A 57,671-nucleotide genomic window follows, 5' to 3' on the forward strand; every position below is an offset into this window, starting at 1 on the left:
GGCCGCTTTCGAGAGGGCCGAGTGGTGCTGCACCAGCAGCTTGCGGCCGGGCCAGAGGGGCTGCTCGCTCATCCAGCACAGGGTGGCTTCCAGCTCGCGGGTGAGGGTGGGCTCCTCGGGGCCGGCGGGTACCAGGGCGTCGCCGCGGCTCACGTCCACGTCGTCGCGCAGGCGAATGACCACGGCCTGCGGAGCTACGGCAGTTTCCACTTCCTGCTGGTTTACCTCAATGGCTTCGATTTTCGATTCCAGGCCTGAGGGCAGCACCCGCACGCGCTGGCCGCGGCGGTACTGGCCGCTCAGAATCTGACCGGCGTAGCCGCGGTAGTCGGGCAGCTCGGGCGTCTGGGGCCGAATCACGTACTGCACCTGGAAGCGGGGCGCGGCTTCGGTTTCCTGGGCGCCGGGCACGCTTTCCAGGTGCTGTAGCAGGCTGGGGCCGGTGTACCAGGGCAGGTGCTGGCTGGGCTTCACCACGTTGTCGCCCTGCAAGGCACTCAGCGGAATGGCCGTAGCGGCGGGCAGGTGGAAGTGGTTGGTCAGTTCGGCGTAGTCGGTGGCAATGCGGGCAAACACGGCCTCGTCGTAGTTCACCAGGTCCATCTTGTTCACGGCCAGCACAAAATGCCGAATGCCCAGCAGCGCGGCAATGAGGGTGTGGCGGCGGGTTTGCTCAATCACGCCCTGGCGGGCATCCACCAGCACAATGGCTAGGTCGGCGTTGCTGGCACCCGTTACCATGTTGCGGGTGTACTGCACGTGGCCGGGCGCATCGGTGATGATGAACTTGCGGCGGGGTGTGGTGAAGTACTTGTAGGCCACGTCGATGGTGATGCCCTGCTCGCGCTCGGCGCGCAGGCCGTCAGTCAGCAACGCCAAATCCACGGTGCCATTAGAAGCCTGCCGCTTCTCCAGCGCCGCCAGCACGTCCAGCGACACCGATTCGGAGTCGTACAGCAGCCGCCCAATGAGGGTGCTCTTGCCGTCGTCCACGCTTCCGCAAGTGATAAATCGAAGTAAGTCCATGATCTTAGTGCTTAGTTGTTAGTGCTTGGTGCTTAGGTCGTTTGGGTGGTTGTTGGTGATTGGTGTGTAGGTTTCTGATGAAACCTTGGCTCGTCACTAAGCACTAACAACCAGGCACTAAGCACTAGAAATACCCGTTGCGCTTGCGGTCTTCCATGCCGGCTTCGGAGATGTTGTCGTCGAGGCGGGTGGCGCCTCGCTCGCTTACTTTGGCCAGCAGCAGGTCCTGGATGATGTCTTCCACGGTGCGGGCGTCGCTTTCCACGGCGGCGGTGCAGGTGGAGTCGCCCACGGTGCGGAAGCGCACCTGCCGGGTCACGATTTCGTCTTCGTCATCCAGCTGCAGGTGCTCGGTGAGGCCCAGGAGCTGGCCCGAGGGCAGTACCACGCAGGTGCGCTCGTGTCCGAAGTAGATGTCGGGCAGCGGAATGTTTTCGCGCTGGATGTAGCGCCACACGTCCAGCTCTGTCCAGTTAGAAATGGGGAACACGCGCACGTTTTCGCCCTTCTGGATGCGGCCGTTGTAGATGTTCCAGAGCTCGGGGCGCTGGCGCTTGGGGTCCCACTGGCCAAACTCGTCGCGCACCGAGAAGATGCGCTCCTTGGCCCGGGCCTTCTCCTCGTCGCGGCGGGCTCCGCCGATGCAGGCGTCGAACTCAAACTCCTCGATTACCTCCAGCAGCGTGTAGGTCTGCAGCGGGTTGCGGCTGGGGTACTTGCCGCCCGGCTCGCGCAGGCGCTGCCGCCGGATGGTGTCCTCCACCTTGCGCACCACCAGCTTTTCGCCCAGCTGGGCGGCCAGCTGGTCGCGGTACTGCAGCACCTCGGGGAAGTTGTGGCCGGTATCCACGTGCACCAATGGGAAGGGGAAGCGGCCGGGGCGGAAGGCCTTCTCGGCCAAACGCGTAAGCACAATGGAATCCTTGCCGCCCGAGAACAGCAAAGCCGGCCGCTCAAACTGCCCCGCCACCTCCCGCAGGATGTGGATGGCTTCGGCTTCCAGCCGGTCGAGGTAATCGAAAGTGGTACTCATAGTTGTCCGAATTTCAGTTCTGTTGTTGTCCGTCATGCTGAGCTTGCCGAAGCATCTCTACCGCTTCGTGTGGTTCATTAGCCCAGGGTTTAAACCCTGGGCTATGGAGCGGTTGTCGTTGGAATCAACTTGATTAGCCAGCGGTAGAGATGCTTCGACTTCGCTCAGCATGACGTTCTTTTTTGCCGAGCTATCCGGCTGGTACCGGCTCCACCACCGGATCGGGGCCGTCGTGGGGGGCGGTGGCGTGCAGGCCGCACTCCTTGGCCGAGAGGTCTTCCCACCACCAGCGGCCGGCCCGGAAATCCTCGCCGGGCCTGATGGCGCGGGTGCAGGGGGCGCAGCCAATGCTCACGAAGCCCTGCTGGTGCAAAGGGTTCACTGGAATGCCCTCCTGCTGCACAAACGCCAGTGCCTGCTCCCAGGTCCAGTCGAACAGCGGGTGGATTTTCACGAGGTTATGCGCCACGTCCCACTCCACGGGGTCCATCGTCTGTCGGTTCTGCGACTGTTCGGCCCGGATGCCGGTCACCCAGGCCCCGCGGCCGGCCAGGGCCCGGTTCAGGGGCTCCACCTTGCGGATGTGGCAGCACTCCTTGCGGTTGTCCACGCTCTCGTAGAACGAGTTAGGGCCTTTCTGCAGAAGCAGGTTTTCCAGGTCCTCGCGCTGGGGGGCGTACACCGCAATGGGCTTCTGGTACCGGATCAGCGTCTTGTTCCAGGTAGAATAGGTTTCCTGGAAGTTGCGGCCGGTATCGAGGGTGAACACCTCAATGGGCAGGTCGTGGGCGAAAATCAGGTGGCTGATAATCTGGTCTTCCAGCCCGAACGAGGTGGAAAAAACGGCCTGACCGGGGAAGGTGTCGGCTACCAGACGCAGCCGCTCCAGGGCGGAGGCGGCCACTATGAGAGGGCGCAGGCGGTCCAGCTGGGCGTGGACGGCCGGCGCAGCATCAGCTGCAGGCATGGCAGGAAAAGAGGGGAGGAGGAAGCGGCCCGCCTGGGGCGCGGCATTCCGGCCGGAAGATGATTCCGCAGCAGGTGCCCGGCCGCATTCAGGCGGCAGCCAGGGGCAACAGGCGGAACAGGAATACACGGAGGCGCTACTCCGACGCGGCGCCCGCTAGGGCGTTAGTCGGCCGGGGGCAGCACCCGAACCAGCAAGAGGAAAGTGGTTCGTGCCTACTTGCAACAACAGGGCATAGCCATCATCGCACAACAGCCATGCTGTACAGCACAGGAGGTAGCGGATGCGGCGGCGAAGTTGAGGAAGCGGTTCACGGTTCGTTGTTTTTATATGGTCAGGACTTGGCACCGTTTCGGATTTTCCGCTGGTTGCCGGCGCTTCAGGGAGCCTGTCTCTCCACGCCTCTGTATAAAAACAATCCTTTGTGGATAAAAGAATTGGTGCCCCAAAGGTACGGGACGAAATTTTACACTTGCAAATTTTTCTTTTTCAGAACGCTTGGGTTAGGGAGCAGAACAGTAGCGGAGAACAGTCAGGGTCCGAAAAAATGTCATCCTGAGCGCAGCGAAGGACCTTATCACGCTAGCAAAAGACACTCTAGCGTGATAAGGTCCTTCGCTGCGCTCAGGATGACAGAGGGGTTTAAAACCTTACATATTCAGCCGCTTTCTAACGTTCTGCAGCAGCGCTGTGGCCTCCGGGGCCGTGCCCGTCACGAGCACCAGGCCGCCGTACACGGCCGTGAGTACCGTGGAGCGGAGTAGCATGGTAAGGAAGGGCGAGCCGACGGCCGGTACCACCCAGGCGGCCCCGCCGGCCACGGCCGCAATGCCCAGAATCAAGGGAATGCGCCAAGTGAAAGGCTGCATCCGGAAGCTGTGCCACACAAACCACGTGCGGGCCAGGTTGATGCTGACCTGCGCCGCCACGGCCGCCACGGCCGCCCCCACCATACCCAGCCGGGGGATGAGCACGAGGTTCAGCCCGATGGTGAGCAAGGAGAGCGAAACGTTGAAGATTAAATCAAACCGGTAGCGGGGCGAGGTAACCAGCAGCAGCCCGTTCACGCCCGTTACGCCATCGAACAGCCGGCTGCCCAGCAACAGCAGTACCACCAGGGTACCCTGGGCGAAATCGGCGCGCATCAGGGAGTAGATGAAGTCCAGGTTCAGGCCGATGCCCAGGGCCAGAAAGCAGCCGATGAGGGTGTTGAGGCGGGTGGTGCGGCGGTAGAACTCGGCCATGCCGGTCATGTTCTGCTGCTTCCAGTAATCGGCCAGCAGGGGGAAGGCAATCTTGTTGAGCGAGCGGGCCGGAATGGCCAGCGCCGTGCTGATGTTGAAGGCAATCTGGTAGATGCCGGCGGCGGCCAGGTTTACCTGCGCACCCACCATCAGGGTGTCGAGGTACATAATGATGGAGCCGGCCAGGGAGCTGAGCAGCGTAAACGCGCCCACGCCCAGCAGCTCCCGCACCGGCCGCACCGTCAGTACCGCCCGCCGGGGCCGCCAGTGCAACTCACCAATACGCACGATGTAGCCCGTGAGTAGCAGCACCAGCACGCCATTCACACCCACGTACCACAGTACGTACCCGTGAAACGTGAGCCACTGGCCCGCAAACAGCAGGGCCCCGGCCAAAATCAGCACCCGCAGCAATACATCCTGCAGAAACGAGGAAAACGCCGTGTGGTACAGGCCCTTCAGGTAGGCGTCGAGCAGGGAGTAGAGCAGGGTGAACAGCGCAAACACGGCCCCCCACAGGTAGTAGGTATCCAGCAGGGCGGCATCCTGTTCATAAAACCCGAGGATGGTAGGCCGGCCCAGCAGATACAGCCCCAGCACCACCGCAAACCCCAGCAGCGGCACGCCCACCAGAAACGGAAGGAACCCGTGGTGCCCGTTCTCGCGGTTGCGGAAGTAGGGGAAAAACCGGATGCCCACGCTGGCAAACCCCAGCGCCGCAACCTGCGCAAACAGCGTAGCCAGGCTCGACAACGTGCCCGTGAGCCCTAGCTGCTGCGGCACCAGAAACCGGGGCAGCACCAGCGTGGTGCTCACAAATCCCAGAATCAGCCCGAAATAGGAAATAACGGTGTTACGCAGCCCCTGCCGCTGAACGATGCCCAAAAGGTGAAATGGTGAATGAGTGAATGAGTGGTCTTTCTGTCATCCTGAGCGCAGCGAAGGACTTTGTCACGTCAGAACGATTTTGTTCTTGCGTGATAAGGTCCTTCGCTCCGCTTAGGATGACAAAGGAGGCTGAAACGACTGGCAAATATCCGAGCCGTTGACAAAGGCCACGTTGCGGCTGCAAAGGTACTCCATGAGGGCGCGGAACTCGCGGGGGCCGTTGCGGGTGTTGGCCGGATCGAAGTTCTCGTTGTGCCAAAGCACCGTGCACACGCCCCCAAACCGCTCGATTTCCTGGAACATGGGCGTGAGGGCCGGCAGAATTTCCTCCGGAGCCAGCTGCAGATATTTCGGGTGGTGCAGGGTGGCATCCATCACGTTGAGCGGGATTTCGAGAAAATCTGCCGCTTCTCTCCGCTGAAAGACGAACGGCCGAAAAGGTAGGCAATAGCTGTTGCGGAAGCCGTAATGCTCGGCAAAACCCAAGGTGGAGTCGTAGGCGAACTGTACCCAGGAGGAGAAAATGTAAGGCATTAGCCGTGGCTCCCACCGCAAGTAATGAAACCGAATACCAGTGTTCTGTCCCGTTTCTTGACTTGTCACTCGCTCAACCTCCCAAAGGAACTCACTACTAGAATGTTCATTTGTATCAGTGCGGTAACTCGCATGCAGGCCTATCTCAGCACCCTGTTTTTCTAGAGCTACTACCATCGGCCACGCCTTTTGTATACGGTAGTCCGCATTGGGCGTGCCGTTGGCTGCTTTTCGGTGTTCCGGCAGGAAGAAGAACGTGCTTTTAGCGCCGTATTTGGCCACGGTTTGCTGCACTTCGGTCAGGTTGTCCCAGACGTCTTTCTGGGTGAGGTGCTGCCAGTAGCGGCGGGCGAAGTCCAGCCAGTTGCGGCGCTGGAGGGCGGCTTTGGCGGGGGCTTTCCAGGCGCTGTAGAGGTTGTCGATGTCGTGGGTGATGAAGGTGGCCCAGGCGCGGCCATCGGCCCAGCCGCGGGGGCGCAGGGGCTGGCCGCCGGCGTGCTCCACGGCCGCCCGCAGCACCTCGAAGTAGTAGTTCACCACCGGCACCGTTACAAAGCCGTAGCGCTGCTGCACGCTGGCCGCGTAGGGGAAGCGCCCATGCTGGTCCCGCTCACTGGAGTAGAATTCCTGCCAGCCGCTGAGCAGGTAGAAGGCCGCCGAAACCACATCGGCCTGCACCCGGGCCCGGCCCCCGGGCAGCAGCTCCAGCAGCGGCCGGGCGGGCTGGTCGTCGAAGAGAAACGGCAGCTGCCGGCCCTGCCACTCCCGCCACACCGGCGGAGCCGGGTAAGGGGCCGTTCCCGCAAAAAAGTCGTGCGCCACGGCCGTTACCTCTACCTGCGGCTGCGTACCGGCGTACCCAATGCTGACCGTCGGCATAGCATCATACGCCTGCCAGAAGTGCTGGAGCACGTAGTGAATTCGGCTTTCGGCAGTAGTTGCGGGTACAGAAGGCAGCGGCGGTAACATACCGCAAGGTACAATGCAGAATAGCTCTGCGTCCTCTGCGCAACCCTCCGCATCCTCTGCTGGCTAAATTCGTCTGGCTTATTGCCCTTCAGTCTGCAGCCACTCACCCAGCAGCCGCAGGGCCCGGGCTTGGCTGTGGCCTTCATCGGGCGTGCCGAGGGTGGCGTTGTAGTAGGCGGCACGGCGGTACAGGTCCAGCGGCTTGTGCTGCTGGTGGCGTTGCAACCAGGTCCTCAGCTCCGGCAGCGTATCGGCCCGCCCGATGAGGTTGTGGGCGACAAAACTGTAGTAATCATCGGCGACACCCTGGTTGCCGAAGCGCACGTACACGCTGGCCAGATTGAGCAGCACGGCCTCCAGATGGGTACTGGTATCGGCGGCAATCAGGGCGTCGTGCTCCCCGAGGAACTCAAATACGTTCTGCTGCCGCGCATCCGAGAACCGCAACCCGGGGTGGAGCTGCTGCAGAAACGTGAAGTCGCGCGGGTCGCCGGGGTGGGGGCGCAAGGTGAAAGTGAGGTCGGGAAATTCGGTGAACAGGTACTCGAGCGTCGCGGCCAGGGCCGGCAGGTCGTCGAGGGTGTTGCAGGCCAGGGCCACCCGGCGCACCCGCGGCTCCTGGTTGCGGCGGGCCAGAAAACTATCAGCCTTGGGCATACCAACCAGCTCCGTACGGCCGCGCACGGGGCCGCAGAGACGGTATTTGTCGAGGGCGTCTTGGCCTTCCAGCAAGCTCAAATCAAAACCCAGCGGCGGGAAGCTGGTGCTCACGCTGGCGTGCTGCACGTAGGCCGTGGGGATGCCTTCGGCCTGACAGGCCAGCAGCAGGGCGCGGGCGTCGTCGTTGTGGTCGTTGGCAAACACCACGGCCCGGGGCCGATAGTGGCGCAGGGCCCGCCGGTACACCTCGTAGTAGCCAATGGCGTTGAAGATCAAGTCGAAAAACCGCCAGGCCCGCTCGCCTTCGGTGCGCCGCAACGCGCGGTACACGGCCGGCAGCTGCCCGTAGTACAGCAGCTTGCGCCGCAGAGAAAGGCGGTTTACCTGCCGGTTGTAGCGGCCAATCTGCTTGCTCTGGCCGGCCACCAGCACGGCATCGGGCCGGGCTTCGCGCAGGAAGTGCAGCGAGTCGTAGTTGTTCTGGCTCACCACGTATAACCACACCTTGCCCCGCAGCTCCTCCGGGTTGCGCACCTTCCGGAACACGTTGCCCACCAGCCGCACCGCCGCGTAGCCGGCCACCTTCAGCAGCCGTTTCCAGGGGCTGCGGGGCGAAATGGGCTCCAGGGTGTGCGCCGGCAGGGAGGCAAACAGGTCGGTGAACCGCAGCTGCAGGATGTCGCGCAGGCGGCCGGCCGGAGTGGGCGGAACAGCAGATTCGGACATGGCAGCGGCTACAGCGCGTCCCAGGTGAGGGGGGTGCCGGCCTTCAGGGGCTGGCGGGCGGGCTTGCCCAGCAGCTGGTCGTAGTAGCGGGGGGGCAGACCGTCGCCGGGGCGTACTACGCGCAGGTTGTCTTTGGTGAAGACCTCGCCGGGGGCAATGTCCTGGGCCACGTAGAGGCTGCGCTTGTAGAGGCGGCTTTTCTCTTCGGCCCGCTGCACGCCGTACTGCACCTGGCCCAGCGCCTGCCATGCCCGCTCGGTTTCGGTTACCAATTGGGCCACTTCCTCGGGCTCCAGGGAGAAGGCCGAGTCCACGCCACCGTCGGCGCGGCGCAGGGTCACGTGCTTTTCTACCACGCAGGCACCTAGGGCCACGGCGGCCACGGCCGCGCCTACGCCCATAGTGTGGTCGGAGAGACCCACCAGCGCGTCGGGGAATAGCTGCTGGAAGTGGGGCAAAGTGCGCAGGTTGGTATTCTGGGGCGTGGCGGGGTAGGTGCTGGTACACTTCAGCAGCACCAGCTCGCGGCAGCCGGCTTCGCGCAGCACCTGCACGGCTTCGGCCACCTCAGCCAGCTGACTGGCCCCGGTGCTCATAATCACGGGCTTGCCGGTGGCGGCCACCCGGCGCAGCAGCGGCCAGTCGGTATTCTCGAAGGAGGCAATCTTGTAGGCGGGCACGTCGAGGGTTTCGAGGAAATCTACGGCGGTTTCATCGAAGGGCGAGCTGAAGGCCAGCATCCCGTGTTGCCGGGCCCGGTCGAACAACGGCTTGTGCCACTCCCAGGGCGTGTGGGCCTCCTGGTACAGCTCGTGCAGCTCCCGGCCAAACCAGAGCGAGTTGGGGTCGTCGATGCGGTAGGCCCCGGGCAGGGTCATGGTATCGGCGGTGTAGGTCTGGAGCTTGATGGCGTGGGCCCCGGCGGCGGCCATGGCATCCACAATGGCGAGGCCCCGGTTGAGGTCCTGGTTATGGTTGCCGCTGAGCTCGGCAATAATGAGCGGGGGCTGGTCGGGGCCAACGAGGCGGGAACCGAAGGAGATGGTCATGCCGCAAAAATACGAAGCCGGCCGCAGCTACAGGTACAAATCGGGGTCGGTGGGCGAGAGGGCCGCGGGTTCTGGCGGTGCTTGTCCGAGCTGCGTGACATTCTGCACCAACACCAGCTGCTGCTCAAACTGCATTATCCGATGAATCACCCGGGCTGTTATCAGGGCCGCAAAGCCATCAAACGCCAGGGAAAGCGCCTGAAACTGCATGGCCGTCCGCAGGCTTTCCAGCGTCATGCCGTTGCCGATGGCCGAAACCACAATGCCTAGAACGGAGCGTGTCAGGAACGACGCCCACCATACCCGCAACAATGTATGCGACCGGATGTGGCCAAAAGCCTCGCGCTGCGTAAGCTGCCAGATTTCGCGCACCAGCTGGTAAGGCCGGTACAGGCTGGTAACCGGCAAAATCCAGGCATACACCACGCTGGCGTCGGAAAACGAAGTATCTACCCCAATGGCTCCAAGGTTGTAGTAAGCCCGTCGGGCCCAGCGAATAAAACTGACGGCGCTGGCCAGCAACAGCCCCAGATTAACCACAAGAGCCAGCTGATTGATCAGACCGAATGCCTGCAGCCGCGGCGTATTCATGCCATCCGGACTGAAGGAAGCAAGCTGGGCGGCAAAGGCAATGTTGAACACCGCATAGGCCAGGGAGAAAATAGTAACCGCCAGAAAAATGGCATAGGCCGTCTGGCCCCGGCGCTCATTATCACGCAACATCCGATAGAATAGATTGACGAAAAACCGGAGCTATAGTAGCTGCCAGCATGATACCAGCCAAAGCTACCGGAAATCTGCCGGGTTTCGGCTATCGGCTTCCGCGCCCTGCTAAAACTCGAGAATGAACCCGATGGTGGGCGTTACGCTCGTGTTGTCGTTGGCCAGCAGTATTGGAATGCCGTTGGAGCCATCGGGGCGGATGGGCTGGCCGTCGGTGGTGGCAAAACCGGAGTTGTCGGGCAGGCGCTCGAAGGTGTAGTCGGGCACGCCGGGGTTTTTCAGCACGAAGGCGTTCTGCACGTCCAGGAACAGGTCCAGAGTGAAGCGTTTCCAGTTCAGGCGCTTATCCAGCCGGTAGTCGAACTGCTGGAAGCTACCCAGGCGCTGGGTGTTAAGCTGGTCGTAGTCGAGCACGCCTCGGCCCGTGGCCAGGTAGCTGGCTTGGGAGGCAGGCAGGTTGTAGGGCGTGTAGGGCGAGCCGCCGGCAGCCCGGTACTTAAAGCCCATTTCCCAGCCTCGGCTAAACTTGCGGCCCAGCAGTGCCGAAGCCAGAAACCGCGAATCCCAGGCCGAGGGCACGTACGCCCCGGTGCGTCCCGTAAACTCGGAGCGGAAACCCGTCAGCGACACCACGGCAAACACTTTGCGGGTCAGCTTCTGCTGGAAGAAGAACTCCAGTCCGAAGGTGCGCCCCCGGCCCGTGCTGGTTACGGCCTCGTTGCCCAGGGCCGCAAAATCACCGCCCAGGTTGGCCAGGCTCAGCCCGTCGCGCACCGATACGGGGTAGTAGCGGTAGCGCTTGTAAAAGCCTTCCAGCGTGAAGCGGGTGGCCGGGGCCGGCAGCCACTCCAGGCCCGCCACGTAGTGGTCGGAGCGGATGTAGCGGTTACTTTGATTGACCAGGCGGCCGGCCTCGTCGCGGAAACCCAGTACCGTGCTGGGCGGAATCTTGTAGTACCGGCCCACCGAGGCGTTCAGGTTCAGGGTAGGCAGCAGGGCGTAAGAGAGGGAGGCCCGCGGCGACAGGGTGCGGAGCAGGTTGCGGCCGTCGTCGGTGAGGGTGTTGCCATCGGTGCGCAGGCCCGCCGACAGCGTCAGCCGGTTCGATTCCAGAAAGGAACGGGTTACCTGCACGAAGCCCCCGAAGCGGGCGAAATCCACGGCCGTCTGGAAGCGCACATCCACGCTTGGCTGCACCTCGTTGCCGGCGGCGTCCAGCACCGGCCGGCGCAGGCGGTTGAAGAAGCGGTTATCGTACTGCACGTACTGGCCCACGGCCCCGTAGCTGTACGCCCAGCGGCCCACGGTGCCGTTCATATCGGCCCGGAGCTTGTTTTCGGTTTCACCGGAGCGGGTGAGCAGGATGCGCCGGCTCTCGTCGCCCTCCACGCCGTCCTGAAACAGGTCGAGCTTGTTGTGCAGCTGGGTGCGGCTCAGGGCCACGTTCCAGTAGCCGTGCGGTACCAGGTGGCGCAGGTTCAGGCCCACGGTGTAGTTCCACTGCTCAATTTTGGGATTCTGGCGCAGCACCAGCTCTTTCTCGGGGGTGGAGTTGCGGGGTACGCCCACTTCAAAGTTGTCGATGGCGCCCAGACCCAGCGAGGTCAGCGTGGTTTTGGCCCCCAGCTTGGTGGTAGTTTTGAACTGAAAGTCCCAGTATGCCGGCCGGATGGGCAGGTCGATGGCCTTGAACAGTAGCTGCAGGTAGGAGCGGCGGGCAGAGGCCAGGAACGTGGTGCGGGCCACGCGGCCGGAATCGGGCCGGCCGAGCGGACCTTCCAGCGTGGCCGCTACCTCGGTGGCCGAAGTACGCAGGTTGCCCTGCAGCCGCTCGGGGTTGCCGTCGCGCTGCCGGAATTGCAGCACCGAGCTCAGGGTGTTGTCGTAGCGGGCATTGAAGGCGGAGGTGCTCAGCGTGACATCCTCAATAAAGCTCACGTTGAGGATGCCCGTGGGCCCGCCCGCCGAGCCCTGCGTCTGGAAGTGGTTGATAACGGGTACCTCAATGCCGTCGAGGTAGTACACGTTTTCATTGGGAGCCCCGCCCCGAATGATGATGTCGTTGCGGAAGCCGGAGGTGCCGCCGGTGCCGCCCCCGCCCACGCCGGGCAGCGTTTGCACCACTTTTGATATATCGAAGTTGCCGCCGGGGTTGCTCTTGATTTCCTCGGTATTGATGCGCTGCACGCTCAGCGGCGTTTCGGCGGTGGCCACGCGGGTGGCGCGATTCGCTACCACCTGCACCTCACCCAGCTGCTGTGCCCCGGCGCTTAGCTCCAGGTTGATGATGTTGGCGTTGCCGCTGTTCACCAGCACGTTGGCCCGCAGCAGCGGGTCGTAGCCCAGAAAGCTGGCCCGCAGGTTGTAGCTGCCTACCGGAATACCCGTCAGGCGGTAGCGGCCTTCCTCGTTGGTGGTAGCGCCCAGGGCCGTGCCCTCTAGCACCACCGTCACGCCCGGCAGCAGCTCCTGCGTGGCCCGGTCACGCACCAGCCCGGTGATGGTACCCGTATTCTGGGCCGAGAGTAACCGGGGCAGCAGCAACAGCAGCAGCCACACGCCCAAGCGAAAGTAGAGAGGTTTCATGCGCACGTAGATTCAGGTGAACAAACCTACTAACTATGATGCGAATACTATGTTTTAAACATAAATAGGGTTTTTAAACTTTGTTATCATACTACATTGCCTGCGCTTTTGAAGCTGCGACGAGTGGTAATTTTGTGTTCAGGATTTTTTGCCCGGTATGAAATACGCGCTGCTTACTCAGGTACTCACGCTTCTGGAAGAGTTCGAGGCCACGATTCCGGCGAAGCCTGAGGCGGATGGGCCTTCCATGGAGGCATTTGCGGCCTGGCTGCAGGTGCGCGTGCTGCCCGCCCCGGCGGAACCGGTGGGGCGGGCCGGGCAGCCCCAGGAAACGGAAGTAGTTATCGGGCAGCTGGTAACCTACCTGTACCGCTACCTGCGCGGGTACTCCCGCCTGGCCCTGGCCGACTCGCCCCTGCTCACCATCGATGATTTCACGTACCTGGCTACTACGTTCGGGCACCAGCCCCTGAGCAAAACTGAGCTAATCCGGCGGCACATTCACGAAATCCCCACCGGCAACGAAATCATTAAGCGGCTGCTGGCCCGGGAATTTCTGGCGGAACAGCCCAGCACCACCGACCGGCGACGCAAGCTGCTCACCGTCACGCCCGGCGGGCAGCAGGCGCTGTTTGCCAGCATGGGGCCGATGCGGCAGCTGGCCCATCTGGCCGCCGGCACCCTCACCGCCCAGGAGCGAAGCCAGCTGGTATATCTGCTGCAAAAGCTCGATGCCTTTCACCACCCCATCTTCGCCGGCCCCCGCCCCGATACGTTCCCCGACCTGATAAGCCGGCACCTCCCACCAGGTGCCCCCGATGACCTGACGCCTCAAGCCGATACCACTTCTGATTCGGTTTAGGATGGTATTGCAGGCGTGAACATCGGCGCGTCAGCAACCGAGAAAACCGGAGTGGTATCTAAATTCAAGCCTCGGAGTTGGCCAGCCATTCAAAAGTTAGATTGGCGTTATCGGGCGCGGACTGTAGCCTGTAGCCGGCTCGCTCGAAGGCCCGTACCGAGGCCGCATTGGCAGGCTGCACGTGCCCCAGCACCCGGTGCACCCGCGGGAAATGCTCCAGCACCCGGCGCGTACCGGCCAATAGCAGCAGCGGGGCCAGCCCGCGCCCCCGGAAGCCCGCGTCGAGCAGGTAGCTGAGAGTGGCTTCTTCCCCGCTGACGGCAAACCGGATGAGGCCGGCCGGGCGGCCGGTGGCGGCATCCTGGGCCAGCAGCAGCAGGGCGTTGGGGTCCTGGAGGCGGGCGGCCAGCCACTGCTCGTGGTCGGGGCGGGCTACGGGGTTGGGGTTGAAGGAGAACTGCCGTACGGTGGGCTCATTGGTCCAGGCCAGGAGCTGATCGGAATCGGTGGGCTGCACGGGGCGCAGGTAGAAGGGTGGCTGGGGCAGCAGTAGGGCCCGCAGCTCCTGCCGCAGCCGCAGCGGGGCCAGCCCATCGAACACTTGGTGTTGCGCCTGCTGCATAGCCGAGGCCAGGCGGGCGGCTTCGGGCGAGGTAAGGATGTTGGCCGCTGACGCGTAGGGCCGGGCCAGCCCCGCGCCGCGCAGGTAGTGGTCGATGTCGTGCTGGTTGTCGGCGGTGGGCAGCAGCAGCAGCAGGCCACCTCCCGCGGCGCAGTACTCGTAGCTGACGGTGCTGGCCGAGCATACGGCCGCGCCGCACTGGCGCATGAGGGCGGCCAGCTCGGGGGCCGGCAGGTTGCGGTGCAGCGTGAGGCGGGGTTGCTCCAGGGCCCAGGTCTGCAGACTTTCCCAGCCCACGTAGGCGCTGCCCACCACCACGTGCACGCGCCGCACGGCCGGCAAAGCCAGCAGCTCGGCGGCCACGCGCTGGGTCTGGTGGGTAGGGTCGGCCCCGCCCAGGCACACCAGCACGGTGGTAGGGTCGGGTGGGGCGGTGGCGGGGGCAGCAGTGCGGAAGGCAGCGCGCAGCGGCGCAGTGGCCGGGCCGCTGAGCAGGCGCGCGCCGGGCTGGCGCATCTCATATTGCCGCAGGGTGAGGCCCCCGGCGGGGTTCAGCACCAGGTCGGCGGCCAGGGGGTAGGCGTGGAGGTCGTCGAGGTACACTAGGCGGGCCAGCTTGCCGCGCACGGTGTTCTGGTAGTCGTAGCGAAAGTCGTAACCATCGAGCACCAGCACGTCGGTGGGGCGCAGCAGGTGGCGCACCAAGTAGGCGGCTTCCTCGGCTAGCGGCTGGGCGGGCAGGGCCTGCACCGTGAGGCCGGCCGCCACCAGTTGCTTCGCCAGGGCCGCATCCGGCTCCCGAATCAGAAACAGCTGCTCCGGAAAGTCGAGCCGCAGGATTTCGGCCAGCGCCAGTAGCCGCATCACGTGGCCCAGCCCGATGCGGGAGTTGCCATCAGCCCGAAAAAGCAAGCGCGCCATGAAGGGGGGAGTTATGAGTTAGGAATGATGAATTGGGCTGTTTGGTAACTGCAGAACGTCATGCTGAGCATGTCGAAGCATCTCTACCGCTCCGCACGAACTATTCAACGAAGCGGTAGAGATGCTTCGACAAGCTCAGCATGACTGTTTACTCATCAGAGGCTTCAGGTTGCTACAGCTTCTTCTGCTCGATGTGGGCGTTGAGGGCTACCAGTTCCGGGTGGGCGTCCAGCAGGGAAATCAGCTGGTCAGCGGACAGCGTGTCGGCGTGGTGCTCCTCAATCAGCTGCCGGATCAGCTCGAAATCTTCAGTGGTATCCACGGTGAGGCGGTAGTCGCTGCGGCTGGGCTCCCGGCGGATGTGGGCAAATTCCACCCGGCCCGAGCGGTTCTGGTGGATGTAGGGCGTCACGTGCTCCCGGTCGGAGGCCGTGGTGGCGTGTTGGTAGGCTTCCGTCAGCAGCTCCCTGGAAAACACTTCAAAATCGAAGCCCCGCGGGTAGGTGCGCTCCAGCACGTTGGAGAGGTACAGGCGCGGATTCCCGGCGGCCAGGTACTGCTGCACAGCCTCGCCCACCAGGGAGCCATCAATCAACGGGCAGTCTGAGGTGACGCGCACGATTACGTCCAGCCCGTGGGCGGTGGCGCACTGATGGTAACGGGCCAGCACGTCGTCCTCGGGGCCGCGAGTGCAGGGCAACTGGTGAGCGGCGGCGTATTCGGCCAGCGGGTCGTCGGTGGGGCGGTCGGTAATAGCCAGATACAAGGGCTGCCCGGCCGCCCGCAGCCGCTGCACGTGGTACTCCAGCAGCGGCTGCCCCGCCACCGGGCGCAGCACTTTCCCCGGCAGCCGGGTGCTAGTCATACGAGCCTGAGAAATGATGCCGACGCGTTGCAAGGGTTGGGTGGTTAGGTGGTGAAGTAATCCTGTCATACACCTAACCACCTATCCACCTACCACTTCCCGGATGCAGTCGATTACGTACTGCTGTTCTTCGTCGGTGAGGCTGGGAAAGAGGGGGATGCTCAGGCAGTGGGCGTAGTAGGCTTCGGCCAGGGGGAAGTCGCCGGGTTGCCAGCCCAGGTCCTGGTAGTAGGGCATGGTGTGCACCGGAATGTAGTGTACCTGGGCAAAAATCTGCCGCTCGCGCAGGGCGTCGTAGAGGCCTTTGCGGTCGGGCATCTGAATCACGTAGAGGTGATAGGCGTGGCCCGGGGCCCCGGCCAGCGGCGTCACCCGGGGCATTTCGGCAAAAGCCGCGTCGTAGCGGGCGGCCAGCTCGCGGCGACGCAGCAGGCCCTCGTCGGCGCGGCGCAGCTGGCTGATGCCTAGGGCGCAGAGCATGTCGGGCATGCGGTAGTTGTAGCCCAGCTCCTGCATCTCCATGTACCAGCCGCCGTCGTTGCGGGTCATTTGGGCGGGGTCTTTGGTGATGCCGTGGGTACGCAGGCGCAGCAGGTGTTCGTAGAGGTCGGGGCGGTTGGTGGTAATCATGCCGCCCTCGCCAGTGGCAATGTGCTTAACCGGGTGGAAGCTGAAGATGGCCAGATCGGCAAACTGCCCATTGCCGCAGCGCTGCTCCTGGCCCTGGCTGTCGGTGAAAAAACCGCCCGGCGCGTGGCAGCTGTCCTCAATCATCCACAGACCAAACTCGTCGCAGAGCTGGCGGGCGGCTTCCAGGTTCACGGGCAGGCCGGCAAAATCCACCGGAATCAGGCCGTGAAAGTGCCCCTTGGGGTGGCTTTCCAGCAGCCGGCGCACGGCCTGCAGGTCAATCAACGCCGTGGCGGGGTTGATGTCCACGAAATGCACCTCGCCGCCGCAGTACCGCACGCAGTTGGCCGAGGCCGAGAAGGTGATGGGCGTGGTAATCACGCGCTGGCCCGGCTGCACGCCCAGCGCCAGCGCGCACAGGTGCAGGGCCGCCGTGCCGTTGGCCACGGCCACGGCGTATTTAGCCCCCACGTAGGCCGCAAACTGCTGCTCAAATTCCGCCACTTTGGGCCCCTGCGTCAGGTAATCTGAGTACAGGGTTTCCGTCACGGCCTGCACGTCCTCGGGGGTGATGTGCTGGCGGCCGTAAGCAATAGGGCGGGTGGGCTGGAACGAAGAAGTGCTCATACAGGGTCAAAAGTAAGCGCGTGCCCGGGAATTGTCATGCTGAGCTTGCCGACTCAACTGCGGGTTGGAAGTCAGGCCGCTGCTTTGGGCCGAAAAACACAACGGCCGCCCGATGAGGCAGCCGTTGTACGTCTGAAAAATAGCTGGAGCCTTACGCGGCAAATTCCGGGTCCACGTGCTGGCGGATTTCCTCGCGGATCTGCTCGGCGTTCAGCCACTCGGTGTTGTTGCTGGAATCGTAGTGGAAACCGGCCTCCACGCGGCGGCCGCCGAAGTGGCGGATGAAGTCGTCCACGTCCCAGCGCGGGGTGAAGGGCAGAATCACGTAGTATTTAGCCAGCTCCACCGTGCTCAGGGCGTCGGTTTCGGTAATCATTTCCTCATGCAGCTTCTCGCCCGGCCGGATGCCCACAATTTCCTGGCGGCAGTCGGGGCCGATGGCTTTGGCTACTTCGGTAATCACGTAGCTCGGAATCTTGGGCACGAAGATTTCGCCGCCCCAGCTGTGCTCCAGCGCGTACAGCACCAGGTCCACGCCCTGCTCCAGCGAGATGTGGAAGCGCGTCATGTCGGGGTGGGTGATGGGCAGCACGCCGGTTTCGCGGCGCTGCAGGAAAAACGGCACCACCGAGCCGCGGGAGCCGATTACGTTGCCGTAGCGTACCACCGAGAAGCGCAAATCCCGGCTGCCTTTCATGTTGTTGGCGGCCACAAACAGCTTGTCGGAGCAGAGCTTGGTGGCACCGTAGAGGTTGATGGGGGCCGCGGCCTTATCGGTGCTCAGAGCCACCACGTCCTTCACGCCGCAGTCGAGGGCGGCGTTAATCACGTTTTCGGCCCCGAAGATGTTGGTCTTGATGCACTCCATCGGGTTGTACTCGGCAGCGGGCACCTGCTTAAGGGCGGCGGCGTGCACAATAATGTCGATGCCCTCGCAGGCCCGTTTCAGCCGCTCCCCGTCGCGCACGTCGCCGATAAAGTAACGGATGGCCGGGTACTTGGCGTGCGGAAACTGCTGCGACATTTCGAATTGCTTCAGCTCATCGCGCGAGTACACCACCAGCCGCTTGACGTTGGGAAACTGCTCGAAAACCGTCTGTACGAACTTTTTGCCGAACGAGCCGGTGCCGCCGGTTACCAGAATGGATTTGTTGTTGAGGTCGAGGGCCATGCTACAGGAACAGGGCCGGCCACCAGGCCGGCCGGGGTAAGGAGGGCAAAAGTAGGCATTCCGGCCGGAGCTTGCGTAGTTTTGTGCCCATGATGGCAAGCCTGCTTTCTGTCATGCTGAGCGAAGTCGAAGCATCTCTACCGCTTCGTGGCAGCCGTACCCCAACGAAGCGGTAGAGATGCTTCGACTTCGCTCAGCATGACGCCCGATACTTCCTCTTTCGATTTCGCTTTCCCTCAGCCCATTAAACTCGTCATTTGGGACCTGGATGACACATTTTGGCGCGGTACGCTCTCGGAAGGGGTCGTGGAGGCAGTGGAGGAGAATCTGGCTCTGGTGCGCGATACGGCCGCCCGCGGGCTCATCCACACCATTGTCAGCAAAAACGACCTGGCCCCGGTGGAAGCCCGCCTCGCTGAGTTGGGCGTGCGGGAGTTGTTCGTGTTCCTGCGGGTGAGCTGGCAGCCGAAAGGGCCCATCATCAGACAGTTGCTGGAAGACATGCAGCTGCGGGCCCCCAACGCCCTGTTCCTCGACGACAACCCCATCAACCGGGCCGAAGCCCTGCACTACAACCCGGAGCTGCAGGTAGCCGACCCCATCGACCTGCCCCGGCTGGCCCCCGCGCTGCGGGCCCAGGGCAAGCCCGACCCCACCTACGCCCGCCTGGAGCAGTATCGCCTGCTGGAGCGTCAGCAACAGGCCCGCGCCGACTACCCGGGCGACAACCTGGCCTTCCTGCGCGACGCCCAGGTGCGCGTGGAGCTGCGTGAGGGCAAAGACGCCGTGTGGCCCGATTTCAACCGCATCGAGGAGCTAATTAACCGTTCCAACCAGCTGAACTACACCAAGAAGCGGGTAGCGTACCAGGAACTGGAAGCCCGGCTGGAGGCCACGCGCCTGCGCTGGGGCACCGTGCGCGTGCGGGACCGGTTCGGCGACTACGGCTTGGTAGGCGTGTACGCCCTGAATACCTTTACCAACGAGCTGGAGCAGTTTACTTTCAGCTGCCGCATCCTGCACCTGGGCGTGGAGCAGTGGACCTACGCCCACCTCGGCTTTCCCAAGCTGCAGGTGCAGGGCGACGTGGCCACCGAGCTGAACCAGACCGAGACGCCCGACTGGATTCAGCTGGAAACTCCCGCCGAGGCCGAAGCCGCAACGAAAGCAGCCGCGTCGCCCACGACGGACCCCACCAAGCGCCTGCGCATCCTGCTCAAGGGCGGCTGCGACCTGGGCCAGCTCACGCCCTACCTCCAAACCTACCAGGTGGAGGTAATGGAGGATTTTAATTACGTGAATGACAACCAGGTGCCGGTGCACACCGAGCACACTGAGCTGTTGCGCCTGAGCCGCACCCTGCCCCCGCAGGAGCAGCAGCGCCTAGCCGCCAGCCTACCGTTTCTGGATGCCGAAGCCTTTCATCCGCGCCTCTGGCAGCCCGGCTACGATGCCGTGGTGTACAGCCCGCTGATGGACTACACCCAGGACCTGTACCGCGAAAACGCCACCGGCCTGCTCATTCCCTTTGGCGGCTACCACGACCTGACGCAGGCTGACCCCGCCGCGCAGGCCCAGCACTACGCCCAGCGCAAGTTTCGGGGGATGGACGAGGCCTTCCTGCGCCGCTTCCGGCAGGAATACACCTACGCCGGCCCGCTCACGCCCGCGCGTTTCCAGGAAAACCTGGCGTGGCTGCGTCAGCAACTGCCCGCCGCCGTGCCGCTCCTGCTGCTTACCGGGGCCGAGGTGGAGGTTCCCGGCTCGGCGGAAGCCGGGGCTGTGCAGCGTCACCAGCAAATGAACGCCGCCCTGCTCGATTTCGCCGCCCGCACCCCCAACGTGCAGGTGGTGGACGTGCGCACCATCGTGCGCACCCGCGCCGACGTGACCAACAACCTGCGCCACTACCAACGCCCCGTCTACAAAGCCTTAGCCGACCAGCTGGCCGCCGAGCTGGCCCGCCATCAGGGCCAGGAGCTGAAACGCTCCGCCCTGGGCCAAATGCGCGCCGCGCTGCTGGACGTTATGCCCAAGCCAGTGCGCAAGGTGTGGGACCGGCTCACGCAGTAGCGAGCCGCTGCCGGATTGCCTGCCTGTAGCGCGAAGCCTTTGCTTCGCGCCTGCACCACCGGCCACTTTTCACTACAAGCGGTGCCTGTTGACTTAGTTTCATTCTAACGCGAAGCAAAGGCTTCGCGCTACAGGCAGACGACACAGTAAAGGGACATAGAGCTGCGCGCTACCTCCGCCGAATCAGCTGCACCAACTGCTCCGTGAGGCCGCGGCGGGAGTAGCGGCTGCGGCCGGTGGCGGGTACCGGAATGGTGGGGTTTTGCTGCCAGGCGGTTACCAGTTCATCTAGGTAGGTGTGCATGGCGGCGCGGTCTTCGTACTCGAAGCTGCGGCCGGCCTGGCAGCCTTCCAGCACCTGGGCAGCATCGGAGCCGGCGGGGCCGATGCAGAGCACCGGGCGGCCCGCGGCCAGGTACTCGAACACCTTGCCCGGCAGGATGCCCCGGTTGTGGGCCACGTCGGGGATGCCCAGCAGCAGGGCGGTGCTGCGCTGCATGTAGACCACGGCCTCGTCGTGCGGCACAAATTCTACCAGCTCGGTACGCGCCGTGAGGCCCGCCGCCGCCAGCTGTTGCTCGATTTCCTTGGCTACCCGCCCCACAAAACGCAGACGCAGCGGCACCTGCGGATGCCGGACGGCGCAGGCCGCTACTTCCTCGAAGAACGGCCCCATGTGGTACTGCCCCGTGATGGTGCCCACGTACGTCAGCAGCAGCGTATCAGCCGGGGCAGCTTCAGGGTGCTGAAAATCAGCTTCATCGTAGCCGTTGGGCAGCACGGCAAATTTGCTGGCGGGCAGCTGGGGAACCTTGCCTTGTAGCAGCCGGCCGGTGTCGGAGCTGGTGGTGATGACCACGTCAGCGGCTTCCAGTACCTGCCGCTCGTAGCGCGCATCCAGCCAGCGGGCCACGGCGGTGCGCATCAGCGTTTGGGTGTAGTAGATGTCGGTCCACGGGTCACGCAAATCGGCCAGCCAGTGCCAGCCGTAGCGCCGCTTCAGCTCCAGCCCGATAAGCTGGGTGGAGTGGGGTGGGGAAGAGGTCAGCACCGCGTCGAACTGCTCGCCGGCGGCTACCAGCGCGGCCACCTGCCGCAGAGCAAACTGGTTCCAGCCCCGGCGCGGGTCGGGCAGAAACACGTTGCCGCGCACGAAGCGGGCCACCCGTTGCGCCACCGATACCCGCCCTTCATTGGCAAAGCCGCCGTGCGGAATGGGGCGGTTAGTGAGCTTCTGATAAGCGCCAAACGGCTCGCGGGTGCCCGTACGCAGCACCCGCACGCCCGGCGGCACGTCGGCTTCCAGGGAGGTGTCCAGCACGGGGTAGGCGGCCTGGGCGGGGTCCACGGTAATGACGGTGGGCTCGACGCCCAGCGCTGGTAAGTGCTTCACCCACTTGAGGCAACGCTGCACGCCGGCCCCGCCCGAGGGCGGCCAGTAGTAGGTAATCACCAGCAAACGAAGGGGGCGGGCGGCGGGCACGGGCACGGGCGGCAAAGGCAATAGTGAAGCCGCGAAGGTACGCACCCGCGGCCTTTCGGGGTTTTCTGGTTACTTTTGGAGGCTGAACCCGGATTCCCGCGCCGTAATAGCACTGCCCTGGTTTGTCCCATTCGGGAAAGCAGGCCGCAACCGGAACCAGCTCTTCACCATCCATAGCCGTACATCATCCGATGTTTGATAACCTCAGTACCAAGCTCGACCGGGCGTTTAAAACCCTGAAAGGTCAGGGCTCCATCACCGAAATCAACGTAGCGGCCACCGTGAAGGAAATCCGCCGCGCCCTGGTGGATGCCGACGTGAACTACAAGGTTGCCAAGGAAGTAACCGACAAGATCAAGGAGGAGGCCATGGGCCGCGACGTGCTCATCAGCGTGTCGCCGGGCCAGTTGATGACCAAAATCGTGTACGATGAGCTCACGCAGCTCATGGGTGGTGAAAAGCAGGATATTCAGATCAAGGGCGAGCCGGCCGTGATTCTGCTGTCGGGTCTGCAGGGGTCGGGTAAAACCACCTTCGCCGGTAAGCTGGCCAACCACATCAAAAAGCAGGGCCGCTCGGTGCTGCTGGTGGCCTGCGACGTGTACCGTCCCGCCGCTATTGACCAACTCAAAGTGCTGGGCGAGCAGGTGGACGTGGAAGTGTACGCCGAGGTGGAGAACAAGAACCCGGTGCAGATTTCGCAGAATGCCATTGAGTACGCTCGTAAAAACAACAAGAAGGTAGTCATCATCGACACCGCTGGCCGCCTGGCCGTGGATGAGCAGATGATGGCCGAAATTGAGCAGGTGAAGCGGGCCATCAACCCCTCGGAAACCCTGTTCGTGGTGGACTCGATGACCGGTCAGGATGCCGTAAATACGGCCAAGACCTTCAATGACCGCCTTAACTTCGACGGCGTGGTGCTCACCAAGCTCGACGGCGACTCGCGCGGCGGGGCGGCCCTCAGCATCCGGGCCGTGGTGGAGAAACCCATCAAATTCATCTCCACGGGCGAGAAGATGGAGGCGCTGGACATGTTCTATCCCGACCGGATGGCCCAGCGCATCCTGGGCATGGGCGACGTAATCAGCCTCGTGGAGCGTGCCCAGCAGCAGTTCGACGAGGAGGAAGCCAAGCGCATTAACCAGAAGATCCGCAAAAACCAGTTCAACTTCGACGACTTCCTGTCCCAGCTGGAGCAGATCAAGAAGATGGGTAACCTGAAGGATCTGGTGGGCATGATTCCGGGCATGGGCAAGGCCATGAAGGACGTGGAAATCGACGACGACGCCTTCAAGCCGATTGAGGCCATCATCAAGAGCATGACGCCCAAGGAGCGCGCCCAGCCCGAGCTGCTGAACGGCTCCCGCCGCCGCCGCCTGGCCAAAGGCTCCGGTACTGATATTCAGCAGGTAAACAACCTGATGAAGCAGTTCGAGGACATGCGCAAGGTGATGCGCACCATGAACAAAATGAGCCAGACCAAAGGCGGTATGCAGCAAATGGCCCGCATGATGGGCATGAAAGGCCCGCTCCGCTAAATCACGGATTTAGTCGGACTCGTCGGATTCCACGGATTCCGCCCACCTCCAAAAACAACACCGCGCCCGGTGGCTTCGGCTGCCGGGCGCGGTATTATTTTTGGAGGTGGGCGGAAGTTTGCGCATGCACTGCCTCCCATTATAGGCGAAGCGCATCAGGCGGTGTCTGAAAATGCCAGAACACTCACGCTGACCTTGTTGAAGCATCTCTACCAATTCATCAGATAGTTCACGCGAAGCAGTAGAGATGCTTCGGCAAGCTCAGTATGACAGTTTTTTCTAACTGTCAACATATACCTTGGTCACTGCAGGGCGACTTCGTGGCACGCACCAGCAGCAGCCCGACCAGTCCGTGGGATGCGGAGCGCGGCAACTATCGCTTCTGGGCGGCCAGCTACGACGCGGGAGGTAACCTGGTGACGATGCGCCGGCGGGGCCTGGTGGCTGCCGCCACGCGCACGACCAAAGCTCAATACGGAGAGACTGACAACCTGCGCTACCGCTACACGCCGGCTACCAGCGAGCCGGAGAGCAACCGCCTGCAGTGGGTGGACGATCTGGCCCCGGCCGTGACCAGCTGGGGCGCGAAGGTGCCCGAGCGCCCGGACTTCTCGGATGGGGCTACGGCTGGCTCGACTACCCCGGACTACACCTATGATGCGGCCGGTTCGCTGACGAGCGATAAGAACAAGGGTATCACGCGTATTCAGTACAACCACCTGCACCTGCCCGAGCTGATCGAGTGGCAGAACGGCAACAAGCTGCAGTACCTCTACACGGCCACCGGGCAGAAGGTGGCCAAGCTGGCCACGGAAGCCGGCAAGCCCGCGCCCGTACGCACGGACTACCTGGGCGCGTGGCAGTACGAGCGGGATTCGCTACGCTGGCTCACCCACGCGGAAGGACGGGCCTGTACCTGTACCGGCGTGACTTGGCGGGGGGGTATCAGCACGAAGGTGCAGTACGAGTACACCCTAAAGGATCACCTGGGCAACCTGCGGGTCGCCTTCCACCCGGGGGAGAAGACGAGCTATTACGCCGGTCTGGACTCCAACCCGGAGCAGACCCGCCGTGAGTAGCACAGCCTCGACTCGGTGAGCGTATCGACGCCGATTCGTCAGACGGTGGGGCAGCAGTTCGCCCACTCCGGGGACGGGGTAGCCCTGTTGAACGCCGGTGGTACCAGCCCACGGCCGCTGGGTCCGGTGAAGCAGCTGACCGTGGCCCGTGGGGATACGGTGGACGTGACCGCCTTCGGCATGTACCAGCAGCCGGTGCAGCAAAGCAACTGGGGCTTCTCGCTCGCCAGCTTCGTGGCTTCCTTGCTGCAGCAGCAGCCGGCCGCTCCGTTCATGGACGGGGGTAAGCGGGTGCGGGTGTTGCCGCTGTTGAACGTGGGATTAGGCTTGGTGCCGGTCGTGCAGCAGCTCAGCGGGGGCGTGCCTAAGTCCTACCTGCGGGTGCTGGTCTACAACGCCGACTCGGCTCTGGTCGATTCTAGGACCCAGCAGCTGACCAGCATAGCACAAGGTGGCTACGAGCAGTTGAGCCTGCGCGTATTCGTGCCCCAGGCGGGGTATGTGCAGACCTACGTGGCCAACGAGAGCGACACGGACGTGTTCTTCGACGACATCACCGTCGAGCACCGCCAGGGCCTGCAGGTGCAGGAGAATCAGTATGACCCCTATGGACTGGATCTCGCCGGGCTTTCGCATAGTTCAATACCGGGAAATAAGTATACATTTAATGGAAAAGAACAACAAAGTGATTTCGGCTTCAATTGGCAGGACTTTGGCTTTAGGATGTACGATTATACTATTGGGCGATGGAATACAACAGACCCATTAAGTGGAATGAGAAACTGGGTTCAACCTTATAATTTTGTTCAAAACAATCCACTTAATAGACTAGACCCTAATGGTTTAACAGATTTTACTTTGGACAAGAAGACTGGTGATGTCAAGCAAGTTGGTACGTCTAATGATGATCCAGATAGAATTCTAAGAACTGATAAGAATGGTATTAAGTATAAGAAAAATGGAGAGGCGAGGGTTGCTATAGGTAATATTGAGAAAGGAATATTAGAGAATGGTCAAAATTTCAGGAATAATGACAACCTCATTAAGGTCAACGGAAATAACCAGCCCAGCAGCAAGGGAGTAGAAAGCTTTGCGCTAAAATTATCAAATTATTTGGGTATCGAAATAGCTGGAATCTATATGTCAAAAACAGATAATGGCAATATTTCTCACATAGCAATAGGATACTATGGTGGCAACACCCTCACATCAGCAAAATCTCATGGTAACACCCTGGCTTACTCAGAAAATCTAACAGTGACAGGCTTCTTTCATACTCACCCATCAATGAATGTCAGGTTATCCGACAGAGTTGTTCCCTCAGACAATGATTTAACTTCAATGAATAATTATAATACAGTTATTAAAAATGAAAACATTATTTCTGTTAGCGGTACTTGCATAAAATATTCACATAATTTGCAATATTTTTTTATCACTTCTCCGGAAATATATGATCCAAGTCAAGATTTTATGAAAATAAATTACACAACAGGATATTCATCTAGGCTTGACTAATTTGAATAAAATCAAACTCAAAAGAGCATGAAGAGCCATTTTTTAAAATCAACTTACGTAATTATAGTAAATATACTTATCGTATGTTCATCTTTTGTTATTTGTGAAAATGACTTAGATGACAGAACAAAATTTATTAAAAAATCAATAGAAATTTTTTACAAAAAAGATATTAAAAAATTTAAAAATTATAATGTGTTTTCTGTTTCAGAAGGAATTTTTAAAGAAAGCATTTCTGTTGTTAGAATAGGGAGGCATAACACTGAAAATCCTTTATTGTACAAAGGAAGTTTTAGTGATATGCCAGCAAATATATACCCTACAAGAGTTGTAGTATTGAATAACAATCTATTTTTTTGGTATGATGAACATGAGCCTATGAATGCAAGTACTATGGAAATATTAAAAAAGTATGGAGTAATAAAATATAAAAATATTCATTATGAGATTAATAAATTAAGCATTGATGATTCGCAAAAAGCAGCTCATTATTACTATTGCAGAACAAATATGAAAAATAAAAAAAAATTTATAACCAATAAAGGAATAGGGACATATGATCCAAATATTAAATGCGAATAATTAATAGCGTTATTAGCTTTCAATAAAAATTAACGTGATTATATAGTTAATTTACGAGAATTTTGGCCTTGGTTAAAAGTTTGGTACAAAAGTTAATCGATGGCCGTGCCAGCGGCCACCTTTCGGTGGGCATGGATGACGACGTTTCGGTGGCGTAAGTACTTATAAAGAGTGACCTTGGAGATGTGCAGGCGCTGAGCAATCCCGTTGACGCCGAGCTGCGGCTCGCGGTAGAGCATCTCGGCGATGATGGCCGTGCGCTCGGCCTGCGTGCGCAATAAGCCACAAAAAAAGGCCACTGCTCCCGAAGCAGTGGCCTTTTGAATTTAGCAGGTGAAAGACCTTAGTTTTTCACCATCGGAAGGTTGATGTTCACCGACTGCCCGCTGATCCGCACGATGTAGGAGCCCATGGGCAGGCTTGGGGCAAGCGGATGTTCCTGCCCGCCGCTGAGCTGCGTATGGTACACGCGGCGGCCGGCCAGATCCAGCACATCCACCTGGTAGGAGCCCGTGGGCAGGGCCTGCAGGTCCAGCGTGAAGCGTCCCTGGTGCGGGTTAGGATACAGCGTAGCCGAGCCCTGCGCCCGCTCAAAGCGGACAGTACGCACCATTGAGTAGGTGCCGGGACCATCCAGATCCACTTGGCGCAGGCGGTAGTACACCATTTTGCTGGTCCGGCGGCCGGCCCCGGCATCGAGGAAGCGGTACGTGGAGGCTGCCGAAGTGGTGCCTTTACCCTGCACGGATCCTACTTGCTCAAAGTCAACGCCATTGAGACTCCGCTCCACCTCAAACCGGTCGTTGTTCAACTCCTGCGCCGTAGCCCAAGTGAGTACGGCATCCTGGCCGGCAGCTTTGGCCGCGAAGCTGATGAGGGTGACGGGCAGGGGGCGGCTGATGGTCACATCTTCATTAGAAGAGCTGGAAGCAGAGTAGTTGCTGCCGCCGGCCGCGCCCAGGCTGCCATCGGTAGTGCCGGCGTAGTTGCCGCCGGGAGTTACCACAGCTGCTGCCGTGGTGCGGAAAGGATCGGCGTACGTTACCGTAGCATTGGCCTGGTAAGCAAAGTTATCCTGAGCCGAGGCAGCCAGGGTAGCCCGGAATGTAATGGTGAGCGTAGCTCCGCCCGGAATGATGAGGTTGCCGAATTCGGCCTGGCTCACGTTGTTGTTCGGTAAAGTTACTCCGGTTACCGAAGTGGTGGTGCCGTTGGCGTCACGTAGGGTGATGACGGGCGTGAAGCCCCCATCGTAGCGAATAATGTTGTTAGCCAATGCGGCTAGTACATTCACCCCGGTAGCTTGTCCTCCCGTATTGGAAACCGTGATGGTAAATGTAGCCGGCTGCACGCTGCTGCCTGCACCACCCATGCGCTGCACATTAGGAGTGGAAGTAGCCATAGCTACCGACAAAGAAGGCAGACACGGCCCTGATCCGCCAATAATAGTGGAGCCAGCATCGGTAACATTGAGTACAGGAACACCATTGGCGCCAGCAGTGGCACCGAAGGCCGTGGTAGCAGTACCGGTGTTGCCGCGGGCTCCGCCGGTATTTACCTCGGTGCCCAGGTCACTGTTGCTGAAGATAAAGCCGCCGCCGCCGCCGCCACCAGGCCCATACGTAGCCGAGGAGCCGGTAAGGGCGTTGCCGCCGATGCCTCCCGTAGCCGTGAGCGTCATGTTCGCCGTACCGCCGGTGTTGGTTGCCAGCAATACTACTGTGCCGCCTGCGCCGCCGCCGCCGCCGCCGTTGGTGTAGGAGGTAGTGAGGCCGGCAGTGGGGGCGTTGCCGCCATTGGCCCGCAACTCGCCGGTGCCACTGAGGTAGCCCGTGCGCAGTACCACAATGCCGCCGCCGTTGCCGCCGCTACTTTGAGTACCAGCCTCTTCCGTGGAGCCGGCACCACCGCCGCCACCCAAAAACCAGCGTCCTAGACTTCCTGCAAAACCGGCCCCGCCCGCCGCGCGAATAGTGTTATCGGCCGAGCCGTTGTTGCGTCCGCCCATGCCACCAGCTGCATCGTTGCTTCCGCCACCACCACCGGCCCCACCGGTGTTGGCGGTGGTAGACATGAGGTCGGCAGCACCGCCCCCGGCGTTGCCGGGAGCTCCGCGGCCAACACTGCCCGTGCGGTAGCCTTCCACGCCCGTATCCACCACCGCGGTGCCGTTAAATACAAACCGTGGAGTGCCGGCCCGGCCTTCGCCCTTAGAACCGTGTGCTCCGGCGGTACTTGTACTGGCCACGTTACGGAAGTCGGCATCGGCATAGCTGGCGTTACCGGTGTATTGACGAGCCCCGCCTCCCCGAAATCCTTTGCCACTCATATCCAGTCGGCTGCCCGTACCGGTAAATGTGGTTTGCCCTGCCACATCAAGTACCAGCACTCCTCCGGCTTCGCCGTTCCAGGCCGTACCCGTTACTGCGCCCGTTACCATCAGCGACGAATACTGAGGTACTCTCACTACCTGAAAGCGCCGTTGTCCGGTGGGGTTGGATGCATCATTGTAATCAACCCGTTGGTACACCCTGCCCAGTGCTTTGGCCAGTGTGAGCGTACCACCTGAAAGCGGTACCGAGTTGGTGGCAATGGCGTACTCATAATAACCGGCTGTAAACGTAGCACCGCCCAGATTACCATTGCCTCCGCCCGCCGTACCGTTGCCATACGTATCGGCGTTGTCAGTATTGAGGTCGGCTCCCTGAGTTTGGAGAATCATCACTAGGTCGCCGACGCTGATAGGCGTAGTGCCTCCTACAGCCGCGCCCAGCGTCAGGCTTGTGGCATTGGTTACGGTGGTAGCCCCGCCTGGGAAATAGGTGTTGGGCGTTGAACTGCTGGTTAAAGCACCCGGTCCGTCTTTGCCCGGAGTTGCGCAGGCCGTAGCGGCATTCGTTACGCCCTCCACCACTGTTGTGATGGTGGCGGTGTTGTTGCTGATAACCGGATCAGGGGTAGCGGAACTCACGCCGGTAGTAGCCGTAACGGAGCCCGAAGCCGGGCTGGTAAAGCGAACTGTGTTTACCACGGCCGTTGCGCCGCTGGCCAGGCTGGCCGTAGTAGCAAACGTGACCAGCCCGCTACTGGCGTTATAGCTGCCGCTGGATACCACTACTCCCGTGAGGCCGGTGGGCAGTTGCACAGTGGGTACCACATTGGTGGCAGTTTCAGTGCCCAGGTTGCTGGTATTAATGGTATAGGTAATCTGGGCCCCAGGACTGGCGGAAGTAGGACCACTGATGCTGGAAATCAAATCAGCCCCCTTCACGATGATAGTGATGTTTGCCGGGCTTGATCGGTCGCCCAGTACAGATGCTACCGTGTAGGGAATAGTAACTACCCCGGCGAAAGTTGCAACCGGAGTAAACGAAACAACCCCATTGCTGCCCATCGTGAACGTGCCTTGCCCGGCCACGGTAAAGGTGTTGTCAATTGCAGGAGTACTGGGGTCGAGGTCAACCGAGGTGGCATCAAGGTTACTGCCCTGGGCTACGTCGTTGCTGAGAATGTTGAGCGAAACCGGAACGTTGAATACAGTGCCCGCCACGTCATCATTGGCAAAAGGTGCTTTCACGATGGCCAGGTTGCGGATTTCGTGGAAGTTATTGCTGCCGCCCGTGGAGCCGGCAAAGCCGATGCGCAGGTTGGGTGGAGGAGTGGAGATGGTGACGCGGTTGACGGCCGTGGTAACGGCATTACCGTGCTGAATGCGCACCGTAATCTGATACGTGCCGTTGGCTTGCGGAATTACATCAATGTAGGCTCTGCGAAAGTCGGCGCTGCCCTGCTGGGCCCGCGCCGTTGGTACATCGAGGCTGAAGGGCAAGGTGCCACTGCCCGCCAGATACGGATAATCCGTGTTGCTCTGGCCATTGCCCGGCCCGCGCAACGAAACTGCATCGGGGCGGGAGCCCGGACCGCCCACGCGGCCCTCAGATGGGTTGGCAAAGTTGCCAAACTCATCTATACCAATGCCCACGTAGCCATTGGGCACCCCGTTGCTGATAGGGTCCACGGTTTTCTGGGCGTAACCCAATGAGCCGCCGGAGGCTCCGCTGGTAAACGCCGCGGCCGAGGTTTTGTCGGCATCAATCAGGAATACCGAAAATCCGTCGGCTCCGTTGCCCCCGTAGGAGAAAAACTCAAACGAGATACTGAAGCCCGAAGGTGCCGGAAACGAGGCGTTGTCGATAGCAAATCCAGCCTGGTTGCCGGCGTTGTCAGTGAGGCGCAGGTAGCCGGAACCGTTGGCATCTACCCCGCTGGCGGCCGTCAGTACGGCACTGTTGGGGTTGCCTCCCAACCGGAAGCCCGAGCCGGAAGTGGCCGTGTTCTTAAACGACTCAACTCGGGGAAACTGCGCCAACGCAGCAGTAGAGCAGGCCAAAATGACGCCCCAACTGGTAAATAGCCGGCGCAAAGACCGGCTACGTTGTCGGGTTGAGCATGAAGAGAGAAAAGTTGTTGACATAGCGTTTGGTAGAGAATGGTGAAGCAGAAGGACGAGTGCAGCAAAGGCTGCATGATGAGCCATTCGTAAAGACGGCTTACTGCAATGATATAGAACATTTCAAATAAATTGCATCTATCTTATAGAAATTACATATTCTATATAAATAGTAAAATAGTTATTATTCTAAGCTCAGCAGTTTTTTAAACAGAAAGAGTAGAAATGAGTAATAGCTTGATTAACAAACTGTAGTTTGTGGTTAAGTGACCACTTTAGTCTTGTTTATATTGTTCTGGTATTGGATAGGATAATTCGATTCACCTACTATGTTATTTTAAGGAATAATTAATAAATTGTAATAATTAAAGGTTGGTACATTGATCGGAATCCGATTGTGATTTTTTTAAGGAAGCCGTGAAGAAGAGAATGAGCCCAGTGGCGGGTCCGGCACCGACTATCAGCAGTCGGTGCCGGACCCGCCACTGGGCTCATGGAAAAGTGGCTTTCTCGCTGGTTCAGTTGAAAAAGTGTTAGGCTGACTATTGGCTATCCGGCAGCAGACAAGCGGTACTATTCCCGCTCAAATGGGTTGGCCGGCACAACCAGCAGTACTTTTTCGCGCTCCACAACAACCTGCCCGGGCTGCGCCCCCTTGGGTTTGCGCACAAACTTCTTGGGCGTGTAGGTAACGGGGCACAACGAGTCATTCTGACGGCGGGAATACCAAGCAGCCAGTTGCGCCGCCCGTTCCAGTACCGGCGCCGGCACGGCCTGGCCTGCCCGCTGCAGGATAACCACGTGCGAGCCGCTTACGTCCTTGGCGTGCAGCCACAGGTCGTCCTTGTGGGCGTAGCGTTGGGTAAGCAGGTCATTGTTCTGGGCATTGCGACCCACCAGAATGGTGAAGCCGCTATCCTCAAACACTTTAAACGGCAGCTCCTGGGTGGCGGCTTTGGCCGTGCTGGCCGGGTCGAGGCCGTGCTGTTTGCGCCACTGCCGCAACGGGCGTAGCTCCCCGGTGGGCAATGCGGCCAACTCCTCCAGCTGCTCCAGGGCTGTCAGAGCTTCCGTTTCGCGTCGCTGAGCCCGGGCGCTGAGCTCCTGGGTTTCGCGCTGTTGGTTTTTGGCCTTGCGGTACAGGTTCTGCGCCGTGCGCTGGGGCGTTTCGGTAGGCTTGAGCTTGATGACGCGCGGCAGATTATCCTGATAGAAATCCACTACTTCTACCTGCGTGGCTCCGGCCGGAATCTGGCTGAGGTGGGCCATTATCAGGTCGGCGGTCTGGCGGTAGCCCACCGTGTTTTCCAACGCGTGCAGGCGGCGGCGCACGTGCTGGGCGGCGGTGGCAGCCTCGTCGGCGCGCCTTTCCAGCAACTGTTGCACCTGCCGCATTTCCTGCTCGTAGGCGTGGCGGTTAAGTAGCAGGGGCACAAAGCGGCGCAGGGCCCCGATGGGGTCCTCAATCGGCAACGTCAATTCCACGTCTCCCACCGGCAGCAGGCTCAGACGGGTGCGCCCGCCCAGCCGGACGATGTACAGCGCTTCAGGGTGCTCCAGCTGCTGCACAACTTCCCGCACCAGCTGCTGCTTGGTCTCCAGTGGAGCCGGGTCGTAGCCCTGTGGACGCAGGTAGGCTACCGGCAAGTCGCCGAGGCTTGGGTAGGCTTTCAAAGGATTTGCGGGCTGAGACTCAGGCTCCGGTGGGGAGGCCGGAACCAGGTCCGCATCAGCTGTGTAGCGCTGGTGAAAGAGCTGAGCCGGCGCCTCAGGATGGGACCGGAACACAGCGTTTGGCCGGGTGCTGTACAGCTTCAGCAGCAGCGTGGCCCCACTCCGAAACGTGAAGTGCAATACCCGGTCCTGGGGCCAGGCTTCCACGGTGGCCACTTCCCGTCCCAGCAGCTCCGGCAGCAAATCAACGGAGTTCTGCCGGGCCCGATGGAAGGATTCCGGCAGGGCTAGTAGCGTGCCGGCCGCCGCCAGCGTGATTTTCAGCCAGAATTCTGCTGTGCCGTTCGTCAGCCCAATCACTAGCTCATCCTTCTCCTGCGAAAAGCACGTGACTACCCGGTACCCCTGCAGCTGCCGGGTCAGGGCCGGGGCCAGTTGGCGCAGGAAGTAATAGTTGGTGTGCATGCGAGGAGGGTATGATCAGAGGCGAAAGTGTAGTGGGATAGTCAAACTATCCTGGGTTGCGGCCGCTTCGAAACGCAACGTCTTGATAGCTCGCCGCCCTTCATCTGCTAGTAATGCAATAGACTCCGGCGAATATGCCCGCTCCTCGTCACCGGTCTGTTTTTGCAGCGTTACGGAGCCTACAGTACCATCCGGCCGAACCACAGCTAGAAAAAAGAAGGAGATTATAATTCCTTCGTCGGCGTGCGTTGTGTAGTCTTTGTGGCGTAAGAAAGCGTCGGGCAGCCCGGTGCGCCGCATGAGCAATGCTACGAGAGTTTGTGCTTGCTGAGCTGAGGCTGAATCGGGCTTGAGCCAGAAACGGGCAACAGGCGGAACAACTTTGGTGGGGCCGTAGGGTGAGGTAGCCTGACGACCAACGACAAGTGGCATACCTGGTGCGGTACTTATTCCTGTTCCTGCCTTCTGCGCCCACACTGGCAAGGCTATACTACTCAGAATGCCAGCTATATATGGAACGAGGCGCATTTCTGAAATAGACAGTGCCCGTTGCATCAAATACTCACCCGCAGCCCGTCGTACGCCAGCCGGATAAAATCCGGCAACGTAGCTTCTACCTCACGGTGGCGGCCCAGCTGGTGGCTGATGTGGGTGAGATACGCCCGGCGCGGCGCCAGGTCTTCCAGGATATCCACGGCTTCCTGCAGGGTGAAGTGCGAAATGTGCTGCTCATGGCGCAGGGCATTCAGCACAATTACCTCCGAGCCGCGCATGCGTTCCAGGGCCTCCGGCGAAAGGTGGTTGGCATCCGTCACGTAGGTGAAATTACCCACCCGGAAGCCCAACACAGGCAGCTTGTAGTGGAGTGCCCGGATGGGCTGAAACTCCACGCCCTCCACCCAAAAGCTGTCGATTTCGTTGAGGATGGGATGCAACTGTACCTGCGGAATACCGGGATACTTATGCTCCGAGAAGATGTAGGCGTACTCCCGTTTCAACTGCTCCAGCACCCGAGGCTCGGCGTGCAGGGGCATATCCTGCTGCTGCCGGAAGTTGTAGGCCCGGATATCGTCGAGGCCGCCGGTATGGTCCTTGTGCTCATGGGTGAATACCAGCGCATCAAGGTGGTTGATGTGCTCCCGCAAGGCCTGCTGCCGAAAATCGGGGCCCGAGTCGATGATAATGCTCTTGCCCTGCACCTGCAGGTGCACCGATACCCGCAGCCGCTTGTCACGGTAGTCTACGGAACGGCACACGGCACAGGAGCAGCCAATAATAGGCACCCCCTGCGACGTGCCGGTACCCAGGAAGGTGATGTCCATTTTAAGGAGTTAGAAGTCAGGAGCCAGGAGTTATAAGTCAGGAGATATCCTGTGCAGGTAACTGCTCCTACACGGTATATTTCCTGGCTTCTAACTCTTGGCTCCCTTATACTACCCTACATATTGTTTTACCACGCGCACCAAGGCATCAAAATCCAGGGGTTTGGGCAGATAATCGGTTACGCCGGCTTCGCGGAACTGCTCCATGGAGTAGTTGTTGGCATTACCGGTAATGGCGATAACCGGAATCTTGGCGATGCGCGGGTCGGCGTTGCGGCGAATTTCGCGGGTACATTCCATGCCATCCTTCACCGGAATATTGATGTCCATCAACACGCAGTCGATGGGCTGGGTTTCGATCTGCTTGATGACTTCGCCGCCGTTTTTGGCCGACACAATGCGGTATTTCTGAAGTTCCAGGATTTTCTTGGTCAGGTTCAGAATAACGGAGCTGTCCTCAGCAATCAGAATCGTTTTAGAGTCGGCCATGGGGAGGGAGATATAGGGAGAGTTCGTGAGGGTTGTGGGGAGAAAAGGGTGGTAAGGGGCTAATCAGGTAATCGGGAATGATTTAGGGAGCCTGGGTAAGCGTGGGGTATGCTGCTCTAAATTGTGCAAAAAAACCCAGTAATTGTTGAAATTCTTCCGTTACACTTTCCGTACGGCCGTTTTTCAACTCATGTTCCAGTTGTTTGGCACTTTCCGCCATATCCCGAATGCCCAGCGTAAACCCAGTACCTTTTAACTGGTGCAAATGTGGTAAAATCTGCTCGTACTGCCCAGCGGCTACTAACTCGGCCGCTTCACTGAGCACTTGCTCAGCTTCCTGTTCGAAATCGGCATATAGCTGCGCGGCAAACTCGCCCCCCCCCAGCTGGCGTAGCTGCTCCACTATGTCCAGGTCGATGCAATCGGCCAATTCCGGGAGGGCTTCTGGTTCGGGTGCGGCCACGCTGGCAGCCGTTTTCAGCGAGTCGGCCAGGGGCGGACCATCCGTCCAGCGCCGCAGCACCGCATACAGGTCCTGGCTCTTCACGGGCTTGGAAACGTAGTCGTCCATGCCCTGCTGCACAAACCGCTCGGCATCCTCCTTCATGGAGTAAGCCGTCATGGCCACGATGGGCGGGCAGGCCGCTCCCAGCCGCTGGCGGATTTCCCGCATGGCCGTTACGCCGTCCATCTCCGGCATCTGGATGTCCATGAAAATCAAGTTGTAGCGTGCGGTAGGAGCAGTTGCCCGGCTGATGGCTTCGAACCCATCGGAGGCCACCACAATGTCGCAGCCCAGCTTATCGAGCAGGCGTGTAGCCACCTTCTGGTTGATGGGATTGTCATCCACAAGCAGCACGCGCGGGGCTGTTTCGAAACGCACTACTTCCTGTGGACGCTCCCGGGCCAGTAGCCGCTCCTGCACAATTTCCTCCTCGTTCAGGGCTACCCGGCAGCGCATGGTAAACCAAAAGGTGGAGCCTTCGCCCACGTTGGAGTACACCCCGATTTCGCCACCCAGCAGCTCGGCCAGCTGCTTGCTGATAGCCAGTCCTAGCCCGGTCCCGCCAAAGGCTTTGGTAGGGGTAGTGTCGAGCTGAGTGAAGTTGGTGAAGAGCAATTTTTCGTTATCCTCGGAGATGCCAATGCCAGAATCTTGTACGGCAAACCGCAGCACATGCTCTTCTCCGTCGGTAACGGTTGAGGATACTATGATGCTCACCGTGCCCTCGGCGGTAAACTTGATGGCGTTGGAGGTGAGGTTGCTCAACACCTGCAGCAGACGGGTTTCATCGGTGATGATGAAGCGGGGCGTGTGCGGGGCAATGTGGTAGGTGAAGGTGAGATGCTTCTGATTGGCGCGGTTGGCAAACAGCGAATGAATCTTGTCCAGGGTATAGTGCAGGTCGATGCCAGACTCGTTGAGCTGGAGCTTGCCCGCCTGAATCTTGGACAGGTCGAGGATGTCGTTGAGAATGGCCATCAGCGCATCCGACGACTTGCGCAGCGTGTCCACGTACTCTTCCTGCTCCTCCGAGGCCACCGTCTGGTGCAGCAGGTCAATCATGCCGATGATGCCGTTCATGGGCGTACGCAGCTCGTGGCTCATGTTGGCCAGGAACAGGGTTTTGGCCTCCAGGGCCAGCTCCGCCGCTTCTTTGGCCCGGCGCAAGTCGTCCTGCATCTGTTTCAGGCCGGTAATGTCGCGGGCAATGCCTTCGGTGCCACTGCCGGCGTCGTCGGTTACGCGGCGGGCATTTACCAGCACGCTCACCGAGTGGCCATCCTTATGGCGCATGGCAATTTCAAAGTTGCGGGCCTCGCCGTGCGTGCGTACTTCCTCCAGCAGCGTCGCTCGCTCCAATGGGTACAGGTAGTAGTCGCCGATGTAGTTGCCCAGTGCCTCTTCGGGGGTGTAGCCCAGCATATCGTACACGGAAGGGCTGAGCAGCGTAATCATGCCACGCCCGTCGGTGCGGTAGTACACATCCTGGAACGACTCGAAAATGGCCCGGAATTTCTCCTCCTGAGCGGCCAGTTCCAGCTGGCTGCGCTTTTTGTCGGTGATGTCGTGGGCAATGCCCGAAATTTCCTCGAAGGAGCCGTCGTCGAGGTAAATGGGGTTAAGGTAGATTTCGCGCCAAGTATCCAGGCCCCGGGCGTCGCGCAGGCGTACCTCAAACCGCTGCGGGTTACCCTGGAAAGCCTTGCGGTAGTTATCGATGAAGGCTTCGCGGGCGTCTTCCTCCATTAATGCCACATCGGCCTGCCACAGGTTCACGTTCAGGGCCGGGTACACGCCGTTGCGGCGCAGGAAGTAGGCGGCGTAGTTGCGGTTGAAGGACGACAGGCGGGAGTGCGTGTCCACAGACCACATCAGGTGGGAGCCGCTTTCAAAAATGGCGTTCAGACGGGCGTTTTGCTTCTGAATCTGCACCTCATTGCGTTTGCGCTCAATGGCCAGGGCTACCTGGTTGGAAATGAAGTGCAGAATCTCAATATCGGTGGGGGCGTAAGCATCGGCCTTCTGGTAGTCCTGCACCGCAATAACCCCGATAATCCGCTCCCCGATGCTCAGGGGCGAGCAGAGCATTACCTCCGGCATAAGCCCGTAGGCCGTGATGGTGCCGTTGCTGATGAGTTCCTGCAGCTCATCCCGCAACAGGTACTGCGGCCGGCCCGTGCGGATGATGTACTCCGAGACCCCCGAGGAAAACGGCCGGGCCATCATGCTCTGGTCGCCCTGGGCATTCTGATCCACGAAGTAGGCAAACTGCAGCTGAGTGCGGGCCTCGTCGCAGAGAGCAATGTAGAAGTTGTTGGTTTCGATAATCTTGCTCAGCTCCCGGTGAATGGCGCCGTAGAGGGAGTGCAAATCCTTGGAGCTGATGGCCAGGTTGGCAATACTGTAGTACACCTTCTGCAGCCGCTCCGCCTTGATACGGTCCGTAATATCGTGCAGAATGGCGCGGGTGCTGACCGGCTCGTTGTCCTGCCAGGAGCAGCTGATGGAGCCGATGAGGTGCACCGGCTTGCCCGATTTGGTCAGAAACACCGTTTCCAGCTTGTTCACCTTCTCGCCCTTGTACAGGTTGCGCAGCTGATAGAGCAGCTTGGCTTTATAATAAGGGTGCACCACATCCGAAAGGGTGAGGTGGGGCAGGTCGGCGTCGTCGTAGCCCAGCTTCTCCTTCCAGGCCTTATTCACGAACAGGAACCGGTTGTCGATGCTCAGATTCTGAATCAGGTCGTGGGCGTTGTCGAGAAAGTCCTGGAGGCGGTTGCGGTTGTCGGTGAGGGCGCGCACGGCCACCTGCTTATCCGTAATATCACGGCCCACGAACAGGATACCGTTGATCTGGCCCTGGTCGTCGCGCTCGAACTCGGAGTGCCAGAAGAAGGTTCGGCCCTGGCCGGAAATGGTGAGCAGGGAGCGTTCAAAAAAATCCTGCAGCTGCTCTTCTTCAATAGCCCGCTGAAAGGCAAAGCGCCGCGGAGCCTGCTCAGTGGCCGGCGCAAACAGACTGAAATATTCGCGGCCGATGAGGGTGGCGGCCGGCCGGCCCGTTACCTCGCAGAAATATTCGTTGACATCTTGAATGCGGGCCTCTTTGTCCAGGAGCAGATAACACATGCCGGCCCGGCTGAGCACATCCCGGAACTGTCCGCGCGAGAAATGACTAAGCGGAGCCGCCGCCGTTGCAGATGGTGCGCTGGTTGGGCCCGCCTGCACGTAGGGCGCAATATCGCGCAGCGTCAGCAGCACCAAGGGGTTCTCGCCGTTGCTGATGCGGCTCAGCGCCGCCCAGGCTTCCAGCCCGAGGCCGTCGGAGCGGTGCCCGCTCCACCGAAACGACTGCCGCTCTCCGCTGCGGACGCAGGCAATAATCTGTTCCCGTAGTTGCAGTTCCGAGGTAAGCTGGATAGGGGAGGCCGGCTCGGGCACCAGGGAAAAAGCCATCAGGCCAGTACCCAGCAGCATGGGCCGCGTAGTGTGCAGATAAGCAACTATCCGCTGGTTGCAGTCGAGCAGGGTGCCGGTGGCATCGTACAGTAGCAGTCCGTCGAAGGATTCCTCGAACAGGGCGCGGTATAACTCCGGGGCCAGGCTGGAACCGGGCGTGGGGGCAACGGCGGAGGTGTTGGGAAGGATGGACATAGATATGGCAGATGCGCGGCAGAATCTGGCCCGGCAGAAGCCGACACCGGTTGAAGTTCTTAAATTTGCGACAATTCCTGAAAATACCGCCGGCTCTGGGTAGCCTGGTTAGCTGCTCTCCGTGCCTACTCGACTGGTTTTCACTGTTACTACCGATCTGAACTACGACCAGCGGATGCAGCGCATCTGCGGCTCGCTGGCCCGGGCCGGTTATGAGGTGCTGCTGGTGGGGCGGCAGTGGCCCGCTTCCCGGCCGCTCATGCCCCAGCCGTACCGGCAGCACCGGCTCCGTTGCCGGTTCACGCGGGGCAAGCTGTTTTACCTGGAATTCAACGTGCGCCTGCTGCTGTTTCTGCTGGGCCAGCGCGCCGCCGCCTGGTGCGCCATCGACCTGGATACGGCCCTGCCCGTGTGGCTGCGGGCCCGGCTGGGCGGCCAGCCCTTCGTGTACGATGCCCACGAGCTGTTCACGGAAGTGCCGGAGGTAGTGGCCCGGCCCCGGGTGCAGCGCCTCTGGCGAATGATTGAAGATTTCATTGTGCCCCGGGCTAGTCTAGCGTACACCGTGGGGCCCGCGTTGGCGCGGGTATTTGAGCAGCGGCACGGCCGGCCGTTTGCGGTAGTGCGCAACATCAGCTGCCTGGAAGAACCCGTTGCTCCGCCCGTAGCGGAACCGGCCGCGGCAGACATCATTCTGTATCAGGGGGCGCTCAACGCGGGCCGGGGTTTGGAGCCGCTGCTGGAAGCCATGCCGCAGATAAACGGCCGCCTCATTATCTGCGGGGAAGGCGATTTGTCGGCCGAGCTGCGCGCCCGGGCTGCCCGGTTGGGGCTGGTGCAGAGCGGGCGGGTGGAGTTTCGGGGGTATGTGCTGCCCGCCGAGCTACGGGTGCTTACCCGGCAGGCCACGGTAGGAGTGATGCTGCTCGAAAATCAGGGGCTGAGCTACTATTACTCCCTGGCCAATAAATTCTTTGATTACCTGCACGCCGGAGTACCCCAGGTGGTTATCGACTTTCCTGAGTACCGCGCCCTGAACGAGCAGTACCACGTGGCCGATTTGATACCCGACCTGCAGCCCGCTACCCTGGCCGCGGCCCTCAACCGCCTGCTGCCGGGTGGCGACGCGGCGCATTACCGCACTCTGGCTGAGAATTGCCGCCGGGCGCGGCCGGAATTGAGTTGGCAGCACGAGGAGCAGCACCTGCTACAACTATACGCCCAACTACTTCCTTCATCCTCTACTTCTGCCTTATGAATCTGCTGCCTGAATTAGCTGCCGCCACCGAGCCCACCCTACTGGTTATCAGCGGGCCTACGGCCGTGGGCAAAACGGCCCTGTGCGTACAGCTGGCCCGGCAGCTGGGTACGGAAATCGTATCGGCCGACTCCCGGCAGTTTTTCCGGGAGCTGAGCATTGGTACGGCCAAGCCCACACCGGAGGAAATGCAGGGCGTGCCGCACCACTTTATCAACTCGCACAGCATAACGGAGGAGTACAACGCCGGCCGCTTCGAGCAGGAGGCCCTGGCCTTGTTGCAGGAACTGTTTCAGCGCCACCGGGTGGTTATTCTCACGGGCGGCTCCGGGCTGTACCTGCAGGCCGTGACGGAAGGCTTCGATGCCCTGCCAGCCGTGGACCCTGCCGTGCGTCAGCAAATCAAGGCCGAGCTGGAGGCCGGGGGCCTGGAGCCGCTGGTAGCGGAACTGGCCCGCCTCGACCCGGTAACGCACGCCCGTATCGACCGGCAAAACCACCAGCGGGTGGTGCGGGCCCTGGAAATAAGCCGGGGCACGGGCCGGCCGTTCAGTTCCTTTCACGGCCAAACCGCTGCCGAACGGCCTTTCCGCACCGTCAAAATTGCCCTCAACCGGAGCCGGGAAGAACTGTATGAGCGCATCGACCAGCGCATGGACCAGATGCTGGCGGAAGGTTTAGAAGCGGAAGCCCGCGCCCTGTACCCGTACCGCCACCACAACGCCCTCCAGACGGTAGGCTACAAGGAGCTGTTCGATTACTTCGAGGGCCAGTACGATTACACCGAAGCCGTGCGCCTGCTCAAGCGCAACTCCCGGCACTATGCCAAGCGCCAGCTCACCTGGCTCCGCCGCGACGAGGAGTACCAGTGGCTACACCCCGAACAGCTTACCATACGTGGCTAAGCTGGAACTGCCCACCGGGTAAAATATTTGCCTGCGTATCATTCTGCAGGGCTACCCGGACACCCGCCCGCCACGTGCGTTCTTGATTTAATGCGCAATCCAGATAAGCAGAAGCTATATACCCGATGTGTAATCCTGCGTGATTGTCGGGTATATAGTAAAAGCTTTGCTGCTCATTGAACCCGGCCACTGAAAAGCTTTTCGTTTTGGCATAGCCCACAAATCCACCACCACCAATACCAAATTCCACTATCCTGTTGGCTCCGAACGGTAGCCAATGAAGCTCCTGCTCCAGATTCACTCCCCGGTAAGATTGTGGAATAGTGTAGCCTCCGCCAAAATTGTAGTGGTTGGAGCCGGTAATAACGGCTATGCGGGAGGCCAGGCGTGCGTGCCCGCCTAATTGGGGTGCGTATTCTAGATGCGCTTTGGTAATCTGGTAGTCCCCCGAGCCATTCAGGCTGTTGCCTACACCAAGTCGTATCAGGTTTTGCTTAGCGGCAGGAGCATCCTGGCCATACGCCGTGCTACCCATTACAATGCCTGCAATCAGAAGTGCATACTTGTTAATCATACTACAAGAAAATAAATGGTGAAAAGGGAACTAATTCTGATAAGCTGAAATACAAATTCCCTACCAGAAACTGAATTCTGATAGGGAATTGGTTAATATTTTGAAAATTCTGCAAAAAGCGGCTATACGCTCAGGATTTCCACCATCCGCATAAAGCTCTGGTTGATGAGCTTCTTCTTATGAATGGTATCGGTGAAGGGCGTGTACACCAGCTTGCGGTCCACGATGCCGGCCATTACGTTGCGCATGCCGTTGAGCAGGCCCTCTACGGCGGCAATGCCAATCTGCGAGGCCAGCATCCGGTCGGCGGCGGAAGGGGCCCCGCCGCGCTGAATGTGGCCAATGATGGTAACGCGGGTATCCAGCTCCGGAATGGCGGCCTTCACGCGCTGGGCTACGTGGTGGGCGTTGCCTTCTTCCTCACCTTCGGCCACTACCACCAGAAAGGAAGTTTTGGAGCGCTGCCAGCTGGTTTTGAGGTTGTCAATCACGGCTTCCGTGGACATCTGCGTCTCCGGAATCATCACAATTTCGGCCCCGCCGCCAATGGCGCACGGAATGGCAATGTAGCCCGAGTCGCGGCCCATTACCTCCACGAAGAAGCACCGGTCGTGGGAATCGGCCGTGTCGCGGATTTTGTCAATGGCTTCCAGGGCCGTATTCACGGCCGTATCGTAGCCAATGGTGTAATCGGTACCGTACAGGTCGTTGTCGATGGTGCCGGGGGCGCCCACCGTGGGAATGCCGAACTCCTGCTCGAACAGCATGGCTCCGGTGAAGGTACCGTTGCCGCCAATGGCCACCAGCCCGTCAATACCGTGGTTGACCAGCTGGTCGAAGGCCTGCTGCCGGCCTTCCTTGGTCATGAACTTCTGGGAGCGGGCCGATTTGAGGATGGTGCCGCCCTTCTGAATGGTGTTGGCGACGGAGGCCGAGTCCAGCTTCACAAACTCGCCCTTGATCATGCCGCTGTAGCCGCGCATGATACCATACACCTCAATACCGTGGTACACCGCCGTGCGGACAACTGCGCGGATGGCCGCGTTCATGCCGGGCGCGTCGCCCCCACTGGTGAAAACTGCAATACGTTTCATCTATTCTAAACTGCTCTTCAGTACGCAAACGAAAGTCCGGAAGAAGCCGGAACGGGCAAAGGTGGCAAATCCGGGGGGAAAGGTAAGCGCCTACTCCATGAAATATAAATTAACCCCGATAAATGACTGTTTTCGGGCCGCGTGCGTATGCGGATTATTGTAGAAACGCCCAGTTCTGAGTATCTTCCCTGCCTAGTGCCGCGGCCCCGAGCAGGGGCCGTACTGTTTTGCTCCCGTCTGCCCGTCAATTCCCACCATTCTCAACCTAGCTGCCCGTATGTTTGGTTTCTTTGAAAACGAGCAAACCCGTAAAGTAAAAAGCCACCTGATGAACCTGGTGGCCCTGGCCAAAGCCGATGGCCACATCGACGAGCGGGAAATGAGCTTTATTGCGGCCGTGGGTAAACGGGGGGGCCTGCGGGCCGATGAAGTGCGCTCCATTGTGGGCAACAGCAGCAACATCCACCTCATCATTCCCGACAACGACTCCGAGCGGTTCGACCAGCTTTTCGACCTGGTGGACATGATGCTGGCTGACGGCATCGTGGACGATACCGAAATCAGCTTCTGCGTGGATATGGCCGAAAAGCTGGGTTTCCGCAAAGAGGTAGTGAGCCGCCTTGTACGCCACATTTCCCAGTGCGTGAAGGACGGTATGGAGCGTGACCAGATCAAGGACGACGCTCTGGCGCTGTTGAAAGCCTGAATAGGCTGTGTCTGAAAACTCCAAAACAGTCATGCTGAGCTTGCCGAAGCATCTCTACCGCTTTGTCAGACGGTTCGTACGAAGCGGTAGAGATGCTTCGGCAAGCTCAGCATGACGTTCAGCGAGTCTCAAACGACTTTTCAGACATAGCATAAATAAAACCCTGTCATCCTGAGTAAAGCGAAGGACCTTGGTACGTTACTGCAACGTGCAAAGGTCCTTCGCTTTACTCAGGATGACAGATTTAAAACAGCGTCCCTTTTACTTCACAACCGAAGCAATTGCCCGCAGCAAACCCGCACAGGCGGCGTCAATCTGCTCCTCGGTGATGGTGAGGGGCGGGGCAATGCGCAGGGAGTTGTCGCAGAACAGGAACCAGTCGGTGAGGATATGCTCGTGCCAGAGGGCGTGGTCGATGATGGGCTTGAGCACTTCGAAGGAGTCGAATTCCACGGCCATCATCAGCCCACAGTTGCGCACCTCCCGGATGGCCGGGTGTACCAGCAACTCCCGGAAGCGCGCGGCTTTCCGGGCCACGCCCGCCAGCAGGTTGTCTTCCTGAATGACCTGCAGCGTGGCCAGCGCCGCCGCGCACGACACCGGGTGCCCGCCAAATGTGGTGCAGTGGCCCAGAATGGGGTCGGTTTTAAAGCCGGCCATAATGTGCTGGGGGGCAATGAAGGCCCCAATGGGCATACCTCCGCCCATGCCCTTGGCCGTGAGTAGAATATCGGGTTCGATGCCGAACTGCTCGAAAGCCCAAAACGTGCCCGTACGCCCAAACCCCGACTGAATTTCGTCCAGGATGAGCAAGGCGCCTACCTCGGTGCAGCGCTGGCGCAGGGCGGGCAGGTAGCCGGGATCCGGCAGCCGCACCCCGGCTTCGCCCGCTACGGTTTCAATGACCACGGCGGCCGTGTGCTCATCAATCATCTCTAAATCCTCGAAGTGGTTGCGGCGCAGGTGGTGCACATCGGGCAGCAGGGGCCGGAAGGCATTCTTGAATCCCTCGGAGCCGGTGATACTAAGGGCACCGTGGGTGGAGCCGTGGTAGGCGTTGAAGCAGCTCAGCAGCCTGGTGCGGCCGGTATAGCGCTTGGCCAGCTTCAGGGCTCCCTCCACGGCCTCGGTGCCGGAGTTGGTGAAGTACACGTTGTCGAGGTGGGCGGGCAGGGTGGCGGTGAGGGCCTGTGCCAGCCGGGCCGGCGGGGCCTGCACCACCTCGCCGTACACCATCAGGTGCAGGTATTTGTCTAGCTGGTCCTGAATGGCCTGCAGCACCCGGGGGTGGCGGTGGCCCACGTTGCTCACGCCAATGCCCGAAATAACGTCCAGGTAGGCCTGCCCGGCGGCATCGTACATGTACACGCCCTCGGCCCGCTCAATTTCCAGCAGCAGCGGAAAGTCGGAAGTCTGAGCCTGGTGACGGAGGAAAAGCTGGCGGGGAGTAAGCATACGCAGAGAATGGTTCGGCCGGCTTGAGTGCTCACTGAAGTGAGGCTCGGGAACCGGCAGCGGTACCTCAATAACAAAAACGGGCCGCAAAGGTACAGCTCCCGGCGCGCTTGCTGCCCCCAACAACAAAAAACGGCCGCCGAAGCAGCCGTCTTTTGTTGATTCAGGAAAAAGGAACTGTTAATCATCCAGTCCATCGGCGGGCACCGCCATACCGGGGCGGCCGGCCACGCGCTTGAGCACTTCTTTGGTAAACTGCCGCTCGGCAATGAAGAGCTTGCCCACCTGCCGCACGCTGATTACCCGCTGAAATCGGTCGAAGTACTCCTTTTCAAGCGTAATTTCCTGCTGACGCAGCGTAAAGGCCTGCGTGAGGTTGTCCTTGATCTGCTGGTCGCTGAGGGCATCCAGGGAAGCGGGCCGGAGCAGGCGCATGCGGCGGTTCAGGTCGCGGCGCTTGGCGGTGAATTCGTTGTACACCGGCCAGAACTTCTGGGCCTGGTCGGGGGTGAGGGAAATCTGCTCGGTGAGGTAGGCAATGCGGGCGTTTTCCAGTTGGCTCAGGCGTTCCTGGCGGCGCATGCCGCCCTGGGCATAGGCCGAAGTGAAGGGCAGCCAGGCCAGCAGGCCCAGCAGCAAGGCGGTTCGAAGCAGGTATTTCATGGGAGAGAAGGCGGAAGGGTAGGGCAACACGGTAGTTATAGGTAAGTTTCTTCGGAAGGCTGCCCATCCAGCACCTCCTGCAGCTCATCGGGCGAGGCGTGCAGGTACGTGTCGGTGGGGAGGTTTTGCGCGGCGGGCAGCTCGGCCAGGTCAGAAAGGGTAACGCGCTGTTCACTGGCCATCAGGTACTGCACCAGCTCCTCCCGGGGCACCTGGGCCAGGGAGGTAGAAGCCACGGGCTGAATGGTCGCCTCTGGGCTCAGCAGGAAAGAAGCCGCAAATCCCCCCAGCACCACCGCCGAGGCCAGGGCCGTCCGCAGCGGGGCCGACAAGGCCGAGAGCCAACCCCAGGTGGCAGCCGGGGCGGGGTTGGTTGCCTGCACGCGCTGCATCACGCGCATAGGCAGCTGCTCAAAATACCGGTCCGGGGGCGGAGCCAGCGGCGGCTGGGGCCGGCGGCGATGTTCATCCAGACGAAATGGCTTGTTCATATCGGTTAGAGGCCGCGGGGGCCGTCAGGTTTAATCAGTGATGGACTCGTCGTTGATGTATTGCTCGATTTTTTTGGCGGCGTGGTGGTAAGAGGCTTTCAGCGCCCCCACGCTGGTGCCGGTTACCTCGGCCATCTGCTCGTAGGGCATCTCGTCGTAGTAGCGCAGGTTGAACACCAGGCGCTGCTTGTCGGGCAGGCGCAGGATGGCTTTCTGCAGTTTCAGCTCCACCACGTCGCCGGCCAGGCTTTCATCGGCCTCAATTTTGGCAGTCAGCTCGGCCCCCACGTCGTTGAGGGGCAAGAAGAACTTGCGGCGCTTGCTGCTCAGGAAACTCAGGCACTCATTGGTGGCAATGCGGTAAATCCAGGTATACAGGGAGGCATCCTGCCGGAAGTTTTCGAGGTGGTTCCACACCTTGATGAACACGTCCTGGGTCAGGTCGTCGGCGTCGTCGTGGTCGATGACCATTTTGCGCACGTGCCAGTACACCTTGCTCTGGTACTTGCGCACGAGCTGGTTGAACGCCACGTTACGGGCGGCGGGGTCACGAAACCTGATGAGTATCTCCTGGTCTTCCAAGGCGCAGGCAGGGCGGGGTTAGAGCGGCGGTTGTGTGGGGTTAGAGGGGCCGGGCGGGCCAGGGTTTAACGCTGCGGCGGTAAAAATATCCGGCCGGATGGAAACACCAGATTATGAGCTAATAAAAGCGCCGGAGGATTCTCGCTTCGCCGACGAACGAAAAATATAGCAAAACCCTACTTTTACCCCCGTTCCACTACCCTCACGACCACCAGCTATGAGCAACATGATTCAGTTCGTCGCCAACCACGACGACCTCAGCACCGACAAAGGCTTCCAGTTCAAGTTTTACTGCGACAAGTGCCGTAACGGCCACATGTCGCGCTTCCTGCCCAACAAAATTGGTATTGCCGGTGAGCTGATGCGAGCCGCCGGCAGCCTGTTCGGCGGCTCGTTCTACGATGCCGGCACGGCGGCCTACCACGTGCAGCGCGCCATTGGGGGTAAGGCGCACGACGATGCTCTGGAAACGGCCGTGCAGGAGGGCAAAACCTACTTCAAGCAGTGCACCCGCTGCGGCCACTGGGTATGCCCCGATGTGTGCTGGAACCACACCGCAGGCCTGTGCGAAGACTGCGCCCCTGACGAGCACGAGGAACTGGCCGCCCAGCAGCGCCAGGCCGCCCGCGAGCAAATCCATACCAAAACCCGCGAGCAGGACTACACCCAGAACCTCGATTTTCTGGGTACGGCCTCCCTGGCACAATGCCCCAACTGCCAGAGCAAGCTGGCGGCCGGTCAGAAGTTCTGCCCCGGCTGCGGTACGGCTAGCGTCGCTGCTCAGCCCCGGGGCAAGTTCTGCGGCGACTGTGGCGCGGCGGTGAAGCCCGAGCAGAAGTTCTGCGCCGAGTGCGGGAGTAAGCAGTAGGCGGGACCTCAAATAAAATCGTCATTCCGAGCGAAGTTGAGGAATCTCGCGTGCTGATGTTGTAGTAGTAAACCAGATGTCAGCACGCGATATTCCTCGACTTCGCTCGGAATGACATTCTAAGATACATTCTGCAGAACGGACCCCTCTACCTGAGGAGAGGGGCAGGGGCTGAGGTCCTGGCTACTTCGTGCTGTAAGCCACCCCGATGGTGACGTTGGTATTGTCGCGGGGTTTGCCTTCCGGGATGCGGTTCTCGAAGGTGTAAGTGTAGGTGGTGGTAATGGCGAAACGCGGGGTGAAGCGCAGAGCCAGCGACGAGGCGTGCGTGACGCGGTAGTCGGAAAAATCCTGCAGGTTGGGCTGGTAAAAGGTGGTGGAGCTGAGCGTCAACACGCGGTAGGAGTAGGCCACCTTCAGGCGGGTGGAGCTGCGCGACACCGTGCGGGAGCTGCCATCCTGAAAATACGTAGCCTCCCGGATAAGCAAATTGCTCACGGCAACTTCCCGTCCCAACGAGTCCTGGTAGAATGCCCAGCCGGGGCCCGCGCCCAGCTGGTAGCGGTTATCAATGCCGCGCAGGTTGCTCTGCTCGTAGCCCCCGATGCCGTAGAAGCGGAACCGGCCTTTCCAGTAGTAAGGCGTGGCGTTGAGCAGCCACTCCCGCTCCCGCAGCCGCCGCTCCTGCTTGCCAAACGTGAAGCTGCCCGTGACGGGCGCCCCAAAATGCAGCCCCCGCAGCAGCGTAACGGAGTGAGAAGTGGCAAACAGCGTCCGGTTCACGCCCCCTGACGTGTACTGCCCCGAGAGCTGCCCGCTGTAGCGGATGATAGTGGTATCGGCCTTCTGGGCCAGGACCGGCAGGGCCATGCCGCCGAGCAGCAGGAGAAGAAGCAGAGAAAAGCGCATGAAATCAACCAGCCGCAAAAGGGCGGCGTATCGGCAAAGGTAGCCCGGGCCCGCCGGAGCAAACCGGTTTTGCTCATGGGGGCCTCATGCACGCGGCCTACCTTTGGGCCACGGGCTGGTTTCTGCCGTTCCGCCAAGTTCTTCCCCGCGCCCTCCTTTCCTTTTCGCATGCTCATACCCGAACCGCTCCGCCTTCAGCTTAAAGCCCGCTACGATGCCATTGCCAACCACCACATCAAGCGCGACCTGCTGAATGCGCTGCCGTTTTGGGTAGGAGCCGTGGTTACGGGGCTGGTAGCGGTGCTGTACGCCAAGTTGTTCGGGTGGGCCGAAGCGGGTACGCGCTACATCTACCACCAGTCGCCGTGGCTGTTTCTGGCCGTTACGCCGCTGTGCTTTCTGGTGGGGTGGTGGCTGGTGCAGCGGTACGCGCCCTACGCCCGGGGCAGCGGCATTCCGCAGGTCAGCGCCGCCATCGACCTGACCAACCCCCGGCACCGCTACAAGGTGAGCCGGCTGCTGAGCTTGCGCATCATCTTCGTTAAAATCCTGTCGAGCCTGGTGATGGTAGTGGGCGGGGCTGTTATCGGGCGCGAGGGGCCCACTATCCAGATTGCCGCCTCCATCTTCAAGAAAATCAACGACTGGCTGCCCGCGTGGTACCCCAAAGTGTCGCGGCGCAACATGGTGGTGACGGGGGCGGCGGCCGGGCTGGCTTCGGCCTTCAACACGCCGCTGGGCGGTATCGTGTTTGCCATTGAGGAACTGACCAAAACCCACTTCAACTACTTCAAATCGGCCCTGCTCACGGGCGTTATTATTGCCGGGCTCACGGCCCTCAACCTGCTGGGGCCCTACCTATATCTGGGCTACCCACCGCTCGACCACCTGCCCATCTGGATAATCTTCGTGGTGATGCTGGTGGCGGTGCTCACCGGGTTTGCCGCCAGCAGCATGGCCGAGGCCATTCTGTGGCTGCTGCGCCAGAAAGCCCGCCTGACCAGCCCCGTGCACCGGGCGCTGTACCCGGTAGCCTGTGGCCTGCTGATTGCCGGGCTGGGCGTGGCCTTCGGGGAGTCGGTGTTCGGCTCGGGTAAGGAAATTATGGTCAGCACCCTGTTTACGGCCGACAAGCACGTGGCGTGGTACCTGCCGCTGCTGCGCATCATCGGGCCGGTTATTTCCTTCTCTACGGGCGCGGCCGGCGGCATCTTTGCGCCCGCCCTGAGTGCCGGGGCCAGCATGGGTGCCGTGGTAGCCGAGTGGATGTACCTGCCCGATACGGCCACCAACCTGCTGGTGCTATGCGGTATGGCCGGCTTCCTGACGGGTGTTACGCGCAGCCCGTTCACCTCGTCCATCCTGGTGATTGAAATGACCAACAGCCACAACATCATCTTCTACCTGATGCTCACGGCGCTGCTGGCTAACCTGGTGTCCAACCTCGTCACCCGCCACTCCTTCTACGACCAGCTCAAAGTGCAGTACATCCAGGAAATCCACCGCACAGAGGAACAGGCGCGAAAAATGAACGAAATGGATTACACACAAGATATAGTTTGTCAAGTTTTGATTGAAGAAAAGTCCAAAGAGATAATCTATTCGGTGTTAAATGAATTTATACCAGGATATAAGAAAATAGATTTGGATTATACTGGTAAACCTAACGATGAAAACTACAAATTTGAATCGGAAGATGAAATGATTAGTTTTTACATAAAAACTCCAAATGTTCGACAAACGTTTTATTGGAATAAGTATAAGGAAAATCCAGATAAAATTATGGTTGGAGCCAATATAACGACAGACAATCAAATAGTATTTAGCTTGACTTTTAATGGAACTATAAAAACAGAAGCAGAATATTATCTTCGATTAAAAAGATTCTTGAACTCAAAAATTGGTGTAATATCTTATATTGATCCTGTTGAATATAATAATGGAAATGACTTCAAGGATAGATATAAAAATGAAATATATGAATTTGAAAAATAAAAATTAATTAATATATAGTAAAAAGTATTGATCAGAAAGTGCTGAATTATGGTAAAATAATATTTAATAAAAGGCTCAGCGACTTGATACTGATGCGCATAAGTGCGTAATGCTTTCTTGTCTCCAAACGTTACAAAAATAAAGCTCCCGCAACTTTATGCTGCGGGAGCTTTTTAATTAATCACAAAGCTGCTGGAACCCTACTTCCGACGGGCCATTACTTTCTCCACGGCGGCCACAATGGCGTGCTCGTTGAGGCCGTATTTCTCCATCAACTGGTCGGGGGTGCCGGACTCGCCGAAGGAGTCGTTCACGGCCACCATTTCCAGGGGCAGGGGCTCCTCGCGGGCCAGCAGCTGGGCAATGGAGTCGCCGAGGCCGCCGTGCATCTGGTGCTCCTCGGCCGTTACCACGCAGCGCGTTTTGCGGGCCGATTCCAGAATCAGCCGGGCATCCGACCTGGTCAGTACCTGCGCCATGCGCTAACACAAATCTAGAGAAGATACTTACATCAGCCTACCGTAGTACACTCTGCAGTAGCTGTTTTGTTCTCGAATCCGCTATAGTAATTCCTGTTCTGGCAATTGCGCACGAGCTGATTGAACGTGAGATTGTAGCTAGCTATGCGCTGGAACCTCATAAAGATTCGTAATCTTTCAAACGAGAAACCGAGAGTTAAGCCAAGCTTAGTTTGGAACGGCCTATACGGTAGTATACTGCAGATATTCGTCCGTTATTTGCAGATTGATAGGGAGGTGGTAATTTAAGGGCTAGCCACAAGCGTAAACTAAAATACAACAAAAACAAAAGAAGATGAAGAAGGTGCTTTTGATTTTAATAGCTTTGCTGAACGTAGGGTTAATGTCGCTTCATGCTCAAATTGTAGTACGAGAAAATGCTGTTATTGAAAGAGCTATATCTAAGCCTCGGCAATTTGATAGCTTATCAAATATAACCTTGCAAAGAAATTTAGTGGATTACAAAAAATATATTGGATATAAGTTATTCTATCTACCTAAAGCCAAAAACTACAAGCCGCAGTTTAAATCTCAAAATAAGGAGGTTATTGATTTCTTGTTTTCTAAACAAACCGCCTCAATAACGAAAGGCAGTAAGATGCCCTTTGAGAAAACTATGTCTGCTCAAGCTTTTGGGAATCTCAAAGGTCTCAATCCATTACATCTGGCGCAATACAACGAACAGAGGAAGTTATATGAAAAGGTAGATAAAACACAAACTAATATTTATCTGCCATATTTCTATCATGAGCGGACAGATGAAGTTGATGGAAGAATATCAGGTGCAATTGGTACTATGCCTGACAGTGTGTTTGGTAAATATTTTACCATTCTTGATATACAGGGTAAAGATCCTCAAGCCAGCTATGACGACAAAAGTCTAGACAATTATAAGAGTCTGGAAAGTATTGATTTGAATAACGGAAATGATTGGCAAGTCTTGGGCCTTAAGCTAACGTTAAGAAACGAGTCGAATAAAGACACTCTATACTGGGTTGTAAACCAAGCGCGGTCTATAGGCGCTCCATTCTTTCTTGTTCCGTATTTTGAAAAACAGCGTAGTCTTTATGTGAATAAAAATATCATGCTGAAATCTAATGATGTATCAGTTCCTCAGCTTGAGAATCTTATTGATGTAAATACAGGTGCAATTACAAAAATTAAATATGGCGAAGTATGGACTTGCTCAGATATAAGCTTTGTTGATTCGAAAGACTCGTATTATCTGAATGGATTTTACTTCCTTAAAAATGGAGATAGAGAAGTTAAACTTGAATTAAACAATGGGTTAGTGCAAGATTACTTCATGCTCGAATCGGATTACAAGAAACAACAGGCCGAGAATAAGAAAAAAGAAGAGCAGAGACAAAAAGAACAGCAGGAGCAAGAAAAAAAGGCCCGACAAGAAAGCGTGAAATTCCGGAGTGACTGCATTGCCCAATGGGGACAAAAGATGGGTAGCTACATTGCTGACGGCAAAGTTATGTTGGGCATGAATAAACAAATGTGCACTGCTGCCTGGGGTTCACCTATTGCTGTGAACAGAACCACTGTGAAAGGCCTTACTGCTGAGCAATGGGTGTACGGTTGGGGGACTTACTTATATTTTGGCAACGGTACCCTAAATGCTATTCAGGATTAGCCACTGTAATGAAACAGCCTGCCACATAAGTCTGCTGGTTAAAGCTCTCAAAAAAAAATCAGCTAAATCTATGTCGCGCTGATTGAAAAGTGTTAGCTATGGTTTAGAAGCTATATAGGAAGTTGTCAGACTACTTTGAACGTCATGCAGAGCGCAGCGAAGCATCTCGCGTGCTGACGTTTGGATTACTTCTGCAACGTCAGCACGCGAGATGCCTCGCTGCGCTCTGCATGACGTTCAGATACTTTGTACACTTCCCCAAATCGAGCGCCAGTTGTGAGTAGAGAAAGGCGTAACTTTCACTACCTGACGACTGACAAATGAAAAAGGGACGATTCAGCGAGGCCCAGATTGTGGCCATTCTCCAACAGCAAGCCAGCGGGCAGACGGTAGCCCAGATTGCGCGCGAGCACGGCTTGAGCGAGGCCACGTTTTATGCCTGGAAAAGCAAATACGCCGGGGCCAGCGTGGCCGAGCTCACCCGGCTCAAACACTTGGAAGAAGAGAATCGCAAGCTCAAGCAGATGTTCGCCGACCTGAGCTTAGAAAACCAGGCTATCAAGGAGATACTGCGAAAAAAGTAGCCAGCCCTGCGGCGCGGCGCCAGGCAGCGCAGGGCTTAGTGAGCAAAGGCTGGAGCCAGCGCCGGGCATGTGCCCTGATGGGGCTGGCACGTGGTAGCTATCACCTGGTGGCGCAGGGACGTCATGACGAGCCCGTGCAGGCGGCTTTGCAGGCGTTAAGTGGGCGGCACCCCGGCTGGGGATTTTGGAAACTGCATCACCGTTTGCGCAAGAATGGACTGGTAATCAATCATAAACGCACGCTACGCATTTATCGGGCGCTGGCGCTAAACTTACCCCGGCGCTTGAAAAAGCGCGTACCAGCCCGCGTGAAACAGCCCTTAGCCGTGCCCGCTGCCGCCAACGGGTGCTGGTCGCTTGACTTTACGAGCGACGTGTTGACCGATGGCCGTCGGTTCCGCACGCTCAACGTGCTCGACGACTACAACCGTGAACTGCTGGGCGTGGAAATCGACTTCTCTTTGCCGGCCAGTCGCGTCGTACAAGTGCTCACACGCCTGGTCGAGTGCTATGGCCGCCCCGCGCAGCTGCGCACCGACAACGGCCCTGAATTTATCAGCACTAAACTGAGCGAGTGGTGTGCGCAGCAAAGTATTACGCTGCATTGGATTCAACCCGGCAAGCCGACGCAGAATGCCTACATCGAACGCTTCAAGGGCTCGTTTCGCCGCGAACTGCTCGACGCCCACCTGTTCCGCTCACTGGCCCATGTGCGCCAGTTGGTGGACGAGTGGCGGCACGACTATAATACCCAGCGGCCCCACCAGGCCTTGCATTTTATGACCCCACTCGAATTTAAACAAGCCGCTTAACCTCTGCCTACCACTGGCTTATCAGACGGGGAAGCGTACAACTTCTTAAATAGGGTCTTAGTTAATATCTCTAATCCTTTTCAATTTCCTCATGTCCGTGGTGTAGCAGTTTCCACGGCCATGTGTAACAATAAAAAGCTCCCGCAACTTTAGCTGCGGGAGCTTTTTACTTGATTATAAAGCTGCTGAAACCTTACTTCCGGCGGGCCATTACTTTCTCCACGGCGGCCACAATGGCGTGCTCGTTGAGGCCGTATTTCTCCATCAGCTGGTCGGGGGTGCCGGACTCGCCGAAGGAGTCGTTGACGGCCACCATTTCCAGGGGCAGGGGCTCCTCGCGGGCCAGCAGCTGGGCGATGGAGTCGCCGAGGCCGCCGTGCATCTGGTGCTCCTCGGCCGTTACCACGCAGCGCGTTTTGCGAGCTGACTCCAGAATCAGCTGGGCATCGAGGGGCTTGATGGTGTGGATGTTGATGATTTCGGCGTTGATGCCTTTCTCAGCCAGCAGCTTGCCGGCCAGAATGGCCTTCCACACCAAGTGGCCGGTGGCGAAGATGCTCACGTCGGCCCCCTCGTTCAGCACGATGCCTTTGCCTACCTCAAACTGCTGGTCGGCGGGGGTGAAGTTGGGCACTACCGGGCGGCCGAAGCGCAGGTATACGGGGCCTTCGTAGTCGGCAATGGCAATGGTGGCGGCTTTGGTTTGGTTGTAGTCGCAGGGGTTGATAACCGTCATGTGGGGCAGCATCTTCATCATGCCGATGTCCTCCAGGATCTGGTGGGTGGCGCCGTCTTCGCCCAGCGTGAGGCCGGCGTGGGAGGCGCAGATCTTCACATTCTTACCCGAGTAGGCAATGCTCTGCCGGATCTGGTCGTACACGCGGCCCGTGCTGAAGTTGGCGAAGGTGCCGGTGAAGGGAATCTTGCCACCAATGGTGAGGCCGGCGGCCAGGCCCATCATGTTGGCCTCGGCAATGCCCACCTGGAAAAACCGCTCGGGGTTGTCCTTGATGAAGGCATCCATCTTGAGTGAGCCGATGAGGTCGGCGCAGAGGGCTACCACGTTGGGGTTGGTGCGGCCCAGCTCCTGCAAGCCAGCGCCAAAGCCGCTGCGGGTATCCTTCGATTCGGTGTAGGGAAAGTCTTTCATGAAGTATGGTAGGGAAATGGGTTTACAAAGAAGTAAAATGAACGTCATGCAGAGGCGCAGCCGAAGCATCTCGTGTGCTGACGTTAGCTTGTCGTTTAGGAGTCAGCACGCGAGATTCCTCGCGCTGCTCGGAATGACGGGCAGGTAGTTGTTCTGATACCTCTTGCCGTTCCCGCCACTGCAGACCCGCCGGCAGCTCAGCGGCGCTGAACTCCAGGTGAATCACGCGGCGGGTGCGGGGGCTGGTGCTTCGTTGCGACGAGTGCAGCGTGAGGGGCTGCATGAGCAGGAGCCCCCCGGCCGGCACCGCGCAGGTAACGGCATGCGGCGTCAGCCCGGGATGCTGAGCGGGCGGTACCACGCCGAGGCGTTGGGAGCCGGGTACCACGCGTAAGGCCCCGTTGGTGGCGTCGCAATCATCAAGGTGCAGGCGCACGGTGACGATACTTTCCAGGATTTCGTGTGGCGGCAGCACGGTGGTTTCACCGGCTTTGGTGGTCCAGGGGCCATACCCGGGCAGATCGAGGCGCTGGTCCACGGCCACCATCACATCCTGGTGCCAGGCCACCAGCCAGTTGGAGCCGGCCGGCTTATCGAAGTAAATGGACTTCACCAAGTGCGGCGTCTGCCCCGGAAACAGCTCCGCCAGTACCGCCTGCAGCCGCGGCGTGAGCAGCTGGGGCCACAGCTGCGGCACTTCACCCAGCAGGTTTCGAATGGCAAACACGTCCTGACTGCGCCGGAAATTGGCCGAGCCAGCCTCAGCCGATTCGATGGTACGTAGCAGCCCGGTCGTTTCCTCCGGAGAGAAAACGTCAGGCAAGATGGCATAGCCGTCGGTGCGGAGTTGGGCAGCTGCGGTTTTAGTTACAGATAACGTTGACAGGTGCGACATCACTAAAATTTGATTCTGTCTCGTGTACAGTAACCCCGGCCACCCTGATTGATGCAGCCATCATACAACTTGCGCCCAATAATGGGCGAGTAAGTTGTGTCACCATCCGTCACAATCATGCGAACCTGCGGAGCGATGGTGTTTACTATTTCCACCGTCTTATCCGCTTTGCGGCACTTTGGACAGACATAGTGGCCAAATACGTTCTTTTGAAGCGTAAGTGGGAAGTGTAGTTGGATAACCGTGTCTGTCACTGCCACAGAGCCAATGTATAGAGTGTCGCCGAAGTCTTGATTCAGGAACAAGTCCGCAGGTGCTGCTGAAACAGGAAAGACGTAACCCGGCCGTGTGCGGGTGTTGCCTTTATACCGTTGTCCAGCAGTAGTTACCGCCCATACATCACCACCTGAGCCCCAGCGGGAAGGCGCAAAAACTACCTTAACCGTAATATCAGGGTAATACTTGGGCACTGAACCAGTCAGCAACAGCAGAGGTAGATACTTTATTTTCATCGTCCGAAAATGCTGACCGACGAGGTTTGGCCCGGCCGGATGGTGAACGTGCGCACGTCGGTGAACTGGCTGCCAGTGGCGGTTTTGGTGCGGAACACGAGGCGGTAGGCCCCGGGCTGCATCGGCAGGTTCACTTTGCTGCTGGTTTCGGGCAGGTTGTGCACCCACGTCTGCTGCTCGTCCTGGCCGAGGCGGTAGATGCTGCCGTAGCCTTTCAGGTCCGACACGATGTTGAGAATGCCGGGAGCTTCGTAGGTTACGGCCGTTTCCTGGCCCTGCTTCACCGTGATGCGCCGCAGCTGCCGGGGCAGCGTGAGCAACTCCACCTCGTAGTTGCCGGCCAGCAGTTTCTGCCGCGCCCCGAAGGGCAGGGCCACCACCGTGGCCGGGTTGCCCTGGGCCCGCACCACCGCCTGCACCGTGCCGTAGGGGTTGGGCGAGGCGGCGGGGTTCTGCAGCCACAGCGTACCCTGGGGCGTTTTGTAGCTGAGCACGTTGGCCCGGCCCGGTCGGATGGGCAGGTTCGGCTGCCGCACTGGGGGCACCGTGTTAATAACCAGGTCGTAGCTCTGCAGCGCGTCGATGTCGAGCACGTCGGGTTTTCCCTGGGCGTCGCGGTAGTGCACGTAGTTGTACTCGGGCAACTCCGTCACGCTGTTCACAAACGTCAGGTTCACGTTCGATTCCACAGGGCGGCCGGCGTCATCGGTGAGGTTCACGCTCACGGTAGTTTTGGCCAGCGTCTGGGTCACTACATCGTTGAGGATGGTGCGAAAGGTCTTCACATCGGCCGCGTTGTAGTACTGGCCCAGGCATTCCAGCTGCTTGCCAAACTCCCGCTCGGCCCCGATGCCAATCACAAACGGCTTCAGAAACACCCGCTTGCGCTGCAGCGCCAGGGCCGTGGCGCACGGGTCGCCCTTGCACGATTCCAGCCCGTCGGTAATCAGAATGAGCACGTTACGGGCCGACTTGTCAGCCGGGAAATCCTGGGCCGACTGCAGCAGGGAGTACGTGATGGGCGTGTTGCCCTTGGGCTCAATCGTTTTGAGCCGGGCTTTGATGGCCGCCGCGTTTTTGGGCGCGAAGGCCACTTCCAGCCGAGAATCCTCGCAGTTGT

At 59.4% G+C, this 57,671-nt stretch carries 44 protein-coding genes, 1 pseudogene and 1 riboswitch (2 of these 46 only partly in view); of the genes and pseudogenes, 13 read left to right on the forward strand and 32 right to left on the reverse strand.

Annotated features, from left to right (window positions below; translation table 11 throughout):
• The 9 genes from EI291_RS16300 to EI291_RS16340 all read right to left on the reverse strand — a co-directional run.
• On the reverse strand, positions 1-1,026 hold the 5' portion of the coding sequence (locus tag EI291_RS16300) for a sulfate adenylyltransferase subunit 1 (RefSeq protein WP_125422346.1). It extends 264 nt beyond the left edge of the window; only the first 1,026 of its 1,290 coding nucleotides appear in the window; its start codon is at positions 1,024-1,026; its stop codon lies off the left edge, out of view.
• 124 nt (positions 1,027-1,150) lie between these two features.
• Positions 1,151-2,059, reverse strand: a complete 909-nt coding sequence (gene cysD / locus EI291_RS16305; protein WP_125422349.1) for a sulfate adenylyltransferase subunit CysD — start codon at positions 2,057-2,059, stop codon at positions 1,151-1,153.
• Positions 2,060-2,249: 190 nt separating this feature from the next.
• The gene (locus tag EI291_RS16310) at positions 2,250-3,026 is read right to left on the reverse strand and encodes a phosphoadenylyl-sulfate reductase (RefSeq protein ID WP_125422352.1); all 777 of its coding nucleotides are present in this window, start codon (positions 3,024-3,026) and stop codon (positions 2,250-2,252) included.
• Between the two features lie 323 nt (positions 3,027-3,349).
• Positions 3,350-3,441: riboswitch (SAM riboswitch) on the reverse strand.
• A gap of 235 nt (positions 3,442-3,676) precedes the next feature.
• The gene (locus tag EI291_RS16315) at positions 3,677-5,155 is read right to left on the reverse strand and encodes a lipopolysaccharide biosynthesis protein (protein ID WP_125422355.1); all 1,479 of its coding nucleotides are present in this window, start codon (positions 5,153-5,155) and stop codon (positions 3,677-3,679) included.
• 114 nt (positions 5,156-5,269) lie between these two features.
• Entirely contained in the window at positions 5,270-6,661 is a 1,392-nt protein-coding gene (locus EI291_RS16320; RefSeq protein ID WP_125422358.1) for a DUF7033 domain-containing protein, read from the reverse strand.
• A gap of 78 nt (positions 6,662-6,739) precedes the next feature.
• On the reverse strand, positions 6,740-8,047 hold the full coding sequence (locus tag EI291_RS16325) for a hypothetical protein (protein ID WP_240635571.1): 1,308 nt from the start codon (positions 8,045-8,047) through the stop codon (positions 6,740-6,742).
• A gap of 8 nt (positions 8,048-8,055) precedes the next feature.
• The gene (pseI, locus tag EI291_RS16330; RefSeq protein ID WP_125422361.1) at positions 8,056-9,096 is read right to left on the reverse strand and encodes a pseudaminic acid synthase; all 1,041 of its coding nucleotides are present in this window, start codon (positions 9,094-9,096) and stop codon (positions 8,056-8,058) included.
• A gap of 27 nt (positions 9,097-9,123) precedes the next feature.
• Positions 9,124-9,819 carry a DUF4328 domain-containing protein gene (locus tag EI291_RS16335; RefSeq protein WP_125422364.1) on the reverse strand — a complete coding sequence of 232 codons (696 nt, stop codon included), beginning with the start codon at positions 9,817-9,819 and terminating at the stop codon, positions 9,124-9,126.
• Positions 9,820-9,927: 108 nt separating this feature from the next.
• Positions 9,928-12,405, reverse strand: coding sequence for a TonB-dependent receptor (locus EI291_RS16340; RefSeq protein ID WP_125422366.1), 2,478 nt, complete (start codon positions 12,403-12,405; stop codon positions 9,928-9,930).
• Between the two features lie 157 nt (positions 12,406-12,562).
• On the opposite strand from EI291_RS16340, the gene EI291_RS16345 reads away from it, so the two are divergent.
• Entirely contained in the window at positions 12,563-13,267 is a 705-nt protein-coding gene (locus EI291_RS16345; RefSeq protein ID WP_125422369.1) for a MarR family winged helix-turn-helix transcriptional regulator, read from the forward strand.
• 64 nt (positions 13,268-13,331) lie between these two features.
• Here EI291_RS16345 and pseG read toward each other — a convergent pair whose 3' ends face one another.
• The 4 genes from pseG to pseB all read right to left on the reverse strand — a co-directional run bounded on the left by pseG (position 13,332) and on the right by pseB (position 18,103).
• Positions 13,332-14,810: a UDP-2,4-diacetamido-2,4,6-trideoxy-beta-L-altropyranose hydrolase gene (gene pseG, locus EI291_RS16350; RefSeq protein WP_125422372.1), complete on the reverse strand. Its 1,479-nt coding sequence runs from the start codon at positions 14,808-14,810 to the stop codon at positions 13,332-13,334.
• A gap of 172 nt (positions 14,811-14,982) precedes the next feature.
• Positions 14,983-15,744 (reverse strand): cytidylyltransferase domain-containing protein, encoded by a 762-nt coding sequence (locus EI291_RS16355; protein ID WP_170172687.1) that lies wholly within the window; start codon positions 15,742-15,744, stop codon positions 14,983-14,985.
• Positions 15,745-15,756: 12 nt separating this feature from the next.
• Positions 15,757-16,932, reverse strand: coding sequence for a UDP-4-amino-4,6-dideoxy-N-acetyl-beta-L-altrosamine transaminase (gene pseC / locus EI291_RS16360; protein WP_125422374.1), 1,176 nt, complete (start codon positions 16,930-16,932; stop codon positions 15,757-15,759).
• Between the two features lie 151 nt (positions 16,933-17,083).
• Positions 17,084-18,103: a UDP-N-acetylglucosamine 4,6-dehydratase (inverting) gene (gene pseB, locus EI291_RS16365; protein ID WP_125422377.1), complete on the reverse strand. Its 1,020-nt coding sequence runs from the start codon at positions 18,101-18,103 to the stop codon at positions 17,084-17,086.
• 198 nt (positions 18,104-18,301) lie between these two features.
• On the opposite strand from pseB, the gene EI291_RS16370 reads away from it, so the two are divergent.
• Positions 18,302-20,176, forward strand: coding sequence for a hypothetical protein (locus EI291_RS16370; RefSeq protein WP_148103419.1), 1,875 nt, complete (start codon positions 18,302-18,304; stop codon positions 20,174-20,176).
• Positions 20,177-20,345: 169 nt separating this feature from the next.
• Here EI291_RS16370 and EI291_RS16375 read toward each other — a convergent pair whose 3' ends face one another.
• On the reverse strand, positions 20,346-21,665 hold the full coding sequence (locus EI291_RS16375; protein ID WP_240635573.1) for a glycosyltransferase family 4 protein: 1,320 nt from the start codon (positions 21,663-21,665) through the stop codon (positions 20,346-20,348).
• A gap of 185 nt (positions 21,666-21,850) precedes the next feature.
• On the opposite strand from EI291_RS16375, the gene ffh reads away from it, so the two are divergent.
• The 4 genes from ffh to EI291_RS16395 all read left to right on the forward strand — a co-directional run bounded on the left by ffh (position 21,851) and on the right by EI291_RS16395 (position 26,379).
• Positions 21,851-23,200, forward strand: a complete 1,350-nt coding sequence (ffh, locus tag EI291_RS16380; protein WP_125422383.1) for a signal recognition particle protein — start codon at positions 21,851-21,853, stop codon at positions 23,198-23,200.
• Positions 23,201-23,520: 320 nt separating this feature from the next.
• Positions 23,521-24,279: a hypothetical protein gene (locus tag EI291_RS16385; protein WP_125422386.1), complete on the forward strand. Its 759-nt coding sequence runs from the start codon at positions 23,521-23,523 to the stop codon at positions 24,277-24,279.
• Between the two features lie 15 nt (positions 24,280-24,294).
• On the forward strand, positions 24,295-25,797 hold the full coding sequence (locus EI291_RS16390) for an RHS repeat-associated core domain-containing protein (protein ID WP_125422389.1): 1,503 nt from the start codon (positions 24,295-24,297) through the stop codon (positions 25,795-25,797).
• Between the two features lie 27 nt (positions 25,798-25,824).
• Positions 25,825-26,379, forward strand: a complete 555-nt coding sequence (locus EI291_RS16395) for a hypothetical protein (protein ID WP_125422392.1) — start codon at positions 25,825-25,827, stop codon at positions 26,377-26,379.
• A 92-nt stretch (positions 26,380-26,471) separates the two neighbouring features.
• Here the strand turns inward: EI291_RS16395 and EI291_RS16400 are convergent, their stop codons facing one another.
• The 6 genes from EI291_RS16400 to EI291_RS16425 form a co-directional block, all read right to left on the reverse strand.
• Positions 26,472-26,657 (reverse strand): hypothetical protein, encoded by a 186-nt coding sequence (locus EI291_RS16400; RefSeq protein ID WP_205701616.1) that lies wholly within the window; start codon positions 26,655-26,657, stop codon positions 26,472-26,474.
• Between the two features lie 65 nt (positions 26,658-26,722).
• A complete protein-coding gene (locus EI291_RS16405; RefSeq protein WP_170172688.1) occupies positions 26,723-30,748 on the reverse strand; it encodes a T9SS type A sorting domain-containing protein in 4,026 nt (1,341 codons plus the stop codon).
• A gap of 654 nt (positions 30,749-31,402) precedes the next feature.
• Positions 31,403-32,968 (reverse strand): NFACT RNA binding domain-containing protein, encoded by a 1,566-nt coding sequence (locus EI291_RS16410; protein ID WP_125422398.1) that lies wholly within the window; start codon positions 32,966-32,968, stop codon positions 31,403-31,405.
• Between the two features lie 554 nt (positions 32,969-33,522).
• Positions 33,523-34,290: an MBL fold metallo-hydrolase gene (locus EI291_RS16415; RefSeq protein ID WP_125422401.1), complete on the reverse strand. Its 768-nt coding sequence runs from the start codon at positions 34,288-34,290 to the stop codon at positions 33,523-33,525.
• A gap of 111 nt (positions 34,291-34,401) precedes the next feature.
• Positions 34,402-34,779 (reverse strand): response regulator, encoded by a 378-nt coding sequence (locus tag EI291_RS16420; protein ID WP_125422403.1) that lies wholly within the window; start codon positions 34,777-34,779, stop codon positions 34,402-34,404.
• An 82-nt stretch (positions 34,780-34,861) separates the two neighbouring features.
• Positions 34,862-38,938, reverse strand: a complete 4,077-nt coding sequence (locus EI291_RS16425; RefSeq protein WP_125422406.1) for a PAS domain S-box protein — start codon at positions 38,936-38,938, stop codon at positions 34,862-34,864.
• A 121-nt stretch (positions 38,939-39,059) separates the two neighbouring features.
• Between EI291_RS16425 and EI291_RS16430 the strand changes: the two genes are divergently transcribed.
• Both EI291_RS16430 and miaA read left to right on the forward strand, forming a co-directional pair.
• The gene (locus EI291_RS16430; RefSeq protein WP_125422408.1) at positions 39,060-40,196 is read left to right on the forward strand and encodes a glycosyltransferase; all 1,137 of its coding nucleotides are present in this window, start codon (positions 39,060-39,062) and stop codon (positions 40,194-40,196) included.
• On the forward strand, positions 40,193-41,101 hold the full coding sequence (miaA, locus tag EI291_RS16435; RefSeq protein ID WP_125422411.1) for a tRNA (adenosine(37)-N6)-dimethylallyltransferase MiaA: 909 nt from the start codon (positions 40,193-40,195) through the stop codon (positions 41,099-41,101). The genes EI291_RS16430 and miaA overlap by 4 nt, the downstream gene beginning before the upstream one ends.
• On the opposite strand, the gene EI291_RS16440 is transcribed toward miaA, so the two are convergent.
• Positions 41,085-41,675, reverse strand: a complete 591-nt coding sequence (locus EI291_RS16440; protein ID WP_125422414.1) for a hypothetical protein — start codon at positions 41,673-41,675, stop codon at positions 41,085-41,087. The genes miaA and EI291_RS16440 overlap by 17 nt on opposite strands.
• Before the next feature lie 122 nt (positions 41,676-41,797).
• The gene (gene pfkA / locus EI291_RS16445) at positions 41,798-42,769 is read right to left on the reverse strand and encodes a 6-phosphofructokinase (RefSeq protein ID WP_125422417.1); all 972 of its coding nucleotides are present in this window, start codon (positions 42,767-42,769) and stop codon (positions 41,798-41,800) included.
• A 277-nt stretch (positions 42,770-43,046) separates the two neighbouring features.
• Here pfkA and EI291_RS16450 point away from each other — a divergent pair, with 277 nt between their 5' ends.
• Positions 43,047-43,475: a tellurite resistance TerB family protein gene (locus tag EI291_RS16450; protein WP_125422420.1), complete on the forward strand. Its 429-nt coding sequence runs from the start codon at positions 43,047-43,049 to the stop codon at positions 43,473-43,475.
• Between the two features lie 261 nt (positions 43,476-43,736).
• Here the strand turns inward: EI291_RS16450 and EI291_RS16455 are convergent, their stop codons facing one another.
• The 4 genes from EI291_RS16455 to EI291_RS16470 all read right to left on the reverse strand — a co-directional run bounded on the left by EI291_RS16455 (position 43,737) and on the right by EI291_RS16470 (position 46,666).
• Positions 43,737-44,930 carry an aspartate aminotransferase family protein gene (locus EI291_RS16455; RefSeq protein ID WP_125422423.1) on the reverse strand — a complete coding sequence of 398 codons (1,194 nt, stop codon included), beginning with the start codon at positions 44,928-44,930 and terminating at the stop codon, positions 43,737-43,739.
• 180 nt (positions 44,931-45,110) lie between these two features.
• Positions 45,111-45,593, reverse strand: coding sequence for a hypothetical protein (locus EI291_RS16460; RefSeq protein ID WP_125422426.1), 483 nt, complete (start codon positions 45,591-45,593; stop codon positions 45,111-45,113).
• 35 nt (positions 45,594-45,628) lie between these two features.
• Positions 45,629-46,084 carry a hypothetical protein gene (locus tag EI291_RS16465; protein WP_125422429.1) on the reverse strand — a complete coding sequence of 152 codons (456 nt, stop codon included), beginning with the start codon at positions 46,082-46,084 and terminating at the stop codon, positions 45,629-45,631.
• A gap of 30 nt (positions 46,085-46,114) precedes the next feature.
• Positions 46,115-46,666 carry an RNA polymerase sigma factor gene (locus EI291_RS16470; RefSeq protein ID WP_125422432.1) on the reverse strand — a complete coding sequence of 184 codons (552 nt, stop codon included), beginning with the start codon at positions 46,664-46,666 and terminating at the stop codon, positions 46,115-46,117.
• Positions 46,667-46,883: 217 nt separating this feature from the next.
• Between EI291_RS16470 and EI291_RS16475 the strand changes: the two genes are divergently transcribed.
• On the forward strand, positions 46,884-47,534 hold the full coding sequence (locus EI291_RS16475; RefSeq protein ID WP_205701617.1) for a zinc ribbon domain-containing protein: 651 nt from the start codon (positions 46,884-46,886) through the stop codon (positions 47,532-47,534).
• Positions 47,535-47,717: 183 nt separating this feature from the next.
• Here the strand turns inward: EI291_RS16475 and EI291_RS16480 are convergent, their stop codons facing one another.
• Positions 47,718-48,443 carry a DUF481 domain-containing protein gene (locus EI291_RS16480; protein ID WP_125422435.1) on the reverse strand — a complete coding sequence of 242 codons (726 nt, stop codon included), beginning with the start codon at positions 48,441-48,443 and terminating at the stop codon, positions 47,718-47,720.
• Positions 48,444-48,611: 168 nt separating this feature from the next.
• Between EI291_RS16480 and EI291_RS16485 the strand changes: the two genes are divergently transcribed.
• Positions 48,612-50,438, forward strand: a complete 1,827-nt coding sequence (locus EI291_RS16485; RefSeq protein WP_125422438.1) for a chloride channel protein — start codon at positions 48,612-48,614, stop codon at positions 50,436-50,438.
• A gap of 200 nt (positions 50,439-50,638) precedes the next feature.
• Here the strand turns inward: EI291_RS16485 and EI291_RS16490 are convergent.
• Positions 50,639-50,893: pseudogene (locus EI291_RS16490) on the reverse strand (transketolase C-terminal domain-containing protein); the annotation flags it as partial.
• Between the two features lie 358 nt (positions 50,894-51,251).
• On the opposite strand from EI291_RS16490, the gene EI291_RS16495 reads away from it, so the two are divergent.
• On the forward strand, positions 51,252-52,598 hold the full coding sequence (locus EI291_RS16495) for a hypothetical protein (protein WP_125422440.1): 1,347 nt from the start codon (positions 51,252-51,254) through the stop codon (positions 52,596-52,598).
• A 320-nt stretch (positions 52,599-52,918) separates the two neighbouring features.
• A protein-coding gene (locus EI291_RS16500) for an IS3 family transposase (RefSeq protein WP_125422443.1) occupies positions 52,919-53,994 on the forward strand; the annotation gives its coding sequence in 2 pieces (ribosomal slippage) (positions 52,919-53,171 and positions 53,171-53,994; 1,077 coding nt in all).
• Positions 53,995-54,187: 193 nt separating this feature from the next.
• Here EI291_RS16500 and EI291_RS16505 read toward each other — a convergent pair.
• The 4 genes in view from EI291_RS16505 to EI291_RS16520 are tightly spaced (at most 22 nt apart) and all read right to left on the reverse strand, a layout consistent with a single transcriptional unit that may run on beyond the window.
• Entirely contained in the window at positions 54,188-55,144 is a 957-nt protein-coding gene (locus tag EI291_RS16505) for a transketolase family protein (protein ID WP_125422446.1), read from the reverse strand.
• 22 nt (positions 55,145-55,166) lie between these two features.
• A complete protein-coding gene (locus EI291_RS16510; RefSeq protein WP_125422449.1) occupies positions 55,167-56,039 on the reverse strand; it encodes a phytanoyl-CoA dioxygenase family protein in 873 nt (290 codons plus the stop codon).
• Positions 56,040-56,041: 2 nt separating this feature from the next.
• Positions 56,042-56,551: a hypothetical protein gene (locus EI291_RS16515; protein WP_125422452.1), complete on the reverse strand. Its 510-nt coding sequence runs from the start codon at positions 56,549-56,551 to the stop codon at positions 56,042-56,044.
• Positions 56,548-57,671, reverse strand: partial view of a vWA domain-containing protein gene (locus EI291_RS16520; RefSeq protein WP_125422455.1) — the 3' portion only. Its footprint extends 271 nt past the window's final position; only the last 1,124 of its 1,395 coding nucleotides appear in the window; its start codon lies off the right edge, out of view; the stop codon is at positions 56,548-56,550. The genes EI291_RS16515 and EI291_RS16520 overlap by 4 nt, the downstream gene beginning before the upstream one ends.

This window comes from Hymenobacter rigui, assembly GCF_003944715.1.
Classification (GTDB): domain Bacteria; phylum Bacteroidota; class Bacteroidia; order Cytophagales; family Hymenobacteraceae; genus Hymenobacter; species Hymenobacter rigui.

What these genes read in the sequence shown, in the direction of transcription:
- cysD (WP_125422349.1), bottom strand. Translation starts at nt 2,059, where the DNA reads ATGAGTACCACTTTCGATTACCTCGACCGGCTGGAAGCCGAAGCCATC.
- EI291_RS16310 (WP_125422352.1), bottom strand. Translation starts at nt 3,026, where the DNA reads ATGCCTGCAGCTGATGCTGCGCCGGCCGTCCACGCCCAGCTGGACCGC.
- EI291_RS16320 (WP_125422358.1), bottom strand. Translation starts at nt 6,661, where the DNA reads ATGTTACCGCCGCTGCCTTCTGTACCCGCAACTACTGCCGAAAGCCGA.
- EI291_RS16325 (WP_240635571.1), bottom strand. Translation starts at nt 8,047, where the DNA reads ATGTCCGAATCTGCTGTTCCGCCCACTCCGGCCGGCCGCCTGCGCGAC.
- pseI (WP_125422361.1), bottom strand. Translation starts at nt 9,096, where the DNA reads ATGACCATCTCCTTCGGTTCCCGCCTCGTTGGCCCCGACCAGCCCCCG.
- EI291_RS16335 (WP_125422364.1), bottom strand. Translation starts at nt 9,819, where the DNA reads ATGTTGCGTGATAATGAGCGCCGGGGCCAGACGGCCTATGCCATTTTT.
- EI291_RS16340 (WP_125422366.1), bottom strand. Translation starts at nt 12,405, where the DNA reads ATGAAACCTCTCTACTTTCGCTTGGGCGTGTGGCTGCTGCTGTTGCTG.
- EI291_RS16345 (WP_125422369.1), top strand. Translation starts at nt 12,563, where the DNA reads ATGAAATACGCGCTGCTTACTCAGGTACTCACGCTTCTGGAAGAGTTC.
- pseG (WP_125422372.1), bottom strand. Translation starts at nt 14,810, where the DNA reads ATGGCGCGCTTGCTTTTTCGGGCTGATGGCAACTCCCGCATCGGGCTG.
- EI291_RS16355 (WP_170172687.1), bottom strand. Translation starts at nt 15,744, where the DNA reads ATGACAGGATTACTTCACCACCTAACCACCCAACCCTTGCAACGCGTC.
- pseC (WP_125422374.1), bottom strand. Translation starts at nt 16,932, where the DNA reads ATGAGCACTTCTTCGTTCCAGCCCACCCGCCCTATTGCTTACGGCCGC.
- pseB (WP_125422377.1), bottom strand. Translation starts at nt 18,103, where the DNA reads ATGGCCCTCGACCTCAACAACAAATCCATTCTGGTAACCGGCGGCACC.
- EI291_RS16370 (WP_148103419.1), top strand. Translation starts at nt 18,302, where the DNA reads ATGACGCCCGATACTTCCTCTTTCGATTTCGCTTTCCCTCAGCCCATT.
- ffh (WP_125422383.1), top strand. Translation starts at nt 21,851, where the DNA reads ATGTTTGATAACCTCAGTACCAAGCTCGACCGGGCGTTTAAAACCCTG.
- EI291_RS16395 (WP_125422392.1), top strand. Translation starts at nt 25,825, where the DNA reads ATGAAGAGCCATTTTTTAAAATCAACTTACGTAATTATAGTAAATATA.
- EI291_RS16410 (WP_125422398.1), bottom strand. Translation starts at nt 32,968, where the DNA reads ATGCACACCAACTATTACTTCCTGCGCCAACTGGCCCCGGCCCTGACC.
- EI291_RS16415 (WP_125422401.1), bottom strand. Translation starts at nt 34,290, where the DNA reads ATGGACATCACCTTCCTGGGTACCGGCACGTCGCAGGGGGTGCCTATT.
- EI291_RS16420 (WP_125422403.1), bottom strand. Translation starts at nt 34,779, where the DNA reads ATGGCCGACTCTAAAACGATTCTGATTGCTGAGGACAGCTCCGTTATT.
- EI291_RS16425 (WP_125422406.1), bottom strand. Translation starts at nt 38,938, where the DNA reads ATGTCCATCCTTCCCAACACCTCCGCCGTTGCCCCCACGCCCGGTTCC.
- miaA (WP_125422411.1), top strand. Translation starts at nt 40,193, where the DNA reads ATGAATCTGCTGCCTGAATTAGCTGCCGCCACCGAGCCCACCCTACTG.
- EI291_RS16440 (WP_125422414.1), bottom strand. Translation starts at nt 41,675, where the DNA reads ATGATTAACAAGTATGCACTTCTGATTGCAGGCATTGTAATGGGTAGC.
- pfkA (WP_125422417.1), bottom strand. Translation starts at nt 42,769, where the DNA reads ATGAAACGTATTGCAGTTTTCACCAGTGGGGGCGACGCGCCCGGCATG.
- EI291_RS16450 (WP_125422420.1), top strand. Translation starts at nt 43,047, where the DNA reads ATGTTTGGTTTCTTTGAAAACGAGCAAACCCGTAAAGTAAAAAGCCAC.
- EI291_RS16455 (WP_125422423.1), bottom strand. Translation starts at nt 44,930, where the DNA reads ATGCTTACTCCCCGCCAGCTTTTCCTCCGTCACCAGGCTCAGACTTCC.
- EI291_RS16460 (WP_125422426.1), bottom strand. Translation starts at nt 45,593, where the DNA reads ATGAAATACCTGCTTCGAACCGCCTTGCTGCTGGGCCTGCTGGCCTGG.
- EI291_RS16465 (WP_125422429.1), bottom strand. Translation starts at nt 46,084, where the DNA reads ATGAACAAGCCATTTCGTCTGGATGAACATCGCCGCCGGCCCCAGCCG.
- EI291_RS16475 (WP_205701617.1), top strand. Translation starts at nt 46,884, where the DNA reads ATGAGCAACATGATTCAGTTCGTCGCCAACCACGACGACCTCAGCACC.
- EI291_RS16480 (WP_125422435.1), bottom strand. Translation starts at nt 48,443, where the DNA reads ATGCGCTTTTCTCTGCTTCTTCTCCTGCTGCTCGGCGGCATGGCCCTG.
- EI291_RS16485 (WP_125422438.1), top strand. Translation starts at nt 48,612, where the DNA reads ATGCTCATACCCGAACCGCTCCGCCTTCAGCTTAAAGCCCGCTACGAT.
- EI291_RS16495 (WP_125422440.1), top strand. Translation starts at nt 51,252, where the DNA reads ATGAAGAAGGTGCTTTTGATTTTAATAGCTTTGCTGAACGTAGGGTTA.
- EI291_RS16505 (WP_125422446.1), bottom strand. Translation starts at nt 55,144, where the DNA reads ATGAAAGACTTTCCCTACACCGAATCGAAGGATACCCGCAGCGGCTTT.
- EI291_RS16510 (WP_125422449.1), bottom strand. Translation starts at nt 56,039, where the DNA reads ATGTCGCACCTGTCAACGTTATCTGTAACTAAAACCGCAGCTGCCCAA.
- EI291_RS16515 (WP_125422452.1), bottom strand. Translation starts at nt 56,551, where the DNA reads ATGAAAATAAAGTATCTACCTCTGCTGTTGCTGACTGGTTCAGTGCCC.